Origin of the sequence: Sphingobacterium ginsenosidimutans (assembly GCF_039536865.1) — a bacterium.
GTDB classification, from domain to species: Bacteria; Bacteroidota; Bacteroidia; order Sphingobacteriales; family Sphingobacteriaceae; genus Sphingobacterium; species Sphingobacterium detergens.
In genome coordinates this window covers 288358-344393 of record NZ_BAAAZK010000010.1, presented here as the reverse complement: position 1 = coordinate 344393, position 56036 = coordinate 288358, and the positions used below count along the sequence as shown (strand labels likewise).

The 56036-nt window shown below is 38.8% G+C and carries 69 protein-coding genes (1 of these 69 running past the window's edge); 14 read left to right on the top strand and 55 right to left on the bottom strand.

What is annotated here, in order from left to right:
• The first annotated feature begins 131 nt into the window (after positions 1 to 131).
• A complete protein-coding gene (locus ABFX33_RS26460; RefSeq protein ID WP_346089273.1) occupies positions 132 to 899 on the top strand; it encodes an endonuclease/exonuclease/phosphatase family protein in 768 nt (255 codons plus the stop codon).
• A 6-nt stretch (positions 900 to 905) separates the two neighbouring features.
• Positions 906 to 2087, top strand: coding sequence for a metallophosphoesterase family protein (locus ABFX33_RS26455; RefSeq protein WP_120261699.1), 1182 nt, complete (start codon positions 906 to 908; stop codon positions 2085 to 2087).
• Between the two features lie 115 nt (positions 2088 to 2202).
• On the opposite strand, the gene pruA is transcribed toward ABFX33_RS26455, so the two are convergent.
• From pruA to ABFX33_RS26425, 6 genes are all read right to left on the bottom strand, one after another.
• The gene (gene pruA, locus ABFX33_RS26450; protein ID WP_120261700.1) at positions 2203 to 3840 is read right to left on the bottom strand and encodes an L-glutamate gamma-semialdehyde dehydrogenase; all 1638 of its coding nucleotides are present in this window, start codon (positions 3838 to 3840) and stop codon (positions 2203 to 2205) included.
• A 90-nt stretch (positions 3841 to 3930) separates the two neighbouring features.
• Positions 3931 to 4584 (bottom strand): peptide-methionine (S)-S-oxide reductase MsrA, encoded by a 654-nt coding sequence (msrA, locus tag ABFX33_RS26445; protein ID WP_346089271.1) that lies wholly within the window; start codon positions 4582 to 4584, stop codon positions 3931 to 3933.
• Between the two features lie 202 nt (positions 4585 to 4786).
• Positions 4787 to 5395 (bottom strand): superoxide dismutase, encoded by a 609-nt coding sequence (locus ABFX33_RS26440; protein WP_257094520.1) that lies wholly within the window; start codon positions 5393 to 5395, stop codon positions 4787 to 4789.
• Positions 5396 to 5496: 101 nt separating this feature from the next.
• The gene (locus ABFX33_RS26435; RefSeq protein ID WP_108636169.1) at positions 5497 to 5964 is read right to left on the bottom strand and encodes a nucleoside deaminase; all 468 of its coding nucleotides are present in this window, start codon (positions 5962 to 5964) and stop codon (positions 5497 to 5499) included.
• A gap of 9 nt (positions 5965 to 5973) precedes the next feature.
• Positions 5974 to 6315 (bottom strand): tRNA-binding protein, encoded by a 342-nt coding sequence (locus ABFX33_RS26430; protein WP_346089269.1) that lies wholly within the window; start codon positions 6313 to 6315, stop codon positions 5974 to 5976.
• Positions 6312 to 6521: a hypothetical protein gene (locus ABFX33_RS26425; protein WP_257094523.1), complete on the bottom strand. Its 210-nt coding sequence runs from the start codon at positions 6519 to 6521 to the stop codon at positions 6312 to 6314. The genes ABFX33_RS26430 and ABFX33_RS26425 overlap by 4 nt, the downstream gene beginning before the upstream one ends.
• A gap of 89 nt (positions 6522 to 6610) precedes the next feature.
• On the opposite strand from ABFX33_RS26425, the gene ABFX33_RS26420 reads away from it, so the two are divergent.
• The 5 genes from ABFX33_RS26420 to ABFX33_RS26400 all read left to right on the top strand — a co-directional run bounded on the left by ABFX33_RS26420 (position 6611) and on the right by ABFX33_RS26400 (position 14763).
• Entirely contained in the window at positions 6611 to 7207 is a 597-nt protein-coding gene (locus ABFX33_RS26420) for a porin family protein (protein WP_346089268.1), read from the top strand.
• 171 nt (positions 7208 to 7378) lie between these two features.
• On the top strand, positions 7379 to 8149 hold the full coding sequence (locus tag ABFX33_RS26415; protein ID WP_257094527.1) for a succinate dehydrogenase cytochrome b subunit: 771 nt from the start codon (positions 7379 to 7381) through the stop codon (positions 8147 to 8149).
• A gap of 57 nt (positions 8150 to 8206) precedes the next feature.
• Entirely contained in the window at positions 8207 to 10141 is a 1935-nt protein-coding gene (locus tag ABFX33_RS26410; protein ID WP_346089266.1) for a fumarate reductase/succinate dehydrogenase flavoprotein subunit, read from the top strand.
• Positions 10142 to 10155: 14 nt separating this feature from the next.
• The gene (locus ABFX33_RS26405; protein WP_199768744.1) at positions 10156 to 10929 is read left to right on the top strand and encodes a succinate dehydrogenase/fumarate reductase iron-sulfur subunit; all 774 of its coding nucleotides are present in this window, start codon (positions 10156 to 10158) and stop codon (positions 10927 to 10929) included.
• Positions 10930 to 11016: 87 nt separating this feature from the next.
• Entirely contained in the window at positions 11017 to 14763 is a 3747-nt protein-coding gene (locus tag ABFX33_RS26400; RefSeq protein ID WP_346089264.1) for an ATP-binding protein, read from the top strand.
• A gap of 417 nt (positions 14764 to 15180) precedes the next feature.
• Here ABFX33_RS26400 and ABFX33_RS26395 read toward each other — a convergent pair whose 3' ends face one another.
• The 3 genes from ABFX33_RS26395 to ABFX33_RS26385 form a co-directional block, all read right to left on the bottom strand.
• Entirely contained in the window at positions 15181 to 16107 is a 927-nt protein-coding gene (locus ABFX33_RS26395; RefSeq protein ID WP_346089262.1) for a hypothetical protein, read from the bottom strand.
• A 103-nt stretch (positions 16108 to 16210) separates the two neighbouring features.
• Complete coding sequence (gmd, locus tag ABFX33_RS26390) at positions 16211 to 17362, bottom strand: GDP-mannose 4,6-dehydratase (RefSeq protein WP_120261711.1); 1152 nt, start codon at positions 17360 to 17362, stop codon at positions 16211 to 16213.
• A 198-nt stretch (positions 17363 to 17560) separates the two neighbouring features.
• Positions 17561 to 18124: a lipocalin family protein gene (locus ABFX33_RS26385; RefSeq protein WP_257094539.1), complete on the bottom strand. Its 564-nt coding sequence runs from the start codon at positions 18122 to 18124 to the stop codon at positions 17561 to 17563.
• Between the two features lie 54 nt (positions 18125 to 18178).
• On the opposite strand from ABFX33_RS26385, the gene ABFX33_RS26380 reads away from it, so the two are divergent.
• The 3 genes from ABFX33_RS26380 to ABFX33_RS26370 all read left to right on the top strand — a co-directional run bounded on the left by ABFX33_RS26380 (position 18179) and on the right by ABFX33_RS26370 (position 20224).
• Positions 18179 to 18511 carry a hypothetical protein gene (locus ABFX33_RS26380; RefSeq protein ID WP_120261712.1) on the top strand — a complete coding sequence of 111 codons (333 nt, stop codon included), beginning with the start codon at positions 18179 to 18181 and terminating at the stop codon, positions 18509 to 18511.
• A gap of 88 nt (positions 18512 to 18599) precedes the next feature.
• Positions 18600 to 19514, top strand: coding sequence for a lysylphosphatidylglycerol synthase transmembrane domain-containing protein (locus ABFX33_RS26375; RefSeq protein WP_223584539.1), 915 nt, complete (start codon positions 18600 to 18602; stop codon positions 19512 to 19514).
• A 2-nt stretch (positions 19515 to 19516) separates the two neighbouring features.
• Positions 19517 to 20224 carry an SDR family NAD(P)-dependent oxidoreductase gene (locus ABFX33_RS26370; protein ID WP_346089260.1) on the top strand — a complete coding sequence of 236 codons (708 nt, stop codon included), beginning with the start codon at positions 19517 to 19519 and terminating at the stop codon, positions 20222 to 20224.
• A 295-nt stretch (positions 20225 to 20519) separates the two neighbouring features.
• On the opposite strand, the gene ABFX33_RS26365 is transcribed toward ABFX33_RS26370, so the two are convergent.
• Genes ABFX33_RS26365 through ABFX33_RS26355 form a run of 3 tightly spaced genes read right to left on the bottom strand, consistent with a single transcriptional unit; the run spans position 20520 to position 22756 of the window.
• Positions 20520 to 21893: an alpha/beta hydrolase family protein gene (locus ABFX33_RS26365; RefSeq protein WP_346089258.1), complete on the bottom strand. Its 1374-nt coding sequence runs from the start codon at positions 21891 to 21893 to the stop codon at positions 20520 to 20522.
• 13 nt (positions 21894 to 21906) lie between these two features.
• Positions 21907 to 22491: a YIP1 family protein gene (locus ABFX33_RS26360; protein ID WP_120261716.1), complete on the bottom strand. Its 585-nt coding sequence runs from the start codon at positions 22489 to 22491 to the stop codon at positions 21907 to 21909.
• Positions 22481 to 22756 (bottom strand): DUF2089 family protein, encoded by a 276-nt coding sequence (locus ABFX33_RS26355; protein WP_346089256.1) that lies wholly within the window; start codon positions 22754 to 22756, stop codon positions 22481 to 22483. The genes ABFX33_RS26360 and ABFX33_RS26355 overlap by 11 nt, the downstream gene beginning before the upstream one ends.
• A gap of 123 nt (positions 22757 to 22879) precedes the next feature.
• Between ABFX33_RS26355 and ABFX33_RS26350 the strand changes: the two genes are divergently transcribed.
• On the top strand, positions 22880 to 23614 hold the full coding sequence (locus tag ABFX33_RS26350) for a lysophospholipid acyltransferase family protein (RefSeq protein WP_257094550.1): 735 nt from the start codon (positions 22880 to 22882) through the stop codon (positions 23612 to 23614).
• 7 nt (positions 23615 to 23621) lie between these two features.
• On the opposite strand, the gene ABFX33_RS26345 is transcribed toward ABFX33_RS26350, so the two are convergent.
• Both ABFX33_RS26345 and ABFX33_RS26340 read right to left on the bottom strand, forming a co-directional pair.
• Positions 23622 to 24752 carry a glycosyltransferase gene (locus tag ABFX33_RS26345; RefSeq protein WP_346089255.1) on the bottom strand — a complete coding sequence of 377 codons (1131 nt, stop codon included), beginning with the start codon at positions 24750 to 24752 and terminating at the stop codon, positions 23622 to 23624.
• Positions 24736 to 25674: a lysylphosphatidylglycerol synthase domain-containing protein gene (locus ABFX33_RS26340; RefSeq protein ID WP_244211845.1), complete on the bottom strand. Its 939-nt coding sequence runs from the start codon at positions 25672 to 25674 to the stop codon at positions 24736 to 24738. Before ABFX33_RS26340 ends, ABFX33_RS26345 begins: the two co-directional genes overlap by 17 nt.
• Positions 25675 to 25810: 136 nt before the next feature.
• Between ABFX33_RS26340 and ruvC the strand changes: the two genes are divergently transcribed.
• A complete protein-coding gene (ruvC, locus tag ABFX33_RS26335; RefSeq protein ID WP_120261721.1) occupies positions 25811 to 26377 on the top strand; it encodes a crossover junction endodeoxyribonuclease RuvC in 567 nt (188 codons plus the stop codon).
• On the opposite strand, the gene ABFX33_RS26330 is transcribed toward ruvC, so the two are convergent.
• Entirely contained in the window at positions 26378 to 27424 is a 1047-nt protein-coding gene (locus ABFX33_RS26330) for a hypothetical protein (protein WP_120261722.1), read from the bottom strand.
• Positions 27425 to 27775: 351 nt separating this feature from the next.
• Between ABFX33_RS26330 and ABFX33_RS26325 the strand changes: the two genes are divergently transcribed.
• Positions 27776 to 28249, top strand: coding sequence for an Lrp/AsnC ligand binding domain-containing protein (locus ABFX33_RS26325; RefSeq protein WP_046674894.1), 474 nt, complete (start codon positions 27776 to 27778; stop codon positions 28247 to 28249).
• A gap of 34 nt (positions 28250 to 28283) precedes the next feature.
• Here ABFX33_RS26325 and ABFX33_RS26320 read toward each other — a convergent pair whose 3' ends face one another.
• The 34 genes from ABFX33_RS26320 to rplC all read right to left on the bottom strand — a co-directional run bounded on the left by ABFX33_RS26320 (position 28284) and on the right by rplC (position 48479).
• Entirely contained in the window at positions 28284 to 29348 is a 1065-nt protein-coding gene (locus ABFX33_RS26320) for a M20 family metallo-hydrolase (protein WP_346089252.1), read from the bottom strand.
• Complete coding sequence (gene proC / locus ABFX33_RS26315) at positions 29338 to 30144, bottom strand: pyrroline-5-carboxylate reductase (RefSeq protein ID WP_257094569.1); 807 nt, start codon at positions 30142 to 30144, stop codon at positions 29338 to 29340. Before proC ends, ABFX33_RS26320 begins: the two co-directional genes overlap by 11 nt.
• 26 nt (positions 30145 to 30170) lie before the next feature.
• Complete coding sequence (gene argB / locus ABFX33_RS26310) at positions 30171 to 30968, bottom strand: acetylglutamate kinase (protein WP_120261725.1); 798 nt, start codon at positions 30966 to 30968, stop codon at positions 30171 to 30173.
• Between the two features lie 52 nt (positions 30969 to 31020).
• A complete protein-coding gene (locus ABFX33_RS26305; protein ID WP_120261726.1) occupies positions 31021 to 31983 on the bottom strand; it encodes a Rossmann-fold NAD(P)-binding domain-containing protein in 963 nt (320 codons plus the stop codon).
• A gap of 139 nt (positions 31984 to 32122) precedes the next feature.
• Positions 32123 to 33268 carry an aspartate aminotransferase family protein gene (locus tag ABFX33_RS26300; RefSeq protein ID WP_346089250.1) on the bottom strand — a complete coding sequence of 382 codons (1146 nt, stop codon included), beginning with the start codon at positions 33266 to 33268 and terminating at the stop codon, positions 32123 to 32125.
• 157 nt (positions 33269 to 33425) lie between these two features.
• The gene (gene rplQ / locus ABFX33_RS26295; protein WP_077438110.1) at positions 33426 to 33932 is read right to left on the bottom strand and encodes a 50S ribosomal protein L17; all 507 of its coding nucleotides are present in this window, start codon (positions 33930 to 33932) and stop codon (positions 33426 to 33428) included.
• 131 nt (positions 33933 to 34063) lie between these two features.
• On the bottom strand, positions 34064 to 35056 hold the full coding sequence (locus tag ABFX33_RS26290; protein WP_077438111.1) for a DNA-directed RNA polymerase subunit alpha: 993 nt from the start codon (positions 35054 to 35056) through the stop codon (positions 34064 to 34066).
• Positions 35057 to 35152: 96 nt separating this feature from the next.
• On the bottom strand, positions 35153 to 35761 hold the full coding sequence (gene rpsD, locus ABFX33_RS26285) for a 30S ribosomal protein S4 (RefSeq protein ID WP_223584518.1): 609 nt from the start codon (positions 35759 to 35761) through the stop codon (positions 35153 to 35155).
• Positions 35762 to 35821: 60 nt separating this feature from the next.
• On the bottom strand, positions 35822 to 36211 hold the full coding sequence (gene rpsK / locus ABFX33_RS26280) for a 30S ribosomal protein S11 (RefSeq protein ID WP_046674885.1): 390 nt from the start codon (positions 36209 to 36211) through the stop codon (positions 35822 to 35824).
• A 10-nt stretch (positions 36212 to 36221) separates the two neighbouring features.
• The gene (gene rpsM, locus ABFX33_RS26275; protein ID WP_120261730.1) at positions 36222 to 36599 is read right to left on the bottom strand and encodes a 30S ribosomal protein S13; all 378 of its coding nucleotides are present in this window, start codon (positions 36597 to 36599) and stop codon (positions 36222 to 36224) included.
• 30 nt (positions 36600 to 36629) lie between these two features.
• Complete coding sequence (gene ykgO, locus ABFX33_RS26270; RefSeq protein ID WP_013665024.1) at positions 36630 to 36746, bottom strand: type B 50S ribosomal protein L36; 117 nt, start codon at positions 36744 to 36746, stop codon at positions 36630 to 36632.
• 45 nt (positions 36747 to 36791) lie between these two features.
• Positions 36792 to 37010: a translation initiation factor IF-1 gene (gene infA / locus ABFX33_RS26265; RefSeq protein WP_002997456.1), complete on the bottom strand. Its 219-nt coding sequence runs from the start codon at positions 37008 to 37010 to the stop codon at positions 36792 to 36794.
• 74 nt (positions 37011 to 37084) lie between these two features.
• Positions 37085 to 37867, bottom strand: a complete 783-nt coding sequence (gene map / locus ABFX33_RS26260) for a type I methionyl aminopeptidase (protein ID WP_104385207.1) — start codon at positions 37865 to 37867, stop codon at positions 37085 to 37087.
• 9 nt (positions 37868 to 37876) lie between these two features.
• A complete protein-coding gene (secY, locus tag ABFX33_RS26255) occupies positions 37877 to 39214 on the bottom strand; it encodes a preprotein translocase subunit SecY (protein WP_108636196.1) in 1338 nt (445 codons plus the stop codon).
• A gap of 3 nt (positions 39215 to 39217) precedes the next feature.
• Complete coding sequence (rplO, locus tag ABFX33_RS26250; RefSeq protein WP_120261731.1) at positions 39218 to 39664, bottom strand: 50S ribosomal protein L15; 447 nt, start codon at positions 39662 to 39664, stop codon at positions 39218 to 39220.
• Between the two features lie 119 nt (positions 39665 to 39783).
• The gene (rpmD, locus tag ABFX33_RS26245; protein ID WP_046674880.1) at positions 39784 to 39963 is read right to left on the bottom strand and encodes a 50S ribosomal protein L30; all 180 of its coding nucleotides are present in this window, start codon (positions 39961 to 39963) and stop codon (positions 39784 to 39786) included.
• A 5-nt stretch (positions 39964 to 39968) separates the two neighbouring features.
• Positions 39969 to 40487 carry a 30S ribosomal protein S5 gene (gene rpsE / locus ABFX33_RS26240; RefSeq protein ID WP_104385209.1) on the bottom strand — a complete coding sequence of 173 codons (519 nt, stop codon included), beginning with the start codon at positions 40485 to 40487 and terminating at the stop codon, positions 39969 to 39971.
• A 12-nt stretch (positions 40488 to 40499) separates the two neighbouring features.
• Positions 40500 to 40853, bottom strand: a complete 354-nt coding sequence (rplR, locus tag ABFX33_RS26235) for a 50S ribosomal protein L18 (protein ID WP_120261732.1) — start codon at positions 40851 to 40853, stop codon at positions 40500 to 40502.
• A 5-nt stretch (positions 40854 to 40858) separates the two neighbouring features.
• Entirely contained in the window at positions 40859 to 41413 is a 555-nt protein-coding gene (gene rplF, locus ABFX33_RS26230) for a 50S ribosomal protein L6 (RefSeq protein ID WP_257094573.1), read from the bottom strand.
• Between the two features lie 21 nt (positions 41414 to 41434).
• Positions 41435 to 41833, bottom strand: a complete 399-nt coding sequence (gene rpsH / locus ABFX33_RS26225) for a 30S ribosomal protein S8 (protein ID WP_046674876.1) — start codon at positions 41831 to 41833, stop codon at positions 41435 to 41437.
• 139 nt (positions 41834 to 41972) lie between these two features.
• Positions 41973 to 42242 carry a 30S ribosomal protein S14 gene (rpsN, locus tag ABFX33_RS26220; protein WP_028071569.1) on the bottom strand — a complete coding sequence of 90 codons (270 nt, stop codon included), beginning with the start codon at positions 42240 to 42242 and terminating at the stop codon, positions 41973 to 41975.
• Positions 42235 to 42804, bottom strand: coding sequence for a 50S ribosomal protein L5 (rplE, locus tag ABFX33_RS26215; RefSeq protein ID WP_046674875.1), 570 nt, complete (start codon positions 42802 to 42804; stop codon positions 42235 to 42237). Before rplE ends, rpsN begins: the two co-directional genes overlap by 8 nt.
• The gene (gene rplX / locus ABFX33_RS26210) at positions 42804 to 43151 is read right to left on the bottom strand and encodes a 50S ribosomal protein L24 (protein WP_104385211.1); all 348 of its coding nucleotides are present in this window, start codon (positions 43149 to 43151) and stop codon (positions 42804 to 42806) included. Before rplX ends, rplE begins: the two co-directional genes overlap by 1 nt.
• 2 nt (positions 43152 to 43153) lie before the next feature.
• A complete protein-coding gene (rplN, locus tag ABFX33_RS26205) occupies positions 43154 to 43522 on the bottom strand; it encodes a 50S ribosomal protein L14 (protein WP_104385212.1) in 369 nt (122 codons plus the stop codon).
• Position 43523: 1 nt separating this feature from the next.
• Positions 43524 to 43778, bottom strand: coding sequence for a 30S ribosomal protein S17 (gene rpsQ / locus ABFX33_RS26200; protein WP_046674872.1), 255 nt, complete (start codon positions 43776 to 43778; stop codon positions 43524 to 43526).
• 13 nt (positions 43779 to 43791) lie between these two features.
• A complete protein-coding gene (rpmC, locus tag ABFX33_RS26195; protein WP_108636200.1) occupies positions 43792 to 44010 on the bottom strand; it encodes a 50S ribosomal protein L29 in 219 nt (72 codons plus the stop codon).
• 92 nt (positions 44011 to 44102) lie between these two features.
• Positions 44103 to 44525, bottom strand: coding sequence for a 50S ribosomal protein L16 (rplP, locus tag ABFX33_RS26190; protein ID WP_046674870.1), 423 nt, complete (start codon positions 44523 to 44525; stop codon positions 44103 to 44105).
• Positions 44526 to 44587: 62 nt separating this feature from the next.
• On the bottom strand, positions 44588 to 45382 hold the full coding sequence (rpsC, locus tag ABFX33_RS26185; protein ID WP_120333130.1) for a 30S ribosomal protein S3: 795 nt from the start codon (positions 45380 to 45382) through the stop codon (positions 44588 to 44590).
• Positions 45383 to 45393: 11 nt separating this feature from the next.
• A complete protein-coding gene (gene rplV / locus ABFX33_RS26180; RefSeq protein WP_077438121.1) occupies positions 45394 to 45828 on the bottom strand; it encodes a 50S ribosomal protein L22 in 435 nt (144 codons plus the stop codon).
• 6 nt (positions 45829 to 45834) lie between these two features.
• Positions 45835 to 46101: a 30S ribosomal protein S19 gene (gene rpsS / locus ABFX33_RS26175; protein ID WP_002997495.1), complete on the bottom strand. Its 267-nt coding sequence runs from the start codon at positions 46099 to 46101 to the stop codon at positions 45835 to 45837.
• Positions 46101 to 46928 carry a 50S ribosomal protein L2 gene (gene rplB, locus ABFX33_RS26170; protein ID WP_172392283.1) on the bottom strand — a complete coding sequence of 276 codons (828 nt, stop codon included), beginning with the start codon at positions 46926 to 46928 and terminating at the stop codon, positions 46101 to 46103. Before rplB ends, rpsS begins: the two co-directional genes overlap by 1 nt.
• A 6-nt stretch (positions 46929 to 46934) precedes the next feature.
• Complete coding sequence (rplW, locus tag ABFX33_RS26165) at positions 46935 to 47225, bottom strand: 50S ribosomal protein L23 (RefSeq protein WP_120261737.1); 291 nt, start codon at positions 47223 to 47225, stop codon at positions 46935 to 46937.
• A gap of 1 nt (position 47226) precedes the next feature.
• The gene (gene rplD / locus ABFX33_RS26160; RefSeq protein ID WP_104385214.1) at positions 47227 to 47856 is read right to left on the bottom strand and encodes a 50S ribosomal protein L4; all 630 of its coding nucleotides are present in this window, start codon (positions 47854 to 47856) and stop codon (positions 47227 to 47229) included.
• Positions 47857 to 47861: 5 nt separating this feature from the next.
• On the bottom strand, positions 47862 to 48479 hold the full coding sequence (gene rplC, locus ABFX33_RS26155) for a 50S ribosomal protein L3 (RefSeq protein WP_104385215.1): 618 nt from the start codon (positions 48477 to 48479) through the stop codon (positions 47862 to 47864).
• Positions 48480 to 48820: 341 nt separating this feature from the next.
• Here rplC and ABFX33_RS26150 point away from each other — a divergent pair, with 341 nt between their 5' ends.
• A complete protein-coding gene (locus ABFX33_RS26150) occupies positions 48821 to 49291 on the top strand; it encodes a DinB family protein (protein ID WP_282250719.1) in 471 nt (156 codons plus the stop codon).
• Positions 49292 to 49505: 214 nt separating this feature from the next.
• On the opposite strand, the gene ABFX33_RS26145 is transcribed toward ABFX33_RS26150, so the two are convergent.
• The 6 genes from ABFX33_RS26145 to ABFX33_RS26120 all read right to left on the bottom strand — a co-directional run.
• Positions 49506 to 50459, bottom strand: a complete 954-nt coding sequence (locus tag ABFX33_RS26145; RefSeq protein WP_257094580.1) for a helix-turn-helix transcriptional regulator — start codon at positions 50457 to 50459, stop codon at positions 49506 to 49508.
• Between the two features lie 137 nt (positions 50460 to 50596).
• Entirely contained in the window at positions 50597 to 51013 is a 417-nt protein-coding gene (locus tag ABFX33_RS26140) for a hypothetical protein (protein WP_346089242.1), read from the bottom strand.
• A gap of 109 nt (positions 51014 to 51122) precedes the next feature.
• Complete coding sequence (locus tag ABFX33_RS26135) at positions 51123 to 51749, bottom strand: response regulator (protein ID WP_346089240.1); 627 nt, start codon at positions 51747 to 51749, stop codon at positions 51123 to 51125.
• Complete coding sequence (locus ABFX33_RS26130; RefSeq protein ID WP_346089239.1) at positions 51742 to 53703, bottom strand: tetratricopeptide repeat-containing sensor histidine kinase; 1962 nt, start codon at positions 53701 to 53703, stop codon at positions 51742 to 51744. The genes ABFX33_RS26135 and ABFX33_RS26130 overlap by 8 nt, the downstream gene beginning before the upstream one ends.
• A 753-nt stretch (positions 53704 to 54456) precedes the next feature.
• Entirely contained in the window at positions 54457 to 55728 is a 1272-nt protein-coding gene (locus ABFX33_RS26125; RefSeq protein WP_346089237.1) for a DUF2264 domain-containing protein, read from the bottom strand.
• Positions 55729 to 55794: 66 nt separating this feature from the next.
• Positions 55795 to 56036, bottom strand: partial view of a glycoside hydrolase family 88 protein gene (locus tag ABFX33_RS26120; RefSeq protein ID WP_346089235.1) — the end only. Its footprint extends 1033 nt past the window's final position; only the last 242 of its 1275 coding nucleotides appear in the window; its start codon lies off the right edge, out of view; the stop codon is at positions 55795 to 55797.

The following is a 56036-nucleotide window of genomic DNA, read 5'->3' as shown; positions in this document are numbered from 1 at the left end:
GGCTATTTTTATTTTGTTTAAATGATTATTTTGTTACATGTCCAAAGTTTTGAGTTTGTACCCTAAGATTTTAGTATTTTTAGCGGAGCGAACATAAATCGCTGACTTCATTCTAAACTTAACTTTGAAAAATGAACCGTAAGCTAATTGCATTTCTTTTGATCCTTTTTGGATCAGTATTCCATCTCAGTGCACAAAAAATCCGCGTACTTTCCTTCAATATTCATCATGGGAATCCACCCTCAGAAAAGGAATCTGTTGTCAATCTCGATACCATCGCCCAAATTATTAAAAACAGTAATGCAGACCTAGTCGGATTGCAAGAAATTGATGTCAACCTAGGGCGCTCCTACAACGAGGATCAAGCCAAAAGATTAGCTGAGCTAACAGGAATGCACTACATTTTTTCAAAAGGAATAGACCTTGAAAAAGGTGAATATGGCACAGCAATATTATCGAAACATCCGATAGAACGTGTAGAAAAACATTTTCTACCTTCTCCCGTCGAAAGTGAACGTCGAAGCTTATCCATTGTTGAAGTGCGGGTCAACAATAAGAAGATCTTATTTGCGAACACCCACCTGGACCTAAAAGACAAAAACAAAATCGCACAGGCAAAGTTCATTACATCCCGTTTCAAAAATGAAAAGCTACCAACGATTCTCGTCGGCGATTTAAACTCCGAACCCACTGATCCTGCAATCAAAGAGCTTGGTATGTTATTTACAAAAACGACTAGCCAAAATGGCCTAACCTTTCCACAAGATAAGCCTAATACCGAAATAGACTATATTATGGTCAATACGTCATCACATCCAAAATTCTTCAACCATCATGTCCTTGAAGAAAAGTATGCGAGCGACCATCGACCATTATATGTTGAAATCGAAATTAAATAACCCATTATGAATTTTAATAGAAGAAGATTTTTAGAAGCGCTAGCACTGGCCGGAATTACATTACCCAATATCAGCGTCGCTAAAGAAAAAGAGACAGAAAATCTAGAAGGAGATTTTAGTTTTATAGTACCTGCATATTTACAGAATCAGACAGAGAAAGGCATCAGCATCTTTACGATCTTGAGCAAACCTGCTCTAGCTTGGTTGGAAATCCTTGACAATGCAGGTAATGTACAGCAAACCATCCATCAATCCGAAGATGGTATGATTAATGCAAATACAGATTTCTTTCATTTTACTGTCGAAGAGGCTCCCCGATCATTCCGCTATCGCATCAAAGCAAAAGAAATTCAAAAATTCGATCCTTATAAGATTGTCTATGCGCAAGAAATCGAAACCCCAATCTTTGAGGCCAAGCTGGCAAAAAATAATCAAGAACAAATTCGTTGCCTGGTCTATAATGATGTCCATGAAGAAAAAAGTAGTTATCGTGATCTTGTACCCAATCAAGACACCTCAATCTATGATTTCTTTGTCTTGAATGGAGACTCTTTTCATTATGTGAGCAATCAGGAGGACATTACAGAAAAACTACTGAAGCCTATCGAATTCATTGCGACAAGCAAACCTTTCATTATGAACCGTGGGAACCATGAAACGAGAGGTTCCTTTGCCCGCAATTTCAAACGGTATTTCGGTTATCCCAACAATAAATACTATCAAGCTTTCAAAAGGGGACCTATTTTTTGGATTATGCTGGACAGTGGTGAGGATAAACCAGACAGCCATGAAGTGTATGCTGGCACCGTAGATTACGACAATTACAGAAAAGAACAGGCGAAGTGGCTGGAAACGGTATTACAATCTAAAGAAAGAAAGTCTGCCCAACATACGGTGGTTATCAGCCATATCCCAATATTCCATTCAGATGAATGGCATGGCACATTGCATAACCGGGAATGCTTCCACCCTTTGTTTCAGAAATATAAAATAGATGCAATGGTCTCGGGCCATACACATCAATATGGATACTATCCGGCAGATAAAGACCACAATTATCCTGTATTTATAGGCGGTGGTCCAAAAGCTGGAAAAAGGACCATTATCGATATTTCGGGATCTGCCAAATCACTGGCTATTCGAATGACCCGAGACGATGGAACCGAACTCGGACAATTTAAAAAATAATAAAGGCACTCCACATAGCGGAGTGCCTTTATTATGTTGAATGTATCCGTTATCGTCGATAGCGCTTGCAACCAAGCTATGGCTACCGTCCGTGCAGGAGATAATTCGATTTATTTTATTCGCCTTTTTCTAAGAAAGGGTATCTGTAATCCGTATCCGGATTGAACGTTTCTTTGATTGTACGTGGAGATACCCAACGCAACAAGTTGATCATAGATCCAGCTTTGTCGTTTGTACCTGAGCCTCTCGCACCACCAAATGGTTGTTGACCTACCACAGCACCAGTACATTTATCATTCACATAGAAGTTACCCGCAGCATGTCTTAATTTATCTGTAGCTAAATTAATGGCATAGCGGTCTTGTGCGATAATTGAACCAGTCAATGCATAGATCGAAGTTGTATCAACGATATCTAATGTTTCTTCGAACTTAGCGTCTTCATAAACGTATACGGTCAATACTGGACCAAACAATTCTTCAACCATTGTTTCGTAATCCGGTTTTGAAGCTTCAATGATCGTTGGGTGAATGAAATAGCCTTTAGACTTATCATAAGTACCACCAACTACGATGTCAGCCTCGTTGGATTCTTTCGCACGGTCGATGTATTTCGCTAATTTATCAAATGATTTCTCGTCGATAACTGCATTGAAAAAATTTGTAAAATCTTCAGTTCCACCAATTGTAAATGACTTCACATCTGTTGTCATAGACTCCTTCAATGCTGGCCACAATGATTTAGGAATATATGCACGTGAGGCTGCTGAACATTTTTGACCTTGGTATTCAAATGCTCCACGAACCAAAGCTGTATTTGCCGCTTTTAGATCAGCTGAAGGGTGTACAACAATAAAATCTTTACCGCCTGTCTCACCGACGATACGTGGATAAGTTTTATAACGATGAATATTGTCACCGATAGTTTTCCAGATATCTTGGAATACACCTGTTGAACCAGTAAAGTGGATACCAGCGAAATCAGGGTGTTGGAAAATCACATCACCAGCATCTGGTCCCGAAACATACACTAAATTGATAACACCATCCGGAAGTCCAGCTTCACGGAAGATTTTCATCAGTACGTTTGCTGAGTAGATCTGCGTATTAGATGGTTTCCATACAACGACATTTCCCATCATAGCAACACATGAAGGTAAGTTACCTGCAATAGCTGTAAAATTGAATGGCGTCAATGCAAACACAAAGCCTTCTAGAGGACGTTGTTCTACACGGTTCCATACACCTTTTCCAGATACAGGAGGTTGTTGCTTATAGATTTCGCTCATGTATTGCACGTTGAAACGCAAGAAATCTATAATCTCACAAGCTGAGTCAATTTCCGCTTGATACGGGTTCTTCGATTGACCCAACATTGTCGCAGCATTTAACTCATAACGGTATTTTCCTGAAATCAATTCAGCTGCTTTCAAGAATATCGCCGCACGATCTTCCCATGCTAGATTTTCCCAATCCTTTTTAGCTGCCAAAGCAGCATTGATTGCATCTGTTACATGAGATTTCTCACCTTGATTGTATTGACCTAAAATATGTTGGTGGTCATGTGGAGGAGCTAGGTTTACTTTTTTAGAAGTAGTTATTTCTTTACCACCAATATACATTGGGATATCGATTTGTTTCGAACGTGCTTCATCAATTGCTGCTTTCAACAACTTACGTTCTTTCGTTCCGACAGCGTAAGTATACACCGGTTCATTTGCAGGAACAGGAACTGTAAAAAATCCTTTAGACATATTACAATTATTTATTTTTCAACTTATTAGCACCACACTAAATGGTGCCAACATGAGTAAAATTACCTTAAATTTTATGAATACCCAAAGTTACTCTCCCTCTTTGAGCACCTTGGAAAAGATACGTTTAAATTTTTCCAATTTCGGTTTAATAACCAATTGACAATATGGTTCCTTCCCATTTAACCTATAATAGTCTTGATGATAGTCCTCTGCGGGATAAAAGACAGCTGCTGGTACCACCTCTGTTACGATCGGTTCGTTGTATACTTTCTCCTTATTTAGAGCCGCGATATAAAACTGTACTTTATCCAACTGCTCCTTGCTATGGACAAATATGGCTGAGCGGTATTGTGTCCCTACATCATCCCCCTGACGGTTGAGTTGTGTAGGGTCATGCGCGACAAAAAAGGCTTCCAATAATTTATCGTAACTGATCACTTTCGGATCATAAATAATATTGGTTGCCTCAGCATGCCCCGTATTACCTGTACAGACCTGAGCATAGCTGGGATTGGCTACCCATCCACCTGTATAGCCAGAAACAACTTTCTGTACCCCTTTCAACTCCTTAAACTGTGCTTCAGTACACCAAAAACAACCTGCAGCAAATGTGGCCGTATCCAAGCTCCCTACACTTTTTGCTGGTAGTTTAGAAAAGTCCGATTTCGCGGCCTTCGGCTCTTGAGCTCGACAAGAACTCAACAAAAAAATAACTGCAAAAATTATAATAATATCTTTCATGGACATATCATTACTTTGTGGATTGATAGGGGATCCTGATCGTCAGTGATTCGTCTAAGAGTCTATACTTCATATATCCGGATTAATATATTCGGCAACAAATTGCAAAAACACCTACTGTTTTGACCCTGTATCCCATAAAACAAAGAAGCGACAATAAATTCATATTGTCGCTTCCATTTGTACCTATCAAAATGGTCAATTATTTTGCGGCAGCGTAATTTTGTGCTACTGCATCCCAATTGATAACATTAAAGATTTCCTCCAAATAAGCTGGACGTTTATTTTGGAATTTCAAGTAGTACGCATGTTCCCAAACGTCAATACCCAAAACTGGTGTTCCTTTTACTTCCGCAACATCCATCAATGGATTGTCTTGATTAGGCGTAGAAGTTACCGCTAATTTACCATCAGCTCCTACGATCAACCATGCCCAGCCTGATCCAAAACGCGTAGCACCAGCAGCTTGAAGTTGTTTTTTTAACTCATCAAAAGAACCGAAAGTTGCATTGATTGCATCTGCCAATTCACCTGTTGGAGCTCCACCAGCATTTGGACCTAAAACTTTCCAAAACAAAGAGTGGTTGAAATGACCACCACCATTGTTGCGAACAGCTGCTGAATATTTGCTCACATTCTTGATGATATCTAATAAAGATAAGTTCTCTGCATCTGTTCCTGCGATTGCTTTATTTAAGTTGTCCACGTATGCCTGATGGTGTCTGTCATGGTGGATTTCCATTGTAGTCTTGTCAATATGTGGTTCTAATGCGTCGGCTGCGTATGGTAACGCTTCTAATTCAAATGCCATATCTATTTTAATTTAAATGTTTATTACTTCGTTTTTATATACAAATATAACACAATATAGCCTGTTATGTTTTTATGTGTTACAATAAATTCAATATTTCGTTAGCGTTTTTGACGAAAAAATGATTTTACCAAATCGGCACATTCTTCTTGCAAAACACCTTGCGTAACGACGGTCTTCGGATGTAAAATCTTATCATGAAAATGGGAATAACCGCGCTTTTCATCCTTCGCACCGTAGACAATTTTACTGATATGTGTCCAATATGCTGCCCCAGCACACATGATGCAAGGTTCAATAGTCACATATAATGTGCAATCGTCCAGATATTTCCCGCCAAGATAATTTGCTGCTGCTGTAAAGGCCTGCATTTCGGCATGAGCTGTTACATCATTCAAGCGTTGTGTGAGATTATGCCCTTTACCGATAATACGTCCTTTATGCACGATAACAGCACCAATTGGAACCTCTCCTTCTTCGAAAGCTTTCTTTGCTTCATTTAATGCCATGCGCATAAATGATTCATCGCTATCGATTAATTGTGTTCCTTCAAAATCTATAAATGTCATGCCACAAACTTAACTAAGTTTCGATCCATTTGGTAATTTTCTGTCAACAGAAGTCAAAATAATATCACCATTCGCATCAGCGAATCCAGTCACCAGACACTCAGAAAAAAAATTAGCGATCTGCTTCTTTGGGAAATTCACGACTGCAACAACCTGTTTCCCGATCAGTTCTTCCTTACTATAATGTACTGTAATCTGGGCACTACTTTGCAATATTCCAATTTCACTTCCAAAATCAAGTTTCAATTGGTAAGCTGGCTTTTTAGCTTTCGGAAAATCCTGTACCTCCAAAATAGTTCCTACACGTAAATCTAATTTTTCGAAATCCGCCCAACTAATGGTGTCATTCATAATCTATTGCTATCGATGTTCTGAATTTCTTTACCAATTGTAAATATAATATAAGAGGGTTTGCGTTTTAAACGCGAAGAGAGCTTATGGATCAATTTGTCTTCCTCGCCTGCTTGAAAAGCTAGATCCTCATCGCTTAGATGGTTATACTTGCGACGGAGTTTTTCTTTCGCAACCTGCCATTGTTCTTCGTTAATTTTCAGCATAACTATGATTTAGGTATAAAATTTGTATATCTTTACCAAACTTGTGAAAGTTTGTTTTAAAGATACAATTTATACATAAATAAAAGATTATGAAAAAGATTTTACCAGCATTACTCTTGATTTGTGGTAGCGTAGCAACGGCTCAAGCGCAGCTTTTGCCTGGATTTGAGGTCGGTTTAAAAGGAGGCTTGAATTTTTCTAAGCTTAAAAGCGATGGCAAATATTTCAATTCGGACACAAAAGCAGGTTACCAAGCAGGTCTTTATGGACGTGTTGGTGTATTGGGATTCCATATTCAGCCGGAGGTCTATTTAACAGGTAAAAACACGACTGTAAAAGCAGAAAATGGAGAAACGACTGATGTTAAGTTTACTACAGTCGATGTTCCTGTATTATTGGGCAAACGTTTTGGTTTAGGTCCAATTGGAGCAAGAATTCAAACTGGTCCAATCTTCTCGTTTAAAGTAGACGATAAACAGGACAAAGTCATTGACCAATTGAATCCAAATAACTATAAGAAAAGTGGCACAGCTTGGGCATTTGGTGTCGGTGCTGATATTTCAAGCTTACGCGTAGATGTACGTTACGAGATGGGCTTGAACAAGGTCAACAATGAGAGTCAGGCAAATCCAAAAATCAACATGTGGAGTATTGGTTTAGGCTATAGATTATTCAGTATTCTATAGTACATTAACCCGAGTATATATACCTTTAAAAAGTCCGTTTTTATCCAAAACGGACTTTTTATTTTAAGAAACTTTAGAACCGTTCTAAATTATTCCTTTTTCTTGTCAAAATGGTATCATATTTAATAGCAAATAGTAGATTTGCCTAATTAAAATTAAATTACAAGGATAATGAGTAAATCAAAGCCAGTTTTCAGTTCTTCGATTGGGAAGAAGCTAATCATGAGCTTAACAGGAATCTTCCTATGTTTATTCCTAGTTGTTCACTTGGTTGGTAACTTGCAATTATTTAAAGATGATGCGGGTCTAGCGTTCAACAAATACGCTTATTTCATGACTCACTTTACACCAATCAAAGTTGTTTCTTACTTATTGTACGCTTCGGTCATCGTTCACGTCATCTACGCCATTACATTGTCGATGAAAAACAAAGCCGCCCGTCCTATTGGTTATGCCAAATATGATGGTCAAGCAAACAGTAAATGGAATTCACGTAACATGGGTATCTTAGGTACTGTCATTTTAGTATTCTTAGCTACGCACATGTCTAATTTTTGGTGGAAGTTTCACAATGATGAAGTACCGTACATCGAATACCGTACTGATTTGGCAACTGGACAAACAACAGCTAGAGAACTTCAAGCTTCTGAATTCCACGACTACCAAGAAACGGTAGAAAACAACGTTCAAATCTTAAAAGCAAGAGATTTGTACAAACAAGTTGACTTTGCCTTCAAAAATGTAGCTTTAGTCGCTTTATATCTTGTTGCGATGGCAGCTTTGGCATTCCACTTAATTCATGGTTTCCAATCTGCATTCCAAACTTTAGGTTTCAACCACAGAAGATATATTGGAATTATTAGAGCAATCGGAGTTTGGGTATTTGGGGTATTAATTCCAATTGGCTTTGCAATAATGCCATTGTTTTTCTTCTTTAAATAATTCAGAATCTTTTAAGATGGGGCTTAGGCCTTATCGATCAATATAAAATTAAGAGATATGTTAGATTCAAAAGTACCAGCGGGCCCATTAGCCCAAAAGTGGTCAAATCATAAATTTAATCTTAAGTTGGTTAACCCTGCTAACAAACGTAAATTTACCGTTATCGTTGTTGGTACAGGACTTGCTGGTGCATCTGCAGCAGCATCTTTAGCTGAGTTAGGATATAATGTAATTACCTTCTGTTACCAAGATTCACCTCGTCGTGCGCACTCAATTGCGGCGCAAGGTGGTATTAATGCGGCAAAGAGCTACCAAAATGACGGTGACTCTGTGTTCCGTTTATTCTACGATACAATCAAAGGTGGTGACTACCGTTCACGTGAAGCAAACGTTTACCGTTTGGCCGAAGTATCTGTAAACATCATCGACCAATGTGTTGCGCAAGGTGTTCCTTTTGCACGTGAATATGGTGGTTTATTGGACAACCGTTCTTTCGGTGGTGCTCAGGTAAGCCGTACGTTCTATGCGCGTGGTCAAACTGGACAACAATTGTTGTTAGGTGCATATTCAGCATTGAACCGTCAAATCAAAAAAGGAAAAGTAAAATCATATACTCGTCATGAGATGTTGGATTTGGTCATGATCGATGGTCATGCCAAAGGTATCGTAACTCGTGACCTCGTATCAGGTAAAGTTGAAACACATGCAGCACATGCTGTATTGATGTGTACTGGTGGTTATGGTAACGTATTCTTCTTGTCTACAAATGCAATGGGATGTAACGTTACAGCAGCTTGGAGAGCGCACAAACGTGGTGCTTACTTCGCTAACCCTTGTTACACTCAAATCCACCCAACTTGTATTCCTGTAACTGGAGATCACCAGTCTAAATTGACGTTGATGTCAGAGTCATTACGTAACGATGGTCGTGTATGGGTTCCTAAGACTCAAGAAATGGCTGAAAGATTACGTAAAGGTGAAATCAAAGCCAACGACATCAAAGAAGATGACAGAGATTATTTCTTGGAACGTAAATACCCTTCATTTGGTAACTTAGTGCCTCGTGACGTAGCATCACGTAATGCAAAAGAAGCTGTTGATGATGGTCGCGGTGTTGGTAAAACTGGCTTCGCCGTATTCTTGGATTTTAAAGAAGCTATCGGTCGTCTAGGCGAAGATGCAGTCCGTGCTAAATACGGTAACTTATTTGACATGTACTACCAAATCACTGACGAGAACCCTTACAAACAACCAATGCGTATCTACCCTGCTGTTCACTATACAATGGGTGGTGTATGGGTTGACTACAACTTGATGACGACAATCCCAGGTTTGTATGCTTTAGGTGAGTGTAACTTCTCTGACCACGGTGCAAACCGCTTAGGTGCTTCGGCATTGATGCAAGGTCTTGCTGATGGTTATTTCGTGATCCCTTACACTGTAGGTGATTACTTAGCTAAACTAGGTTCTTTCGCACCAGTAGATCACAACCATCCTGCTTTCGAATCTACGCGTAAAGAGGTTGAAGATAAAATCAACAAATTGTTATCTCTAAACGGTACGCAAACTGTCGATGATATCCACAAAAAATTAGGTCTCATCATGTGGGAATACTGTGGAATGGCACGTACTGCTGAAGGATTACAGAAAGCACAAGGTTTGATCCAAGAGTTGAAAAAAGAATTCTGGACTAATGTTAGAGTTCTTGGAGAGAATGAAGAACTAAATCTTTCTTTAGAGAAAGCTGGCCGTGTAGCTGACTTCTTGGAATTGGGTGAATTAATGGTTGTTGACGCATTACAACGCGCTGAGTCTTGTGGTGGTCACTTCCGTCTGGAAAGCCAAACTGAAGAAGGTGAAGCAAAACGTAATGACGAGGAATTCGCGTATGTATCTGCTTGGGAATACAAAGGAGACAATGTACCTGAGGAATTACACAAGGAAGACTTGGTATTCGAAAACGTTCAGTTAACACAAAGAAGTTATAAATAAGAAGGAAAATTATCATGGCACAACATATGAATTTAACGCTGAAAGTTTGGCGTCAAAAAAATGATAAAGATAAAGGTCAATTTGTAACTTATCAGGCAAACGACATCGCTGATGATATGTCTTTCCTAGAGATGCTTGATATTGTGAATGAGGAATTGACACGTAAAGGTGAAGACCCTGTATATTTCGATCACGACTGTCGTGAAGGTATCTGCGGGATGTGTTCATTAGTAATCAACGGTCGCCCTCATGGTCCTAAAGAAGGTACAACAACATGTCAATTGCACATGCGTAGCTTCCACGATGGACAAACGATCGTAATCGAGCCTTGGAGAGCTGCTGCATTCCCAGTATTGAAAGACCTTGCTGTTGATCGTACTGCTTTTGACCGCATTCAACAAGCTGGTGGATATGTGAATATCAATACAGGTGGTGTCCCTGATGCCAATGTCATTCCTATTCCGAAACGTATCGCTGACGAAGCTTTCGAATCTGCTACTTGTATCGGTTGTGGTGCTTGTGTTGCAGCTTGTAAAAATGCTTCTGCAATGTTATTCGTATCCGCTAAAGTATCTCAATTTGCATTATTACCGCAAGGTCAAACTGAGCGTTACGAACGTGCACAAGCAATGGTAGATCAAATGGATGCTGAAGGATTCGGTAACTGTACCAATACTGGTGCTTGTGAAGCTGAATGTCCAGTAGGTATTAAATTAACTAATATCGCGCGTTTAAACCGCGAGTACTTGACTGCGAAAATTTTCAAACAGGAAGAACCGCACGCTTAAGCATTTTAGAATAAAATAATATAAAAGTCCTTGTCCTGAGAAAGCAAGGACTTTTTTTTATATTTACAATAATGTAAATTGACGCACGTGAATTCTGGTATAAAAATTCGTTTACTTCTACTGATCTTAACACTATGCTTTATAGGAACAGCTATCACCATCAAAGAATCTGTTACAAATAAGGAAATACTCGACATTGATACCAAATCTCTCAATGATTATGTCGCCAAACAGGAGAAAAAAGTAGATCGTCTTTTTAAGGATTCCTTGCTTCTCAAAACATTTAAGAATTATGATCAATATCCTATTGCTGTCTATCAAGCTTTTGAAAGGTATAAAAATGATGAAAAGGTCTATTTATTCTTATTTAAGGATCATGAACCAAAAATGTGGAGTACACATTTATTTGTCCCCATCACAGATCAGGGCTTTTTGGAAAAGTCAAATTTTGTACAGGACGATAATCGTTCCTATGTCGTTCGTAAGAAAACAATCGGAAATATAAGCATACTTGCGTATATACTTGTTAAGCCTTATACCAATAACAATAATCCATATTTAAACTCTTCTTTACGACGAAATTTCTTCGATACGCGGAACATTGATATTGCGTCCTATACAGATACAGTAGCAATCAAAAACATCTATAGTAACGAGGGATCCTACCTCTTTTCGGTGAAGCTCAAAGAAGGAGACCACGAAAATATCTATACCATCCTGCAGTTCTTTTGCTGGTTGCTGGCTTGGATTGCACTGTTGATATTCTTCAATAGTCTCTGTCTACACATGGCCAAGACCAAAAGAGCCTGGTGGGCAATAGCACTACTCGCGGCTGTATTTATCCTTGTTAAATTTGCGGATCTAAAATGGAATCTACTCTCCGAAAATGCTACATTCGCCATATTTGATTCACGCAACTATGCCTACAATAGCTTCTTCCCTAATATCTGGTCCGTTTTATCAACCACAATATTGATTCTCTGGCTCATACTATTTATCTATTCTATCCGAAAAGAACTCAATTTCGATAAAATAAAAAACATTCGGTTCTTCAAACTCCCTATCGCGATTGCGTTTGTATTGAGTATTTATTTATCCTTTGCATTTTTATATGATATCGCCGGGACATTAATCACCCATTCAAATAATATCTATTTTGACTTCACCAAACTTGTTGATCTGCATTTCCTGAGCTGGGTAGACCTTGGCATTGTAGGCATGGGGATTCTAGCATTAAATATCTACATAGATCTGGTGTTGTTCATTCTTAAAAAATTAGAACTAAAGCCCACTCAACTATTAAATATTCAATTAGCCAGTGTCATCTTTGTCATTCTCATTATTTCGATCTACATTGAGAAGAACAGTTTGGTCAATCTGCTTTTGGCACTAATTATTCTGATCAAATCCTTTGGTGAGAAATATTTCGACAGGCATATATTGACCAACTATATCGCCGTTTTGATCCTCTGGGCGATCATAAGTACAATTACGCATGCACGCTTCTACCAAGAGCGGGATCTTATCGATATGAAGATCTTGTTGAACAATCTGCAGTCAGAAGATGACTTAAACGCTGTTTCATTGTTTTCGGATATCGAGAGTGGCATCTCTAATGACAAGGAATTAAAACATCTCTTTAACATCAGTCTCCCCAATACCAATACAGAGGGAATCAATGACTTCATTAAGAAAAAATACTTTAGCGGATACCTTTCGAAATATGAATTTAAGGCGTATTACTATGATCAAAATAATATTCCATTAAACCCGAACAGTCAAAACAGAATTAATGAATATCGGGAGAAAGTAATCAACAAGTCAATAAAGGTTACTCAAAATTTCTACCGTGCCAGTGCTGAACTCGGAACTCATGAATACTTTTCGATCATTCCGGTGACGATCGATCAAAACAGGATCGTTAATGTGATCATCAATCTATCCAATAAGGATTTCAGCTACACAGTACCCTATCCTGAGATATTAACAGATATGCGAATCAATAATTCGCAATATTACAATAAAGGAGAGTATTCGATTGCCCTATATAAAGGCGGTTCACTGGTTACACAATTTGGAAAATATACCTATGAAAATAACCTTCGGGGATTAAAAGGGGCACCCGGGCAATACATTGAAGTATTGGACCGGGACTCATACCTGCATATGGCTTATGTTGCCAATACCTTTTCGACCTATATCATTAGCAAGCAGAAGCCTTCTTTCTGGGACTATGTCGCCACAACTTCTTTCCTATTTTTGGTATTTTTCATGATTTTCATGATTTTCCATTATGCAGCGTCGTTTTATATCTTTCTCAAGAATACAAAACTCACGTTCCGTAACCTAAAATATCAGTTCTATAAGATCATAAACAAAATACAGTATTCCACACGTATCCAGACCTCGATTATTTCTTCGGTTATATTAGCCATTCTGATATCAGCCGTCATTTCATATATCAGCATCAATAAACAGCTCTACAATAACAACAGGAATAGTAAAGAGCGTTTCATCATCGAACTGGGCAAACGGCTGGAAAATATGTTAACCTCTACCGAGGAAATCCCTAATGAAGACCAGCTTACCAATATTTTAAAGACTTTATCCGAGACGATATCGAAGGACTTCAATTTGTATTCAAAATCTGGCAAATTATTATATAGCTCCCAGCGTAGAATTTATGATCTGGAGCTGTTCTCCACTTTTATTAATCCCGCAGCACTCAAAAATCTCTCCCTGCTTAAAAAATCAGAAACAATAGAGGATGAGCGTATCGGAACATTCCAGTTTGAGACGAGTTATGCAACAATAAGGGACAAGGATTATAGCACGTTAGCCTATATCGGCATTCCGAATTTTTCCCTCCAAAAGGAAGAGAATATTAATAAAAACTTACTATTAAACACCATTGTCAATATTTATTCTCTAATTATCATTGGTTTCGGCTTTTATGCGACTTTTGTAGCCAATAGTGTGACCAATCCGCTTAGTATAATCAGTAAAAAAATATCTCAATTACGATTGGGACAACCCAATGAACCTTTATTCTGGCAGCGAAATGACGAAATAGGGACCTTGATCAAAGAGTACAACCTCATGATCATAAAGCTGGAAGACTATGCCAATAAAATAAAGGATACTGAGCGTGAATCGACCTGGCGGGAAATGGCACAACAGATTGCCCATGAGATCAAAAATCCGTTAACACCGATGAAATTAGGTATACAGCAGCTTAGAAGATCATATAAAGATGATGATCCTAAATTTCCTGATCGTTTCAATAAATTTTCAACTTCATTTATTGAACAAATAGATGCCTTAACACAAATTGCCTCAGAGTTTTCCCACTTTGCAAAATTTCCAACGACTGTGATGGAAAATATCAATATTGTGGAGAAAATAACGAAGTCGATATCGGTATACAATAATACGCCAAATGTCAGTATCCGATTAATAAACAATGCTGATCAAAAAACATTGATTGTTAAAGCAGATGGAAACGAGTTATTACGGACCTTCAATAATTTGATAAAAAACGCCATTGAAGGGGGGTATGGACGAAAAAACATGAAGATAGAGATCTCTATCGAACGATACTCTGACAAGTTCGTCAAAATAGATGTCAAGGATAATGGCTATGGTATCCCTGCAGCAATGAAAGATAAAATATTCCAGATCAACTTCACAACGAAAAGTTCCGGAAATGGCCTAGGTTTGGTGCTCGTGAAGAAAACAATCGAAGCAAGTAATGGACAGATATATTTTGAGACGATGGAAGGGGAAGGCACGACATTCCATATTTTACTTCCGTTACAACAAATTGAATCTTAATGATGGCGGCTGTTAGGAGTTTCACCGCATAGATGAAACTTGGCTCACAAAGGGCTCTATCTATTTATTAAGAATATCGCCCTTATTGGACAGATAAAAGCATCAACAGTTCCATTAAATCCTTTGTTAAGTAACTTTACGGCCTATACCGAATTGGTTCTGATGCGCATTTAAATACTAAATTCAGAAAGGGTATCATCGAACAGACGAAAGACATCAGCAGTTCCGATTGGCCTTCCTACAGTAAAGGAAGAATAAAGACAGGACAGACACTAAACGTACTGTAAAAAGTAAAAGTGAACCTATTCAGGACGAATATTTAAAGACCCTCTCGGAGGTTATTACATGTAATAACTAAAGCAAAAGGGGCAGCTCAACTCTGAACTGCCCCTTCTCTATTCTTTACGTAATATCTTGCTAACGCAATACAACGGTTGATCTACCCATGATCGCATTGTCCTCATAAAGCAATATCGTATATGCTCCCTTGGTAAAACCATCTTCGGCAGCCCAATACACGATATAATCCTCACCCTTATTCGTAAACAAAATATTATGTTTAAAGGTATACTGTAATTTTTCACCGTGTACAAAGAAGATATTATCGCCTTGGACGACAAGATTTCCCTGAGGATCGATTATTCTTATAAAAATGTCACGTTCTCCGCTTTTAGCAAGCGAGTTATCAGCGATAGTAAAATTGATTTTCAATTTATCCACCCGCTTGGCGCGTTCTTCGACAGATTCCTTCCCGTTTCTTTTGACCTCAAGCCCGTTGATACTGATACTTGAAACCTTCAAAGCAGCTGCCGTTGTCACCTTCTCTTTCAATTCAGAATTAGTGGTTGTCAAAGAAGTAATTTGCTTATTTTTCTCAACTACCGATTCATTTAAATTAGAATTCTGCTTTGATAAAATTTGATTTTCTTGAATCAATCGTTGAACATCTATGCGATAGTTATCAACTTGTTTTTTTAACAAGTTAATTTTACGTTGAGCGTCGTCAATATCCTTAGGAGTAATACTCTTATTTTCAAGCTTTTTGCGAAGTTCTGCAATCTCAGTTCTAGAGTCATCTTTTTGTACAGTCATTTCAGGAGTCAATTGAACATTTTCGACATCAATCTTATCCAATTCGGCTTCTATCCGATCGATTTGTACCTGAAGGTTTTCTTTCTCCACTGTTAAGGCATAGACTTTCTCACCGTTCGTCTTAAACTTAACATAAAAATATATATTCGTTGCTAGTAATGCCGCTATCGCAATGATGAAGAAATAAACTTTAGAAGAATCTTTCTTCTTTTCGTCTTCCTTCTTACTCGAAACAACCTCTGAATTCATCATAATACATGCACTGTCATTTTCATCATATGAATTTATTGATTCATACCATTTAAATGTTTAAACAAAAATTATTCCAGTTTTATTTTTCCTCTATTATTTATGATTATTCAAAATAGTTCAAGGTCTCAAAACCGCCTTGTTTCAGATATTCTTCCTTTCTCATCAAGTGAAGATCTGATTGTACCATATCTGTTACCAACATTTGGAGATCATATTTAGGAATCCAACCCAGTTTGGTATTTGCTTTTGTTGGATCTCCAATAAGTAAGTCAACCTCCGTTGGACGGTAATAAGCTGGATCTACCTTAACGACAGTTTGTCCAAACTTAATAAGCGATTTATCAATATTTAATTCGGCCAAACGCTCCTCGTCGACATCTATTATAACACCTTTTTCCTGTTCGCCTTTTCCACTAAATTCTATTTCTATCCCCAATTCGGCAAAGGCCAAACGAACAAAGTCTCTAACAGTTGTCGTGACCCCAGTTGCGATTACAAAATCCTCAGGTTTTTCCTGTTGGAGGATCAGCCACATCGCTTCAACATAATCTTTTGCGTGTCCCCAATCGCGTTGAGCGGAAAGATTGCCAAGGTACAGTTTGTCTTGCAAACCTAACGCAATTTTCGCCACAGCCCGGGTTATTTTACGGGTCACAAATGTTTCACCCCGGACAGGGCTTTCGTGGTTGAACAAAATTCCATTACAAGCATACATCTTGTAAGCTTCCCGATAGTTAACTGTAATCCAGTAACCATACATTTTGGCAACAGCATACGGACTTCTTGGATAAAAAGGAGTCGTCTCACTCTGTGGCACCGCTTGCACAAGACCATATAATTCTGAGGTCGATGCCTGATAAATGCGCGTCTTTTCAATCATCCCGAGTAATCTGACGGCTTCCAATATACGAAGCGTGCCGATACCGTCAGCATTGGCTGTATACTCTGGTGTATCAAAGCTAACTTTAACATGGGATTGAGCTGCAAGATTATAAATTTCATCCGGCTGAGTCTCTTGAATGACACGGATCAAATTGGTTGAATCTGTCAAATCACCGAAATGCAAGGTGAAATTTCTATTGTCAAGATGAGGATCTTGATAAAGGTGATCAATACGATCGGTATTGAACAGAGAACTACGGCGTTTTAGACCATGAACCCTATAACCTTTTTTCAATAGGAATTCTGCTAAATAGGCACCATCTTGACCTGTGATACCTGTTATAAGTGCAGTTTTCGTGTTTTGTTCAGCCATATTTCTAGTTATATTAAGCATGTCCTAAGCTAACCCTTGGGGATCATGCTATTTTTATCCGATCAATCTGTTTTTAAAGGTGATGAAGCGAATTGAATAAATCAAAATCGTTTCGGACTGTAAAAGTATTAAATTTTCAACAAAAAAAGCCATAGGAATTCCTATAGCTTTTCGTTATTCTTTTTTTCTCGTTTGACCTTAGTTTACGCGGGAAAAATTAAACACTAAATATGCTTCACCATTGGCAACTGTCAACGGCATTTTCATGACTAATTTATTACCATCAGAATAAGACAAATCCAAACGGTAACCTGTCGTTACGTTTTTGGCTTTGTCTCCTGCATAGATCTTCTTAAACTGGAATTGTGGTTCGCCTAAACCTTTTCCTGGGTTATAGATTGTCCAAAAAATCTCGCGGGATGCACCTGGAGCACATAAAGTACCTTGAGCATTAAACGTGATTGATCCCTTTCCATTACCAATAAAATTCCAGTTACTACCGACAAAACACTCCGCCGGAGCTTCTTCAAAGACACTTTTAATAGTGAAAGTCGAAGGCAAATTTTCTCTATCGATTGAATTCAGTGTCCAAGTTCCTTTCACCGCAGATCTCCATTCTGAGGCGCTAGGTCCCGAAGCTGCACTTGTATTGGAAGAACCATTACCAGGATTTCCAGATGATGTACCTTGCTTTTGTGCACCACAAGAGAACAAGGTCACCGTAGCAAAAACAGTTGCTAATGATAAAACGAATCGATTCATATGTATAAATTTTAATTTCAAATTGTATTTTTGGGGTAAATTAATCCACAGATCATGAACGTAACAGCCAAAAATCATACCATAAGCAAAATAATAGCAAAAACTCTTTTGCGGTTATTTATTATCCTCTTGGCATTCGCCGCCTATCCACTGTTTTTAGGACAGGAAGCCAAAGCAAAATTAAGCCAAATAAGCCTCGCTTTCACAAATAAGGTTGCTTTCATTGCTCCTATTTTATTATTTTGCTTTATCGTCGGATTAATGATTGCTGTGCTTAAGCACAAATATAATAGAATTGACCTAAATTGGCTATTTTCTCTTGCGACTATATTCGGTATTTTATATCTGATATTATTGTATTCAAGAATTTACCCAACTATTGCCTAAGTTCAATTGCACAATTCGACAAAGTTCCTAACTTTGAATTTTCCAAAATCGCTATTATAATTGATCAAGATTGGAAAAATAAACTTCTATGGACAAAAAAAAAGGTTTAAAGATCCTAAAAAACATACTAAAGATTGTCGTTACTGTAGGAGCCTTGTATTGGGTTTTCAGCAAAGTTTCACTCAAAGATCTCAAAGAAGCTGTAATTAATTCAAACCCCATCTATTTATTTCTAGCCTTATTAGCTTATAGTATATCGATTTTTATATCCTCTTCACGCTTATTGACCTTTTTAAGGGCTATCGGCTTAGATGTGTCTGAAAAATATAATTTAAAGCTCTATCAATTGGGACTATTCTATAACCTGATTCTACCCGGTGGAGTGGGTGGAGATGGCTACAAGATCTTCTTTCTCCGGAAAAGGTTCAGTATTAAGGGCAGAAAATTATTTACAGCATTATTCCTAGATAGACTAAGTGGCTTATGGGCCCTATGTTTAATTATTGCGGCTTTAATTACCTATATGCCACAACTGGGCATACCAAATTACTTGACGATCATATTATTTATATTGGGTAGTATCCTCTATTATTTTATTGTCACAAAATTTTTCAAAGAGTACAAGGCTACCTTCTTAAAGGCACATTTAAAAGCAATTGGTGTACAGTCTATGCAAGTAATCGCTGCAATTTTGATTCTTTACGCCCTAGGATTTAATGGAAAGTTTTCACCTTACTTATTCCTATTTCTAGCATCTTCATTAGTATCTATTATTCCTTTTTCAGTAGGCGGATTGGGTATGCGTGAACTTGTTATCATGTGGGGAGCAGGTATATTTCACGTAGATTCACACAATGCTGTATTGATCACATTGTTATTTTATATTATCTCAGCGATGGTCGCTCTTTCAGGAATTTATTTTATATTCAATCCCAAAGCAATTGGAGAGGATAAACTCCCTTCTGTCGAGGAAGTTGAGCAAAGTCAAAAATTAGAAGAATAAACATGGCGAATATTATTATCACAGGAGCAAGTAGCGGTGTTGGGTTTGAAGCAGTACTTGATTTGACCTCAAAAAAGGACAACAAAGTTATCGCATTGGCCCGATCAGCAGACAAATTGAGAAAACTCCATGAAATCGCAAGTCAGCTCAATCATGATGGAGGAACACTCTTCCCCGCTCAATTTGATATCGTCTATGACGACTACGCAACATTGGTCCCTTTTATTCAATCGAAATTCGAGACTGTTGATATCCTGATCAACAATGCTGGAGCATTAGTGAATAAACCTTTTATGGAAACCACTGGACAGGATTTTGCAGAAATGCTCCAAACAAATGTGATGGGACATGTTAATATGATCCAGCATATCGTTCCATTCATGCATGAAGGTTCACATATTGTCAATATCAGTAGTATGGGTGGATTTCAAGGCTCGATGAAGTTCCCTGGTCTATCTGCCTACTCTACCAGTAAAGGTGCATTGGCAATTTTAACGGAATGTCTAGCTGAAGAATTTAAAGAAAAAGGAATCAAAGTCAACTGCTTGGCCCTGGGGTCATCGCAAACTGAAATGTTTGAAGCCGCTTTTCCGGGTATGGAAGCAGGTACACTAGCTTTTGAAATGGGTAGGTATATTGCAGAGTTTGCGCAGAATGGACACAAATACTTTAATGGCAAAATCCTACCTGTTGCCAATACGACACCATAACAAATAGCGACCAGATAGCAGCCTAACGATTAGCATCAACATATTCATGTATGTAAGGGCTGTATCAAAAGTCGATTTTGCAAATGGCTCCAAATAAAATTTCGACACTTCATTAAATCAAATAAAAAATGACCAAGTTCCTAATGAATTTTGGTCATTTTTTTTAGGTCTTATTTTTAAAGCTATCTCCAAGATTTAACGCTGATTTGCAATCAAGGTTTTTAATTTTGAGACAGTCCCAGCTATTCCAAGTTGTGCAAAAGCACATGTCATAACGACGGGCATCAAGATTCGATTACTTTGTTTTCAATTTAAGCCACTTGGTCAAATCATCCATCAATTGCTCATTGAAACTCTCCGGATTTTCAAAATATTCCTCAATTTTTCCTGTTTGCGCATTTTGAAACAGATGGTTCAAATTTGGATAGTCTTTAATTGTGACATCTGTCGTATTCAAGTGCAAGCGTTGAAGTGCATAGATATTTTCATTTGCAGGAACCTGAATATCTTTACCTCCAAAAGAAGCGAAAACAGGTACTTTCACTTGTTTCAGATAATAGGCAGGATCAATACGCAGGAATGTTTTGAACCATGGGATCAACATCGGGCTCAGCTTAACTTTCATATCAGATGTTAATGCAATTCCATTGTTTTGACGGATAAGTTCTTTTTCCAATGATTCTGCTAAAACCTTCGGCGGCTCGTCCCTTAGCAGAATGTCATATAGCTTTCTGTTATTGAGCTTATTTGCCTCCAATGCAGGCTCAGATAGTCCAGCCACTTTTCCCAACGCATAGCTCTGCAAGATCAATAAGGAATCACCTTTGAGGACAGGTCCAGACAACAAAGCAATATAATTGACCTTATCGTTTTCAGCGGCAACTATTTCCGCTATCAAAGCCCCTTCACTATGACCAATGATACCAATTTTACCGGTTTTGACCATCTGCTGCCTACTTAGAAAATCCACTGCCGCATTTGCATCTGATGCAAAATCAATCGTTGTTGCCAAGTTAACCTCACCCTTCGAACCGCCAATACCGCGATCATCATAACGTAAAACAGCAAAGCCATTTTTGCTGAGGTGATCCGCTAATACCTTAAATGGCCTATGGCCGAACACTTCCGAATCTCTATTTTGCTGCCCACTCCCATTGACCAAAATGACAGCTGGAAAAGATCCCCCACCCTTTGGATAAGTCAGGGTACCGGCTAGAGAAGCATTGCCTTTTGCATTTTGAAATGAAACGTCCTGTTCAATATAATCGTACGGGGGAAAGACATCTTGCTTGCGTGAAAGCCCACTTTGCTCAATCTCACTACGCACCAATATCATCGCAGACTCAAAATTCCCCTGTTTCATAACACCCTTCATCACATCTTTATCCCGATCCAGATAGCCCGTATACGATAACCCAATTGCTTTGACATCCATTGAGATCGAATCCTCATGTGTTTTTATTGTATTAATTGGAAACTTCAATGAGGTCTGCATTGGACTTTCAAAGGTTCCTACCCAATTCGCATTACTATCCTTCTTTAAGTTGAACACCAAAAGCAATTTCTGTCCGGACACATTCACCTCCCCCTTCCACGAGCCGTCAAAGGTTTGCGCATCAGCGCATGAAAAATGTAAAAAGATCAAAAATAAGTAGAGAATTTTCTTCATAGTTTTCTGTCCGTTAAAAATAAAACTGTATACCCAAATCAAGCATAAAATATAATGCCACAAACAAAATGCTTATCCAAACCTTTTTATTGTTAACAGCAATGTTCATTCCCTTTACCAATAAATAGAACTGATAAAACAAGAGAAATAACACAAAGATCCCAAATAAACCAAATAGTGCCATCTGCCCCTTATCAATGCTCGACAAGGTATGGTCACCATTTTTTAACGCTTGATCTATCTCACTGGTAAATTTGTCCTGATTGATTAACTTACTCAAGAGCAACATTAGATAAAGTGGAAATGGCGCAATCAAGATAACATTCAACACGTCAATAATTCTTGTCTTATTATTGGCTATAACACCCACGATATATAGCAGAATTAAAGGAGCCAAAACCATATAGGCATGAACTTTTAACACCGCAATAAAAGAGACGGTCACCTCAGGCTTATAGAAGTGCATAAAGCCATTGAACTGCTGACCTGATAAATAAATAAGGTAACTGGATAATAAAAAACCGATGATCCCCACGAGAAACAATGTCCGCTCTGAAAAATCCGCAAACGGATTTAAAAATAACTGCTTAATTTTCATTGGCGAGCGAATTTAATTTATGAATCAGATCATCCAAAATATTACGAACCGTTGGGTAAGATTTACCCATCTGGTTGGCCATTTCTTTTAAACTACCTGAATACTTTAAGAAATTGAGAACAAAATCCTGCTCTTCGACTGTCAACTGCATCAGTAAGGGTAAAGTAAACTTACCGACAACTTCGGTGTCGCAGGAATCGCAGACCAGCTTGGAGACTTTCAATTTTGCATCACAACATGGACAATTTACAGGTATCTTTTTCATTTAACAATAAGACCATTGATATTATTAAAGTTAATATTAATAATATTAAAATCAAACACAATATTATCAATATTTTTCAAAATCATTGCTTAATGATATATTTGTAAACAATAAAAAAAGCATATGAAAAAGTTTTTAGGCTATATTCTATCTATTATATTTTGGTTCTGTTTTGGCTTATCCTTGATTATATTCCACCCCATCCAATGGCTGTGCTTGAAATTCGGTGGCTATAATGCACACAAAAAAAGTGTTGACATCTTAAATGCATGCCTCGTTGCATCTTACTATACATTATTCAATAGGGTCACTTTTATCGACAACAAATCCATCCCATTAGGACAACCCATTATATTTGTTGCCAATCATCAAAGCACCTTTGATATTCCACCGCTCATCTATTTTCTGCGGAGATTTCATGGAAAATTTATCTCAAAAATTGAACTGGCCAGTGGTATACCGAGTATTTCGTTCAATCTAAAACATGGTGGCGCAGCCAATATCGATCGTAATGACCCCAAACAATCGATAGCTGAGATTCTGAAACTTGCCAACAATATGAAAACAAAGAATTGGTCGGCCTTTATCTTTCCAGAAGGGACACGATCAAAAACAGGTAAGATGAAAGCCTTTCACGTCGGTGGTATTGCAACATTATTAAAGAAAAACCCAAATGCATTGGTCGTCCCTATTGCAATCAAAGGATCATATGAGATGGTACAATATGGTATGTATCCGTTGACTCCTTTTCTGCATATGACATGGGAAGTACTTGATCCACTAGATACAAAGGATAAAGACATTGAAGAAATCGTAAAACTAGCCGAAGAGACTATTAAGCAGAAAGTTGAAAAATAAAGTAGAATTATTTGACTTGTCTACCCTTCCAATCATACTTTCCAATATTCCCCAATATTCCAATATAAGCTAAATACAGAATATGGGCCAGACTCAATATAGGAAGATACCAGAGCAGATTAGTCCGTTTTGCAAAATTGGTTAAAGGCTGGATAAACAACAGTTCGACTATCATTTTAAGTAGTAATGCGAAGAGGATAACCCAAGCAAGTGTTTTAATACCTGCAACTGCAAGAATGGCTCCGACCAATAATAACACATTAAACAGCCAAATAGCGATCCCTAAAGCAATAACTCCCTTATTTTTATACTTGGTACTCTTAGATGCCCAACGTCTTCTTTGGCTGATAAATGACCTAAGATCGGGCTTGGCATCTGTATACACGGTCGCCTCCTCCGATTTACAGAAAGAAATTCGTTCAGGGTGCTTCTCCGCCACTTTATGCAAAAATAACTCATCATCCCCAGATGCCAGCTCGTCAATTCCTTTAAACCCACCCATTTGCTTGAATATATCTTTTCGATAGGCCAAATTAGCACCATTACAGGTCGTAGGCTTTCTATTACCTATACCTGCAGCACCAAGACCTATGAGATACAAGAATTCCAAGGTCTGCAATCGCTCAAAAAAGCTCTTTTCCTCCGAATATACAACTGGAGAAGACAATAAATAAGCATCCTCCTTTTCAAAGGTTCCGATCACAGTCGCAAGCCAATTTGCTCCCATCCTACAGTCTGCATCTGTAGTAATGACAATCTCCCCCCTACAGCAGTCAATTGCTCTTGAAATCGCAAGCTTCTTATAGGAATTCATTCGGCCATTCTCATTTAACTGAATCAATTTCACACCCCGTTCCGCATATTCCTTTACAATAGCGGAGGTATTGTCATCCGAATGATCATCAATAATAATAAGTTCAAGAAGTTCACCCGGAAAATTTTGATTCAATATTGATTCTATCGTTCGCCGGATATTCAATTCTTCATTCCGTGCAGCGATAATAACTGATACAGTCTTGGTAGAAGGTAAGAGACCTGTAGGCGCTTGAATCGTGGCCCAACCTTTACGCATCCATAATACTAGAATGGCGTACACGCAGGCAAAACTGATCAATAAATAGCTAAGAATTTGTATCACCGAAAAAATTAATCTTAAAAACAAAAATAGAACCAAATATCGCGGGGAGAATCAAATTGACAAACCAGATACACGATACAATAGCCATCACCGCAATTTCTTGTGTTGTAATATAGCTATAAAGATTACTTGCCACAAAACTACGTACACTAAAATCGAAAATATCCAATGTCGGCAAAGCTGCCTGAACAAAAAAGAGGATAAAGATCATCAAAACCATGGAGACAAGTGGCAGCTCTGGTAAGGTTAGCTTCATCAAAATAATATACTGCGAAGTAAAAATAATAAACCTTGCTAGTGAGTTTACCAAAACAATGCTCAGTTCACGTGCGGAATAATGCTCCAGTACCTCAAAAAAAGGTTTTATTTTCGCCAAAAACTTAATTCGCCCCACAAGCATATCCACCCATCTCACATTAAAATACAAAATGACAAATCCAGCAGCGTAAATAATGGCCAGCAACCAGACACCAAATTGAACGGATAAAGGTGTGGACAAAAACTTACAGATAAACCAAGCTATGCTCAGCGAACCTGCAACACTTGTCAATACCAGTTGAGCAAATAATCCTACGCCCATCGCAACAGCACCTTTAGCCCTATTCTGCGGCTTCAGGAACAACACCCTTCCGCCATATTCACCAATCCTATTCGGGGTAAAAATCGCCCACGTAAGTCCACAAAAAACGGATTGAAATGCCTTCCAAAAGGATATATGCTCCAGCTTGGATGCAAGATAGCGCCATTTAACAACCTCCAGAAGCCAGTTTACAAGCATTAAAACAACAATCAGGATCAATGTCCAGACAACAGAATGCTGCTCTAGTCCTGTGATTAGCGTCTTAAACTTATCGATATTGCTCTTATCAGATACCTTGGTAATAATGTACCATGTTGCAAGTGCAAACACAAGTATCTTCAATAAAAGACTGATATATTTTTTTTGTCTCCCAGTCAACTTTTGATAATTAGAGAGCAATGTTACTAAATTTTAGCCAAATGATTAAGTTTTGTGTACAGCAATCCACTTATAAAAAGCAAAATTTGTAATATTGTACATGCAGAAGGAAAAGGCGAAAGAAAGAATTATTTTAGGGATCGACCCCGGGACAGTCGTACTCGGATACGGAATTATTAAAGAAGTTGGCAATACCATCTCCCTTATTTCAATGGGCGTCATCAAAATGGGGCATCTCGACGACCATGCGCTAAAATTGCAACGCATCTTCAAAAAAACCTCTGCATTAATGCAAGAATATAATCCAGACTGTGTTGCACTGGAGTCACCCTTCTATGGCAAAAACATTCAAGTGATGCTCAAACTAGGACGGGCACAGGGTGTTGCTATGGCAGCAGCGCTGGCACAGGATATTCCGATCTTTGAATATTCACCCAGAAAAATAAAACAATCCGTTACGGGAAATGGTAATGCCACGAAAGAACAGGTTTCTGCCATGCTCAAAAATCTCTTAAAATTCGAAGAGACACCTCAATTTCTAGATGCAACAGATGGGCTGGCAATTGCTGTTTGTCATTCATTTCAAAAAAATAGTACCTCAGGCAGTGGCAAATCTTATTCGGGTTGGTCTTCTTTTATCAAAGACAACAAAGACCGAATCAAATAGCTACATCTGTACCTGTCGAATTACATTCTTCACATTTAATTCGACAATATCAGTCATGGTCTTGCACTTCAAATAAGAATTATTTTGGTAAAACTCTGCGTAGCCTTCGCGCAGTTGTTTAATGTTTTCGGGCGTCGAAAGAATTTGTGTCTGCGAAGCGTCCCGAAGATCAGCGATTCTGTGGCGTTCACTTCGTACCCGATGTACAATCGAGGACCGCTCCTCCTGTTGGTATTGCAACACCGTTTTTTCAGTTAGATGTTCCATCGCAAGCTTGACATATGGATAGTTCTCTTTAAAAAATTGCGGCATATAGACCTTGGGATTTCCCTCATAAAATTGCTGATCAAAATCAATTGCTCTGATCCGAAACTGAAAGTCATCAAAATCAGGTGTAATCTGCATGACAAAATTATAGGCACGCATATCCCCCAGCAGCGTGATAATACAACGTTCATTAAACTTGACAAATTCCTTCGAAATACGTGTCAAATTGTAATCCGGTGTAAACATCCTGGTCTGCGAAAATATATCACCCGGGATACCAACGATATGTTCTTCAACCAGTGTATCCTGATCCACCATATAGTTGACCTGATTTGGAGATAATATTTCCTCCAGTTCTAAACCATAAATCCGTGATGCATCCGCCTGTTTGATATAAAAATAATCATAAACGTCATTCAATCGGTTTACAATACGAATCCGAAATGGTCTTGTATTACCAAAACCACAGTACTCCACACGGTCGATATATTTGTGCTGTACAATGCGTGTGTTGCCAGAAGCTTTAAGCTTTGCATAGATGACCTTTAGCCCATCATATAATTGATCAATCAGATATTGAGGATAAAGTGGTGTTTCCCAGAACGTATCATTACCAAATTTATCCATGACCGGTACGGTCTCTGTAAAATTCAATAGATCCTTATAACCAATGGGCAGCTTTTCATCCCTTTGATATAGCTTAAGATATTTATGAAGCCCTTCCCCTACCTCAAAGATCGGCTTCTTCCTCGAAATCTTCACATCTTGAACTTCTTCCATCTTTATTTTAGTCTTGAGATATTAGATATGCGTACGGAGACTTTGGTTTAACACACCTGCAGCTTACTTGTCTTTTGTTTTTGATCTTTATCCTACATCTTTATCGTCTTCCTGACTTTAATAACAAGATAACGAAACAATCCGATAACCTTACAATAAAATCACCTCCAAAACAATTATAAGCACTTTCAATCAAAAACATATAACATTATCAATATCAATAAGTATTTTTTATTAAATTTACATCTATAAACCGAAAATTCTTAGTAATTTTGAAATAAATTTAATTATTTTAGCTATTGGTCAGATTTTGATGTATGACCAATGAATGAAACACAAAACCCATTGTTAATGGAAAATCAATATGCAAACTATGATCTAGACAATTTGGATATCCAAATCCTGTCTATTCTAATGAACGATGCTTCTATTCCTTATACTGAGATAGCGAAAAAGCTAATCGTATCAGGTGGTACCATCCACGTTAGAATGAAGAAGATGGAAGAATTAGGTATCATCAGAGGTTCAAATCTAATTATCAATCCTCAAAAAGTTGGATTTGACATCACTGCCTTTCTCGGTATCTATCTAGAAAAAGGTTCACAATATGCAGATGCGGTAGATAAATTGAAGGAAATCAAAGAAGTGGTTGAGCTACATTATTGTACCGGCCAATACAGTATTTTTGCAAAAATTATCTGTAGGGACACTGTCCACCTCAGAAAAGTATTGAACGAAGATATCCAATCAGTACCTGGGATCCAACGTACGGAAACGATCATCTCCCTTGAAGAAAGTATTAAGCGTCAGATCAGCTTAGTCTAGTATAAAAAAAGCTTCCAACAGTTGGAAGCTTTTTTTATACGATCTTTTGTAGCATCGCTATATACAAATCAATTCCTTCCCTAATTTCATCAATATAGATAAATTCATCCGCCATATGCGATCTCGCACTATCACCTGGCCCCAGCTTTAAAGAAGGTACCGGAATAAGCGCTTGATCACTCATCGTCGGCGAGCCATATAGCTTACGGCCAAGCGTTATTCCTGCTCGAACAATAGGATGTTCTTCCGGAATAGAAGAAGATTTCAAACGCGTAGAACGAGCCGAAACTTCCGAAGAGACATGGGACTTGATTATCGCTAAGGTTTCTTCATTGGTATAAGCATCAGTTGTTCTTACATCGACGACAAAACTACAGTTGGCCGGCACTACATTGTGCTGCGATCCAGCTTGAATCATCGTCACTGACATTTTGATCGGGCCCAAGGTTGCTGATGTTTTTTCAAAAGCATAGTCCTTAAACCATTGAATATCTTTAATTGCTTTATAAATCGCATTATCACCTTCGTTACGGGCGGCATGCCCCGCTATTCCTATTGCATTACAGTCCAATACCATCAGCCCTTTTTCGGCTACGGCAAGATCCATCAGTGTTGGCTCACCAACGATTGCAAAATCAATCGTTCCAATATCTTCCAGCACAGACTCAATACCATTTCGACCTGAGATTTCCTCTTCAGCACTCGCTACCAGACAAAAATTATATTTTAAATCCTTCTCTTCGTAAAAATACAAGAAGGTGGCAATCAGTGACACCAAACACCCGCCTGCATCATTACTACCCAAGCCATAAAGCTTTCCCTCCTCTACCGTAGGAACCAATGGATCACGGGTATAACCAGGGTTAGCCTTTACTGTGTCATGGTGCGAATTAAGCAGGACCGTTGGCTTATTTGACTCGTAATGCGCATTATATACCCAAACGTTGTTTCCCTTCCTGAAGGTCTTAATATACCGTTCATTGAAAAAGGCTTCAATCAGATCCGCTGTCAACATTTCCTCTCGACTTAGGGAAGATACAGCGATCAACTGTTTCAATAAAGCTAGACTATCCTGAAATAAGCTATCTTTATCCTTCATGATATAATCCTCCTGCTTTATCCGCAGACAATTTTATTCCCTTGATAAATGCAGAACTAAAACCATTATGTTCCATCTCATTCAATCCCGCAATAGTACATCCTTTCGGCGAAGTAACTTTATCAATCTCACCTTCTGGATGAGCATTCGTATGCAACAATAGATCCGCAGCACCTTTAGCTGTTTGAACGGCCATTTTCAAGGCATCATGTGCATGGAAACCTATCTCAACCCCACCTTGTGATGCAGCTCGGATAGCACGCAGGAAAAAGGCGATTCCACAGGCACACAAGGCAGTTGCCGAAGTCATTAGATCTTCATTGATAACGACAACTGATCCAACGGTCTCAAACATCTTCTCCACCTCAGCAAGACTAACATCCGAAGCATTATCACTCGCAATACAAGTCATCGACTGAGCAATCGCGATTGCCGTATTCGGCATAGCGCGTATTACAGTTGCATCCTCACCCAACACCGCTTTCAGGTCAGCACATGAAACACCAGATACAATGGATACAAAAATCTGGTTTTTCTTATCTATTTCGGGAGCAACTTCAACCAATACCTTTTTTAACTGCTGTGGTAGTATGGCGAAGACAACAATATCAGCGCCTTTAACAGCGGCTTTATTATCATTACTTACCGAGAATCCTTGGCTTGCCTCTTCAGCCAAAGCATTCAGATTTCTGCGGGTCAATGTAATATCAGCAGCGCCGGCAAATTCGCTTTTTACAAGCCCTTTTGCCAAGGATAGACCGATATTGCCACTTCCGATAATAGTGACCTTTTTCATAGTTGGGTTTAGATTAGATTACATGATTACTTTAATGTCAAGCAGGTACCAAATTGTCCTTGTTGGAACAAGTGCAAATTATTGGCATGACCAATATATACCTCCTGAACACCTTTATTTATTGCATTAAATGCATTTTGTAGTTTCGGAATCATACCATCATTGACAATTCCCGATTCTTTGAGATATTCAAATTCTTCGGATTTAATCGTTGGTATAACCGAGTTTTCATCTGTCACATCGCGTAACACACCATTTTTCTCGAAACAATAGACCAATGACGTTTCATATAAAGACGCCAGGGAGACCGCTAACGAAGAGGCAATAGTATCAGCATTGGTGTTAAGCAGCTGTCCTAAACCATTATGAGTGATGGCAGAGAATACAGGAATAAAACCTGCTTCCAGGAATTTTTTTATCGCTAGTGTATTCACAGAATCATGCAATAAATCCCCTACAAAACCATAGTCAATATCCTTGACAGGACGTTTTATAGCCTTTATCACATCGCCATCAGCACCAGTTAAACCTACAGCGTCACATTTTAATTTTTGTAATTTGGCAACGATGGTTTTATTTGTTAATCCAGCATATACCATCGTGACTATACGTAGCATATCCTCGTCCGTCACTCTACGGCCTTCAACCATTTGAGCTTGTACACCAAGCTCGCTTGCCAAACGTGTTGCAATTTTACCACCGCCATGCACTAGGATCTTCTTCCCAGACAATGCAGAAAATTTCTCTAAAAAAGAATCTAACAGACGCTCATCATCGATAATATTTCCGCCAATTTTTATAATATTTAATACACTATTAGCCATTACGCAACTTTTCCCAAATAAAAATAGTTTCTCAATAATCAAAAGATCGGTCTTAGACTAGATCTTCCAGCATTCGTTTTAAAACAACCTGAGCTGCCCAGACACGATTACTTGCCTCTTTAATAACCAACGAGTTCGGTCCATCCAAAATCTCAGATGACAACTCCAGATCCCGTCTGACAGGCAAACAATGCATGACCTTCGCATCATTTGTCAAAGACAGTTTTTCATTATCCATCATCCAATCCTCGTCTACCGTATATACCTCGCCATATTCCTGATAGGATGACCAGTTTTTCACATAAACAAAATCAGCGTCTTTCAGGCTTTCATTTAAATTCGTTGAAATCGTAGCTCCCTTTGTAAAATCCTTGCTCAGTTCATAACCCATAGGTTGTGCAATCGTAAACTCTACAAGCCCTTCTTCCTGTGCCTTACACATCCACTCTGCAAAGGAATTCGGCACAGCTTGTGGCAAAGCTTTCACATGCGGAGCCCAAGCCAATACAACCTTTGGTTTCGCCGTCTTCTTATGCTCGGTAATGGTAATGATATCCGTCAAACTCTGTAATGGATGACGTGTGGCACTTTCCAAAGAAACAACAGGGACACCACAATATTTAATAAATTTATTGAATAGATCCTCGCTGTAGTCCTCCTCTCGGTCCTTTAGCTTCGGAAAAGATCGCAATCCAAGTATATCGCAATATTCGCCCATGACCGCTGCCGCCTCGCGGATATGCTCAACAGTACTGCCGTTCATCACGACACCATCCTGTGTCTCCAATGCCCAACCATCCTTGTCCATATTCATGACCATCACATTCATCCCCAAGTTCATCGCCGCTTTTTGGGTACTCAGACGAGTACGCAAGCTGGGGTTTAAAAACACAAGACCCAAGGTCTTATGTTTACCAAGATCTTGATTATCATAAGGTGCCGCTTTTAGCGCTAACGCCTCCTGGACAACATCTGCTACACTGGATACGTCTTTTACAGAGAAAAACTTTTTCATCTATATAAATCATTTATGGGGGTATTTTCTATGGCACAACACACTGTGCTACCCACTTGTTTATTTATGCGGATGGAACACTCCAGATTGATCGTCCCTGATATCAGGAGGCCAGTCTGGATTATTTCATCTATTATCTTTAAGCGACTACAACCGCCTTTATATGTTCTTTTAATGCCAATAAAAACTGATCAGCATGCTCTTTTGTAATATTCAATGCTGGAAGCAAGCGAATAACATTCGGTTTAGCCTCCCCCGTAAAAATACGATTCTTTAATAAAAGATCTTTCTTTACATGTGCCAAAGATGCTGGAAGTTCAATGCCGATCATTAATCCTCTTCCCCTCACTTCTACAATCTCTTCAATTTTCTTTAGTTCGTCAATGAGATACTGTCCTACAGCATTCGCATTCTCCATCAAACGATCCTGTTGGATGACCTCCAAAACAGCCAAAGCCGCGGCACAGGCCAGATGATTGCCGCCAAAGGTTGTCCCCAAACTACCATGGGAAGCTTTAAACTTAGGAGAGATACTGATTGCACCAATAGGAAAACCATTCCCCATTCCTTTTGCCATCGTGTATATATCCGCATCTACTCCAGAATAATCCTGTGCATAGAAAGAGCCTGTCCGACCATAGCCACATTGTACCTCATCAGCAATAAATACGGCATTATATTGGTCACAAAGTGAGCGGATCAATTGAAGAAAGGCAACGGATGCTTCCCTAATTCCACCAACACCTTGAATACTTTCGATAACAACAGAAGATATTTCCTCACCATAAGCTGAAAATGCTTCCTTTAGTGCATCCTCATCATTGAAAGGAAGAAAAACAACGTTCTCTGTTTCGTTAATAGGCGCAACAATACTCGGGTTGTCCGTAGCAGCTACAGCCAACGACGTTCTACCGTGGAAAGATTTCGAGAATGCAATCACCTTTTTTCTTTTATTATAAAAGGAAGCAAGCTTCAATGCATTTTCATTCGCTTCAGCGCCAGAATTACAAAGGAATAAGTCATAATCAACCTTACCAGATACTTCGCCAAGCAATCGTGCAAGTTCACGCTGAATTGGAATTTCAACAGAATTAGAATAGAATCCGATACGATTCAACTGCTCCGTAATACGTTGCACATAGTGGGGATGCGTGTGTCCGATCGATATCACGGCATGGCCACCATACAAGTCCAAATAAGCATTTCCTTCGGCATCCCACACCGTAGATCCATTAGCTTTAACTATGTTAATGGGATTAATGGGATAAACATCAAATGGTTTCATCTTAATGAATTATAGATTGATAAACGAAATAGCTTGTATTAGAAAAAGCTATCAGATTTTAGCATTACAAATATATCAGTTATAACGGTAGGAATGGTCATAAAATAAAAAAAGTCCCCTTAAAAAGAGGACTTTTTCTATGATAACGGGAACAATATTATTCTCCGTCAACTTTTTCTTCACCTTCTACTTCAGCTTTTACTTCCGCAGGAGCTTCAGTTTCAGCAGGAGCAGCAGCTTTTTTAGCACCGCCACGACGACGAGTAGCTTTTTTCTCAGCTGCAGCAGCTTTTTTACCGTAGATTTCGTTGTAATCAACTAGCTCGATGAAAGCCATTTCTGCGTTATCACCTAAACGGTTTTCCATTTTGATGATACGAGTGTAGCCACCTGGACGGTTAGCTACTTTTTCAGAAATTTCGCGGAACAAGATAGAAACTGCGTCTTTATCTTTCAAATAAGCGAATACTGTACGACGAGAGTGTGTTGTGTCGTTTTTAGATTTAGTAATCAAAGGCTCAACGTAAGTACGCAACGCTTTAGCTTTAGCCAAAGTTGTAGTGATACGTTTGTGTAGGATTAATGATGTTGCCATGTTAGCCAACATTGCTTTTCTATGGCTATCCGTACGGCCTAAGTGATTTACTTTTTTTCCGTGTCTCATTTTGATTTTATTATACTATATGTACCGTTCTTGTTTTACCTAAATTGCTAAACCTTTCAGAGGCAATACGCCCATCTTCTTCAGCAATCGACTTCAAGAGGAATTACATATAGTGGTCGCTTAATAAATTATTATTCTTCGTCTAATTTATATTTTGCTAAGTTCATTCCGAATGATAAACCTTTAGATTTAACCAATTCTTGGATTTCACTTAACGATTTTTTACCGAAGTTCCTGAATTTCAACATATCAGCTACGTCGTAAGTTACCAACTCAGCTAATGTGCGAATATCAGCAGCTTTCAAACAATTCAATGCACGCACTGAAAGGTCAAGGTCTACTAATTCAGTTTTCAAAATCTTACGCATATGCAAGATTTCTTCATCGACTACTTTAGTTTCTTCTTTCGTTTGAGACTCCAGAAGCATATTCTCATCAGAGAATAAAATAAAGTGTTGAATTAAGATCTTAGCAGCCTCTTTTAAAGCTTCTTCGGGGTGAATTGAGCCATCTGTAGAAATATCTAACAACAACTTCTCGTAGTCAGTTTTTTGCTCTACACGGTAATTCTCAATGGTATATTTAACATTCTTGATCGGAGTAAAGATCGAATCGATAGCGATAACACCTACTGGAGCGTCAGTCACTTTATTCTCATCTGCATTTACATATCCACGACCTTTAGCAATACTCAATTCCAATTCAATTGTCACTGCGTTATCCATGTTACAGATTACTAAGTCTGGATTTAAGACAGTAAAGTTATTAGAGAATTTTGTGATATCACCAGCTAAGAATTGTTCTTGACCATTGATTACTACAAATACCTTTTCGTTGTCGCCAATCTCACCTGTTTTTTTGAAACGGATTTGTTTCAAGTTCAAGATAATTTCAGTTACGTCTTCAACAACACCTTTGATCGTTGAAAATTCGTGCGAAACGCCAGAAAACCTTATCGACGTAATTGCATATCCTTCTAACGAGGACAATAGAATACGGCGCAAAGCATTACCAATGGTTACACCAAAACCAGGCTCCAATGGACGAAATTCAAACGTACCATCAAAATCCGTAGATTTTTGCATGATAACTTTATCCGGTCTTTGAAATGCTAAAATTGCCATTTATTTTCTTTTAATGTTTTATTTGTAATAATAATTGTAATACAATAGAAAGATGCATACCCCAAAAATGGACTATGCATACTTCTATTTTATTTATTATTTAGAGTATAACTCAACGATTAAGTTCTCTTTGATGTTTTCAGGAATATCAGATCTTTCTGGATAGCTTAAGAAAGTACCTGTCAATTCTTTCGCATTCCACTCTAACCAAGAAAATTTATTTACAGTACGACCTGCAACTGAATTTGTGATGGCTTCAAGAGTTTGAGAACGTTCACGAACTGCTACAACGTCACCTGGACGCAAGCTATATGATGGAATGTTAACAACGCTTCCGTTAACAGTAATGTGTTTGTGAGATACCAACTGACGAGCAGCGGCACGAGAAGTAGCAATACCTAAACGGTAAACTACGTTGTCCAAGCGAGCTTCAAGTAATTTCAAGAAGATCTCACCTGTAATACCTTGTTTAGAGGCAGCTTTAACAAATAAGTTTGCGAACTGACGCTCCAATACACCGTAAGTGTATTTTGCTTTTTGTTTTTCTAACAACTGAATAGCGTATTCAGATTGTTTACCTCTGCGTTTAGAAGCCCCGTGTTGTCCAGGAGGGTAATTTTTCTTTTCTAACGCTTTATCTGGGCCGAAGATCGGCTCTCTAAATTTACGGGCAATTTTGGACTTAGGTCCTGTATATCTAGCCATTTTCTTTTACAATTAAAGTATCTATCAGCCTATAGCCGATGAATCTTATCTTTAAATTAATTAAACTCTTCTGCGTTTTGGAGGACGACAACCGTTGTGAGGAAGTGGAGTGATATCCTTGATAGTAGTCACATCGATTCCTACAGTTTGTAATGTTCTGATTGCCGATTCGCGACCAGCACCAGGTCCTTTAACAAACACTTCAACTTTGCGTAAACCCAAATCATGAGCAACTTTTCCACAATCTTGTGCAGCCTGACCAGCAGCGTATGGAGTGTTCTTTTTAGAACCACGGAAACCCATTTTACCAGCACTAGACCAAGAAATAGTTTGTCCTTGATTGTTAGTCAAAGTTACAATGATATTGTTAAACGTTGCGTTAATGTGAGCCTGACCTACAGGTTCAATAACAACGATACGCTTTTTTGCAGCTTTTTTAGTTTTAGCCATTTCTTATTTATTATTTAGTAGCTTTTTTCTTGTTTGCAACTGTCTTACGTTTACCTTTACGAGTACGTGAGTTATTTTTAGTACGTTGACCACGAACTGGTAAGTGTTTACGGTGACGCAATCCACGGTAACAACCGATATCCATTAAACGTTTGATGTTTAATTGAACTTCAGAACGCAATGCACCTTCTACTTTCAATTCGTCGTTGATGATGCTACGAATTGCTGCCAATTGCTCATCATTCCACTCTTGTACCTTCACATCTTCGCTGATACCAGCTTTTTCCAAGATATATTCAGCTCTTGTACGACCGATACCAAAAATATAGGTAAGGCCGATCACACCTCTTTTGTTTTTAGGTAAATCAATACCTGCTATCCTTGCCATATAATATTAAGCTATTATTTTTTTAATGAATTAACCCTGACGTTGTTTAAACTTAGGGTTCTTTTTGTTGATTACAAAAACTTTACCTTTACGACGGATGATCTTACAGTCCGCGCTACGTTTTTTTATTGATGCTCTTACTTTCATGATATTTATTTTTTCAAAAGCTTGCGCTAATTAAAAGGCTTACGACTATTTATAGCGGTAAGTGATCCTTCCCTTAGTCAAATCATACGGAGACATTTCCAATTTAACTTTATCCCCAGGTAAAATTTTGATATAGTGCATACGCATTTTACCAGAAATATGGGCAATGATTTCATGTCCATTTTCCAACTCTACCCTAAACATAGCATTAGAAAGTGCCTCTCTAATTATACCGTCTTGTTCTATTGAGGCTTGTTTAGCCATATATTCTCGATTAAATTTAATTTAAAAGCCTGCGAACAGGAGTGCAAAGATAAATAAAAATAATTGAAAACCAACTACTTTTTGTTCAAAACTTTCTCTACATGTTCGAATGTCAGCAACACATCTGGTTCTCCTTTTCGGATTGCAACCATCTGTTCGAAGTGCGCCGATAACTTCCCATCTACTGTACTTACAGTCCAACCATCATCCCAAAAACGAACACCTGCGCGTCCTGCATTGATCATCGGTTCGATACAAATAACCAAACCTTCTTCCAATTTTGGACCTGCGCCACGTTTTCCGTAATTCGGAACCTCAGGTTTCTCATGTAAATGATATCCAACGCCATGTCCGACCAGTTCGCGCACAATTCCGAAACCGAATTTGCTCACGTACTCTTGAACCGCAGAGGAAATATCCCCAACACGTTTACCGGCCACAGCCTGTTCAACACCTTTGTACAATGATTCCTTTGTGACATCCAACAACAATTGCGCTTCCTCAGAAATTTCACCAACACCAAAAGTGTAGGCTGAATCACTGATAAAACCGTTCAAATTGACACCCCCATCGACAGAAACAAGATCACCATCTTTAATTTCGTAATCGCTAGGAAAACCGTGTACAATCTGATCGTTGACAGAGATGCACAAAGAGTATGGAAATCCATGATAATTTAAGAACGCTGGCGTTCCACCGTTATCATGAATATACTCATAAGCTAATTTATCAAGAGATATAGTTTTTACCCCAGGTTTAATCACTTTTGCGATTTCACCAAGCAATTGCGAAAGCACATCTGCTGACTTCCGCAATTGCTCTATATCATCTGCTGACTTATAAAATACTTTAGACATCTAAAGAAATTAAATTGCCGAATGATCCATTCCCTCTACAGACGCGGCCGAACGACCTTTAATACGACCTGTTTTCATCAATCCATCGTAATGACGCATCAATAAATGAGATTCGATCTGTTGCAAAGTATCCAACACCACACCTACTAAAATCAATAAGGACGTACCTCCGTAGAAGTGCGCAAATTGATTATTAATACCAAACAAACTTGCAATAGCAGGTAGAATAGCAATGATCGCTAGGAAAATTGCACCTGGAAATGTAATATTTGATATTACGCGGTCTATAAAATTACTAGTTTCCAATCCCGGTTTAATACCTGGGACAAAACCTCCGTTTTTCTTCATGTCATCTGACATCTGTTGTGGATTAACCATGATCGCTGTATAGAAGAACGTAAATGCGATAATTAACACCGCAAAAGTCACGTTGTACGCTACAGAAGTATAGTTACTCAACGAAGTCAAAAATTCCGACTGAAGATTTGGGAAGAACTGTCCTAAACTCATCGGCACAAACATAATTGCCTGTGCAAAAATGATTGGCATTACACCTGCAGCATTTACCTTTAACGGTATATACTGACGTACTCCACCGACTTGCTTGTTTCCAACGATTTTCTTCGCGTATTGTACAGGGATCTTACGAACCCCTTGTACGATCAAGATCGTAAAGATCACAACGAAAAACAAAGCCACAAATTCAAGCAACAATGGAATTGGACCACCACCACCTTTCGCCATTCTAGAAACCCATTCCGCAGTGATACCACTTGGCAATTGAGCGATAATACCAGTCATGATGATCAAAGAAATACCATTACCGATACCTTTATCAGTAATTTTTTCCCCTAACCACATCACAAATAAAGTACCGCCTGTCAAAACTATGGCAGTCAGAATCGTGAACAATGGGTCAGCGATTGTCTTAGCACTTGGCTCGATCTGAGTACGTACATAAGCAAAAGCTTGAAGCAAAGTAATCCCTAATGTTAAATAGCGAGTAATCTGATTCATTTTTTGACGACCACTTTCCCCTTCTTTCTGCATCTTTTGGAAGTAAGGAACCGCGATGCCCAACAATTGAACAACAATGGATGCCGAGATATATGGCATTACCCCTAACGCAAAGATAGCTGAACGAGAGAACGAGCCCCCCGCAAACATATCCAATAGGCCCAATAAACCCTCTTTTTGACCGGAAGCCAAAGCTTGAGGATTTACACCTGGTAATACCACGTGACATCCAATACGGTAAATCAAAAGAAAAAGTAAGGTATTTAGAATACGCGTACGTAAATCATCGATTTTCCAAATATTGGTTAAGGTTGTGATTAGTTTCTTCATTTATTAAATTTTAACGATAGAACCGCCTGCAGCTTCGATAGCTTTTTGAGCAGAAGCAGTAAACGCGTGCGCTGTTACTTCAACTTTAGCTTTCAATTCACCGCGACCCAAGATTTTTACTTTGTCATTTTTAGACACTAATCCATGAGCTTTCAATGCATCGAAATCTACAGCCGTCAAATTGAATTTCTCGATCAACGCTTGCAAAGTATCTAGGTTGACACCATTGTACTCAACACGGTTGATGTTTTTGAAACCAAATTTAGGTACACGACGTTGCAAAGGCATCTGACCACCTTCGAAACCGATTTTCGTAGAGTGACCTGAACGAGAACCAGCACCTTTGTGACCACGTGTAGAAGTACCACCACGACCAGAACCAGTACCACGACCGATACGTTTGCTACCTTTTACTGCACCTTTTGCAGGTTTTAAATTACTTAAGTTCATTTTTAAACTAAATTGTGCTAGCCCTTCGCTCTCACTAAACAGGTACTAGCGATTAAAAAATAATGATTATTAATAACAAGTAATGGAAAGAGCCCAAAGACCCTTTCCATATGCTAATATTAAATAGTTTCGATAGCTACTAAATGGTTTACTTTACGTACCATTCCAATGATTGATGGAGTAGCTTCAACTTCTACTGAGTGGTTGATTCTTTTCAAACCTAATGCCTCAATAGTTTTCTTTTGGCGCTCGCTTCTGTCGATAACGCTCTTTATCTGGGTGATTTTGATTTTTGCCATGATAATTAACCGTTAAATACTTTATTCAAATCGACACCGCGGTGTTGTGCCACTGTATATGCATCACGCATGTTTGCTAAAGCAGTTACAGTTGCTTTTACCACGTTGTGTGGGTTAGAAGAACCTAATGATTTAGCCAATACGTCTTTGATACCAGCAGACTCCAATACTGCACGCATTGCACCACCTGCCAAAACTCCTGTACCACCTACAGCTGGTTTAATCAAAACTGAACCACCAGAATATTTACCATATTGTGCGTGAGGAACAGTACCTTTGATTACAGGAACTTTCACTAAATTTTTCTTTGCGTCGTCGATACCTTTAGTGATAGCTTCAGTTACCTCTTTCGCTTTACCTAAACCGTAACCAACGATACCGTTTTCATCACCTACTACAACAATTGCAGAGAAGCTGAAAGTACGACCACCTTTAGTAACTTTAGCTACACGTTGGATACTTACTAAGCGATCTTTCAATTCAATTTCGCTTGATTTTACTCTTTTTATATTGCTTAATGCCATTTCTTTCTAAGATTAAAAGTCTAAACCGCCTTCGCGAGCACCTTCAGCCAAAGATTTGATACGGCCATGGTATAAGTACCCATTACGGTCAAAAACTACTTTATTAATACCTGCTGCTACTGCTTTTTCAGCAACCAATTTACCTACAGCTTTAGATTGATCAACTTTGTTACCAGATGCAACAAAATCTTTTGACAAGCTAGATGCAGCAACTAATGTTTTACCTGCATTGTCATCAATGATTTGCGCATAGATACCTTTGTTACTTCTAAAAACCGATAAACGTGGACGTTCAGACGTTCCAGCAAGGTTTTTTCTGATTCCTTTTTTGATTCTCTCTCTACGAGATGCTTTTTGTCCTGCCATGATTATTATTTTTTAGCTGATTTACCTGCTTTTCTTCTCAACACTTCGCCTTCAAACTTGATACCTTTTCCTTTGTAAGGTTCTGGTTTACGGAAGCCACGGATTTTAGCCGCGATCTGACCGATCAATTGTTTGTCAGCACATTCTAAAGTGATTGTAGGGTTTTTACCTTTTTCAGCAGTAGTTGATACTTTAACTTCATTTGGCAATACAAAAACAATCTGGTGAGAGAAACCTAAAGTTAACTCTAATACATTACCAGTACTTGTAGCACGGTAACCTACACCGACTAACTCTTGAGTAGTTTTGTAACCTTCAGTCACACCTTGAACCATGTTGTTCAACAGGGAACGGTATAGACCGTGTAATGCTTTGTGTTTCTTTTGATCAGTTGGACGTGTCACGACGATATTGCCTTCTTCTTGAGCAATATTGATGTCACGGTCAACTTGTTGTGTTAATTCGCCTTTAGGACCTTTTACTGAAACTAAGTTTTTGTCCGAAATAGTAACAGTTACCCCAGCAGGGATAGCGATAGGCGCTTTTCCAATTCTTGACATTTCTTTGTGCTTTTACCTAGATTAATAAACGTAACATAAAACTTCACCACCAACATTTTGAAGTCTAGCTTCTTTATCTGTCATTACACCTTTAGATGTTGACAAGATAGCAATACCTAAACCATTCAAAACACGAGGCATAGTATCAACGCTTGCATACTTTCTTAAACCAGGTTTACTCACACGTGTCAACGTACGAATAGCCGGAATTTTGCTAATTGGGTTATATTTCAATGCGATTTTGATCGTACCCTGTACGCCATTCTCATCGAATTTGTAATTAGCAATGTAACCTTTGTCAAAAAGAACTTTAGTGATTTCTTTTTTAAGGTTCGATGCAGGAATTTCAACAACCCTGTGGTTGGCCTTGATGGCATTCCTTACTCGTGTAAGGTAATCCGCAATTGGATCTGTAGTCATTATATATGAAAATTTGTGACAGCGGTTTCCCTCCCAACCATTGGTATGGGACCTTCTATCTGTTAAACAATTTTAAAATGCAAAAACCCCGGCAATCCCTAGTAGAATTGCCCGGGCAAAATTAAGTATTTTTTTTTAATTACCAAGAAGCTTTTTTCACCCCTGGGATCTTGCCATCTAAAGCCATCTCACGGAAAGTTACACGAGAGATACCGAATTGACGCATATATCCTTTAGGACGGCCAGTCAATTTACAACGGTTGTGTAAACGTACCGGAGAAGCATTTTTAGGTAATTTATCTAATGCAACGTAATCGCCAGCAGCTTTTAATTCTGCACGTTTTGCCGCATATTTAGCTACCAATTTAGCGCGTTTTACTTCGCGTGCTTTTAATCCTTCCTTAGCCATTGTTATTAGTATTTTGATTTTTAAATGGTAAACCGAACTGCTTCAACAATTCTAAAGCCTCAACATCATTTTGAGCAGAAGTCACGAAAGTGATATCCATACCTTGGATCTTGTTGATTTTATCAATGTTGATCTCAGGGAAAATGATTTGTTCAGTGATACCTAAGTTATAGTTACCACGTCCGTCAAAACCTTTATCGTTGATACCGCGGAAGTCACGAATACGTGGAAGCGATACTGCTACCAAACGATCCAAGAATTCAAACATGTTGTTATCACGTAAAGTAACGCGTGCCCCTACAGGCATGCCTTTACGCAATTTAAAGTTTGAAATATCTTTTTTCGATTTTGTAGCAACAGCTTGTTGACCTGTAATCAAAGTCAATTCTGCGATAGCGTTATCGATCAATTTCTTGTCAGCTGTTGCAGCTCCTACGCCTTGTGAAACAACGATTTTCTCAAGTTTAGGAACCTGCATAATACTTTTATACTGAAATTTTTCTTGAAGTGCTTTACGGATTTCCTCCGCATATTTCACTTTTAATCTTGGTACGTAAGTCATTATTTAATTTCCTCCCCTGATTTTTTAGCGTAACGAACTAATTTACCATCTGCATTTAACTTACGACCTACACGAGTAGTTTCACCCGTTTTAGGATCGATAACAGCTAAATTAGAGATGTGAATACCAGCTTCTTTCTCAATGATACCACCATTAGGATTAGCTGCACTTGGTTTAGTGTGTTTTTTTACGATGTTAGCGCCTTCAACGATAGCTCTATTTTTATCCACTAAAACAGTTAATACTTTTCCTTGAACACCTTTAGAGTTACCAGCGATAACTTTCACTAAATCACCTTTTTTAATTTTGATTTTGTGCGTAGTCGTTTTTGTTTTCTTGATTGCCATAATTATAAAACCTCCGGTGCTAGTGATACAATTTTCATGAACTGTTTCTCACGCAACTCTCTGGCAACAGGGCCAAAGATACGTGAGCCACGTGGCTCATCATTATTATTTAATAATACAGCGGCGTTGTCATCAAAACGGATATAAGAACCATCTTTACGACGGATTTCTTTTTTCGTTCTAACTACTACTGCTTTAGAAACGGAACCTTTTTTCACGTTTCCTGAAGGCATAGCGCTTTTCACCGATACAACAATCTTATCTCCGATTGATGCATAACGCTTACGCGTACCGCCCAATACACGGATTACTAAAACTTCTTTAGCACCGCTATTGTCAGCTACATTAAGTCTTGATTCTTGTTGTACCATGTTATTTAGCTCTTTCTATAATTTCAACTAATCTCCAGTTTTTTGTTTTACTCAGCGGACGAGTTTCCATGATTAATACCGTATCGCCGATACCGCAGGTATTAGTTTCGTCATGAGCTTTAAATTTAGTAGTTTTTTTAACGAACTTACCATAGATAGGGTGTTTTACTTTACGCTCAACACTTACTACAATAGATTTGTCCATTTTGTTGCTAACTACTAAGCCGATTCTTGTTTTTCTTAAATTTCTTTCCATTTCGACTTAATTTTTACGCCTCAGAGGCTGTTTCGTTTTTAGCTGCAGCTTTGCGTGCACTGATCTCTGTACTAATACGAGCGATAGCTCTGCGTGCTGCTTTGATCACGTTAGGGTTCTCAATAGCTGAAACAGCATGTGCAAATTTCAATTTTGTAAGGGCCGTTTTCTCCTCGACTAGACGAGCTGCTAGGTCCTCATTAGATAATTCTAAAATTTCTGAATTTTTCATGTTTTTTCAGTTGTTATTTGGGTTATCATCCGTTTATATATAGCGTTAGGGGTAACGGCCCTAACGCTTAAATGATGACATTACCAAGATTTTTATGCTTCAACGTAGTCTCTACGAATCACAAACTTAGTTTGAACCGGAAGTTTTTGAGCTGCAAGGCGTAAAGCTTCTTTGGCAATTTCCAAAGGCACACCTTCTGCTTCAAATAACATACGGCCTGGGCGTACTACTGCTACCCAGTATTCTGGAGCACCCTTACCTTTACCCATACGTACCTCTGCAGGTTTTTTCGTAACAGGTTTGTCAGGGAAAATACGAATCCAAACTTGACCTTCACGTTTCATATAACGTGTAACCGCAATACGAGCTGCCTCGATTTGACGACTAGTGATCCATGCTTGCTCCATTGTTTTGATACCGAAAGAACCGAAAGCTAACTCCGCTCCACGAGAAGCGTTACCTTTCATGCGGCCTTTCTGCATCTTTCTGAACTTCGTTCTTTTTGGCTGTAACATGTTCGTATACTTTTTAAATCTGCTTCTTCAGCAGGTTTTTGTTGTAATCTAAATAAACTCTATTAATCTTTTTTCGGACCACGGTTATTTCCACCACGGTTGTTTCCACCACGGTTGTTTCCACCGCGACCACCTTTGTTGTTACGGTTGTCACGACGTTCGCCACCACCTTCGTGGTTACCACGTGATTTTACACCTGATGCTTGACCAATGTTTGGAGATAAGTCACGTTTACCGTAAACCTCACCTTTACAGATCCAAACTTTGATACCGATTTTACCGTATGTAGTCAATGCTTCAGCTAAAGCGTAGTCGATATCAGCACGCAATGTGTGTAAAGGAGTTCTTCCTTCTTTGTATTGTTCAGTACGTGCCATCTCAGCACCACCTAAACGACCAGAACACATGATTTTGATACCTTCTGCACCCATACGCATTGTAGAAGCGATTGAAGTTTTCATTGCACGACGGAATGAAATACGCGCCTCTAATTGCTTAGCGACACCTTCAGCTACTAACTTAGCATCTAACTCAGGGCGTTTGATCTCGAAAATGTTGATTTGAACATCCTTTTTAGTCAGTTTTTTCAACTCTTCTTTGATCTTGTCAACTTCTTGACCACCTTTTCCGATAACGATACCTGGACGAGCAGTGTGAATTGTAACAGTGATACGTTTTAAAGTTCTTTCGATAACAACTTTAGCAACACCACCTTTTGCAATACGAACAGAAAGATATTTTCTGATTTTTTCGTCTTCAACTAATTTATCGGAATAGTTTTTACCTCCGAACCAGTTAGAATCCCAACCTTTGATGATTCCTAATCTGCTACCTATTGGATTTGCTTTTTGTCCCATTTCTCAATAAATTAGTTTTGTTCAACGTTTAATTTGCTATCAACTACCAACGTAACGTGATTTGAACGTTTACGAACTCTGTATCCGCGACCTTGAGGAGCTGGACGCAATCTTTTCAATTGACGACCTCCACCTACTGATACTTCTTTTACAATAAGTTCGCTTTCTTCCACTGATTTACCTTCGTTTTTGGCTTCCCAGTTTTTGATTGCAGATAATAATAATTTTTCTACACGAGCAGCAGCTTCTTTACTAGAGTGTTTCAAAATGTATAATGCATTTTCAACACGCTGACCACGAATTAAGTCTACCACTAAACGCATCTTACGAGGCGAAGTAGGGCAGTTCAATAATTTGGCATCCGAAGCTCCACCTTGTTGAGCTTTCTCTTGCTCTTTGCGCTGTCTGATTAAGACAGACTTTTTAAGTTTTTTTGTTGCTTCCATTACCTATTATTTTTTCTTTTCTGCGTGGCCTCTGAATGTACGCGTAGGCGCGAATTCACCAAGCTTGTGACCTACCATATTTTCTGTTACATAAACAGGGATAAATTTATTCCCGTTGTGCACTGCGAAGGTATGGCCAACAAAATCAGGTGAAATCATTGATCTACGAGACCATGTTTTGATAACTGACTTTTTGTTAGTTTCATTCATAGAAAGAACTTTTCTTTCTAAGTTGTGATCGATATAAGGACCTTTTTTAATTGAACGAGCCATTATTTTTTCCTTCTCTCAATGATGTAACGATTCGATGTTTTCTTCTTGTAACGTGTTTTGAAGCCTTTAGCTAATACACCTGTACGTGAGCGTGGGTGACCTCCTGAAGTACGGCCTTCACCACCACCCATAGGGTGATCTACTGGGTTCATTGCAACACCACGAACTCTTGGACGACGACCTAACCAACGTTTGCGACCTGCTTTACCTAACACTTGGTTAGATCTTTCATGGTTCGATACTGAACCAATTGTAGCAACACAAGTCAATAAGATCATGCGTGTTTCGCCTGAAGGCAATTTGATGATGGCATATTTACCATCACGAGCAGACAATTGAGCATAAGTACCAGCCGAACGAGCAATTGAACCACCTTGACCAGGATTTAATTCAATGTTGTGGATGATAGAACCCAATGGAATGTTTGCTAATGGTAATGTATTACCAACTTCTGGGGCAACTTTATCACCTGCTACTACAGTTTGACCAACTTTTAAACCAGCTGGAGCAATGATGTAGCGTTTTTCACCATCTACGTAGTGCAACAATGCAATACGAGCAGTACGGTTTGGATCGTACTCAATAGTAGCTACTTTTGCAGGGATATCTTTTTTATCGCGTTTGAAATCAATTAATCGGTATACTTTTTTATGTCCCCCACCGAGATAACGCATAGTCATTTTACCGGAGTTATTACGACCACCTGATTTCTTGTTGATTTTTACTACCAACGATTTTTCAGGAACGTTTGTAGTAACATCAGAATAATCTGCGCCTATTCTGAAACGAGTACCAGGGGTTACCGGTTTGAATCTTTTAACTGCCATCTTAAATTATATAGTACTGTAAAAGTCAATAGTTTCGCCATCTTTAATAGTAATGATAGCTTTTTTATACTTAGGAGCTCTACCAGATACGAAACCTGCTTTTGTGTAACGGCTTTTTGCTTTACCTGCTACAACTGCAGTATTTACAGCAAGAACTGTAACACCGAACATAGCTTCAACAGCTGATTTAATCTGGATTTTGTTTGCTCTGTGATCTACTTTGAAAGCGTAACGGTTTAATTTTTCCGTTAACAATGAAGCTTTCTCAGTCAAGATAGGTTTTTTGATAATTTCCATATTACTTAGCTAATGCTTCCTCCAAAGTTTTAACAGAATCTGTAGTCAACAATAATTTTGTTGCATTTAATACATCATATGTATTTAAATCAGAAGCAACAATAACTTTTGCTTTTTTCAAGTTTCTGCTTGATAAATAAACATTTTTATCATATGCTGGCAAAACCAATAAAGTTTTTTCGTCAGCAATGTTCAACGCGTTTACTAATGCTACATAGTTTTTTGTTTTGCAAGAATCAAATTGAACTGCATCCAAAACTACGACATTGTTATCTTGAGCTTTGTAAGACAACGCTGATTTACGTGCTACTTGTTTCAATTTTTTGTTCAATTTGAACGAGTAATCACGAGGTTGAGGACCGAATACACGACCACCACCATTAAACAATGGAGATTTGATAGAACCCGCACGAGCACCACCAGTACCTTTTTGTTTGTGTAATTTACGAGTTGAACCCGCGATTTCATTACGTTGTTTAGATTTGTGAGTTCCTTGGCGTTGGTTCGCTAAGTATTGTTTCACATCCAAATAGATCGCATGATCGTTAGGCTCTAACCCAAATACCGACTCAGGAAGTTGCACCTTGGCACCTGTTTCTTTACCTGATAAATTTAAAACTTTAACTTCCATCTCTACTATTTGTCTACGATTACATAAGAACCTTTAGCTCCTGGAATGGAACCACTAACAACGATAAGGTTTTGCTCAGCGTAAACTTTCAACACCTGTAAGTTTTGAACTTTAACTCTGTCACCACCTGTACGACCAGCCATGCGCATACCTTTAAATACGCGTGAAGGCCATGATGAAGCACCTAATGAACCTGGAGCACGCAATCTGTTGTGCTGACCGTGAGTCGCACCACCTACACCACCAAATCCATGACGTTTCATTACACCTTGGAAACCTTTACCTTTTGAAGTACCGACTACATCTACGAATTCGCCTTCCTCGAAAAGTGTAACGTCAACTACGTCACCAAGTTGTTTTGCATCTGGGAAAGTTTTAAACTCTACCAACTTACGCTTAGGCGTTGTGTTTGCTTTCGCAAAGTGCCCTTTCAAAGGAGCTGTCGTGTTTTTCTCCTTAGCTTCGTCGAAACCAAGTTGAATTGCCGAGTAGCCATCCTTTTCTTCCGTACGTATCTGCGTAACCACGCACGGCCCGGCCTGAATCACTGTACAAGGAATATTTTTCCCATCAGCGTTAAACAGGCTCGTCATTCCTACTTTTTTTCCAATAATACCTGACATGTTGTAAATTAATTAATTAAAAGTCCTTCGAAGCAGTAGGGCTTCGCTCAAGACACACTATTCCCATTAAGGGACTGCAAAGTTACAAACATTTTTATAACTGTCAAATAATTAGTGAATTATTTTTTTTATTTTCTATTTTACTCCGTTATCCGTTTTTATTCGTCCAATTACACAGCTCATGTTCCCCATCATTACAACCTGCACAAAAAATATAAAAAAACAATATTTCTATTTTTCTACTGCCATACAGCTGTCATTGGTTTAGCTAATTTTGAACTGTCTTAACAACGTAAGACACTTAGTATAGACTAAAATTTAAATACTTTAATACGATAATCATGAAAACAGAAATCATTTCCAAGAACGAATTACTTGCACATTGGTTGGGCCACAGAAATTTAACAAGACAAGCAATCGAAAAATTTCCCGAAGAAGCACTTTTCAACTATAAAGTAGAGGGCATGCGGACATTTGCCGAAATGATCCAGGAGCTCTTGGGTATTGCTGTCCCAGGACTACAGGAAATTGTCAATAATAAAAGCGGTGAACTTAATGAGAAGTTTAACTATACAACCAAGGCTCAACTGCTACAAGCTTGGGACGAAGCCACTCCGCAGATCAGTGCATTATTCGACGAGATTCCAACAGAACGTTTCTCCGAAGAATTTAACCTATTCGGCCAATACAATTCGCCGATCATCCACAGTATATTCTATTTCATCGATAATGAGATCCACCACCGTGGTCAAGGATTTGTTTATTTACGCCTGTTGGGTATCCAACCTCCATTTTTCTGGGAGCGTGATTAATTGTTGAATTTGAGATGAGAGATATTAGATTTGAGATTTGAGATACTAGTATTACTAGTCGAAGACATAATAATGGCTACCCGTCACATTATTATTGACATCTTAAAATCTATATAATATAAAAGATACTTGTTCGGGTTCAACTCAGATACCGGACAAGTATCCTTCTTTAGTAATCTCGTGATGGGGAACCCCAAGCCCCCCTAACCTCAGATTAAACCTGTTCGATTGCTGCCGCCAGCAATTGTTTTACGGTTCCTTTTAGCGATTCCGGCTCTATAATCTTTCCTTTATCAGCAAACATGAGATACCAACGGGCAAACCCACCTTCAACATGAATGCTTTCAAAGTGCATTTCAACATAACTATCAGTAACCACTTCTTTTTGAAATCCAAAGTAATGGCGATCCCATTCCATATATCGCGCCATCTCCTTGTCCACCTGGACCACCACTCTGGTTGTCGGCATTTCATGTTTCTTATTCAGGAAAAATGAAAGTTCAGGATGATCTTTCCCAAAATCGTCAGCAAGTATCCGGATATTGTTGATTCGGTCCAGGCGAAATTGCCTATAATCCTTTCGGAGTTTACAAAAAGCAAGGACGTACCAAAACTTACTTTCCACAAAAATACCGACTGCTTCGATTTCACGTTTTTCTGGAGTTTTGTCGGAGGGTTTGGAATAATAGATTTCCACGCATTTTTTCGCTGCTATACTTTCAATAAGCGTATTGGTTCCATGCGTTAATTTTTCATTGAATTGATGACGTTCTCCCCGTACCAAAAAGTTCTCTCCGACCAGAGCAACATGTTCCTTTTCATTACCTCTCAAAATAGCTTTCATCTTGAGCATTGCTGTCGTAAAATGGTGGGCGAGATTCTTGTCTGTATACTTTTCGACCAATTTCTCTGCGGCGACAAAACTCAAGGCCTCTTCGCGGCTAAATTGCAATGGCGGCATCTTATACCCCTCAACCAAAGAGTAACCATTTCCTGCTTCGCCATAAATCGGTATTCCAGCCTGCATCAGGGATCGGATATCACGATAGATTGTCCGTAGGCTTACTTCATATTTTTCTGCCAGCGCAGCAGCTGTCACCACAGGTTTTGCCTGCAGGTGCATATAGATAGCAAGGATACGGTCGAATCGTTTCTGAATGTCGGTCATAGGGATAAAGGTACGAGTTATTCCATATTTTTAAACTAAATGATATTGATTAAAAACAGCATGACAAAACAAAAAATCACGATCCAAATACATGGATCGTGATTTTTTATTACCAAAAGCCTCTAGAGCAGCGATGGCTATTGTTTTGTCCCTTGGAAGAGGTATACTACATCACCGCTGGCCTCAGCCTCCGTAGTGATCTGGATATTCTTATCATCAATTGTATAAGTAATTCCCCCCATAGGTCCCTGACCGGAAACATGGATATTGGAAACATTTTGTACAGGGAATGTTTTTGCTGTAGCTCTACTGTAAGCCTCTCCTGCTTTCACTGTTGCTTTCACCTTACCATCATCGACTTTGGTAACTGTGATAATCGCATTAAAATATTCAGCGTCACCACCGATGACCATCTTTCCTTTAAACGTGCCTACAATGGCATCTATTTTTCCTGAGACTATTGGCTCATTCTTATCTTTGCTACATCCGACAAAGATCATTGCAACCATTGCCACCAGGCAAAGGATCTTTAGGTTTTTGTTTATTGTTTTCATCTTTTGCATATCTATATAAGCAAAAGTAGAAATACACTGTACACAGGACAATACCACGAAATAGGGTAATTTATCCTCCTAATTTTAGGGTATCCCTGTTCCTAATGAATTAGAGCAAATTTTCCTTAAATAATATTGTCAACAGTTCTGCGGTATTTTTTACGGCAAATTTCTGAATCAGATTTTTCCGATACGTATCCACCGTCAATGGGCTTAAGAATAGTTTTTCGGCAATTTGTGCACTTGTCTTTCCTTCCGCCAGCAACTGCAATACCTGCTTCTCGCGCATTGTCAGTGAGGGTAGTTGTCGGGTTGGGGAGGCCGCTATAATCCGTTGTGTTGCCCCGCATAAGGCCATGCTACCTTGAGAAACTTTCTGAATACAAGTAATAATTTCTTCCGCATCAGCACTTTTCAAGATATATCCAGCAGCACCATTGGCAAGCATCTGTAGTATGCTATTGCGCGCCATATGATTACTAAAGCCAACGATGATCAGCTCAGGATGGTTCTTCTTGAGTTCGCCGCAGAGATCGATACCATTCGCATCGGGCAAAGCGATATCCAACAAGAGCAGATCTATCTGATCCTGTTTCAAAAAATCAGTCAGCGCCTGTCCCAGCGAAAACCCCAGTACGCGGTCGTAGGATAGATTCTCTTTTAAAAATGATTTGATCCCTTCGATGGCAATTGGATGATCGTCCAAGATCGCCAATGTTTTTTGCTGCTCAGACATATATTTCGATATTGACACTTGTTCCCGCCCCAGGCTGCGACAAGATATTCATTTTTCCATTTAAATATTCAACTCTCATTTGTACATTTTTAAGTCCCATTCCCCCTTTAGCTTCCCCAACCGCCTCCACATCAAATCCTTTTCCATTGTCGTCCACCCCGATCAAAAAGCCTTGCTCGTTTTGCAGGCATTGCACAATGATTTGATCGGCATTCCCATGTCGAATGGCATTGTTGATCAACTCCTGAATAATACGATAGATATTGACCTGCATATTCTCCGCAATATTGTTGAACAGGCCATTGCACTGCAACTCAATGGCAACAGCACCATGCTGCATCGAAGTACAGAGATCTTCAAGGGCCACCAATAGCCCCGAGCGTGATAAGTTTTCGGGCATCATATTGTGGGCGATCAGCCTGACATCCGAGATCATCTGGTCCAGCTGAGATTTTATCCCATCCAATACAGGCAGATTCCCTTCGGAAGAGATCTGAAGTCTCATCGCCGTCAAATGGCCACCAAGGCCATCATGCAAATCACGGGCAACCCGATGACGTTCCAGCTCCTCCCCTTCCAATAGTGCTTTGGTCACCCGAAGTTCTTGCTGCTGCGCCAACAGTTCCATATCGCGCTGCGTTTTCCTCTTATTCTGACGATATAAATAAACAGATAAACCGAGCAAAAACAGCAATATCAAAGAAAATATACCCAATATATAATTATACAAACGCTGATTTTTCTGTTGAAGTACCGTCTGCTTCTGTTCAAACTCCAATCTCATGATCTTTTCGTTCTTCTCGGCCGTTCTAAATTTGGTTTCAAGACCAGCTATTTCACTTTTATAAGCCGCCTGGGCCAAACTATCTTTAATGGCAACATGTTTTCCCAGCCATTTATAGGCATTGGGGTAATCCTTTAATTTGGCATAGGTATCAGACAAATCCTTGGCAAATTGCTGCATGTTACTTGTCATATCATAAGGCATATCCCGCATGACAATCTTAAGCTCCTTCAATGCCAGTTCATATCTTTCCAAACTAAAATAGATATTAAACTTCTGATAATGCATCATGCCGATCTCATAAGGCATATTTAGTCGTTCTGCAATTTTCAGTGCTTTCTCGGCAACCTCGAGGGCCTTCGTGAAATCATTTTTCGCACAATAATACATGCTGGCTGTTTCACCATAGTTTAGGTGAGCTACTGACTCCTTTAGCGTATCTAAAATTTGCTCCGATTTTAACAGATAAGATTTTGCGAGATTAAGTTCGCGAGATTCAACATATTCACGCGCCAAGTTTAGTAATGATATTGCATGTCTGTCTTTTGACAGGGGATATTTTTCATAGAGTTCAAGCCCTTTTTTAAAATAATAGATACCTTTTTCTGTATCGCCAATTTCCTTAAAAGCAAAGCCAATCGATTGGTAGGATTTAGCAGCTTGATTATAGTCCTTCTGTTTGATTGCTGCGGGAATTATTTTATCAACCTGGATCCGTACCATACCTTTCCGATCATCTTTATGATCGATGATCATGGCGTAATTCCACCAAGCCTTCACCCAAAATTCATAAGCTTCCTTAGTCTTAAATTTTTCGAGCATCACCGCAGCCTGTTTATACAGCTGTAAGCATTCATCAGTTTCACCCGCAGTCATAAAGATATGGGAGGCACTATAATAGGTGTATAGTGCTTTCAGGTAAGGCTTCGTTGTACACAGTTTCTTCGCTACCCCCAGATAACCTGTCGCCGCGACAGTATCTTTCCGCTCAAACATGAGATTATTTGCCAATAATAGCGCTGCTCTGGCCTTCACGCTATCGTTCTTAACGGTATTGAATACATTCCGTAGACTATCAATGGAACTGATTGATGCCCCCCCCTGCTGTAATGCAAAAATATATAAAAGCGTACCGCACAGTAGCATCGTAAGAAAAACAAGTTTTTTCATCTATTTAGTTTATTGACAGATTGGTCAAATTCCATGACACAAAATGCAAAAAAAAGATAAGATATTGCTGTTTTCCGACGACATTTTATACAACTATCCCAAACTATACCCTTGTTACATAAGATTTAATAATATTGTTGAATCCCAAATCCATTATATCAATTATTAAGATGCAAAACAACACATAAGACCAAGATAATCCGAGTCGACAAAGTCCCCTTAGCTCCCTTAAGATATACCAAAACTAAAGTATAAGACAGGTCTTCAATTAGGGGCCTTACTTTCATTTAATAGGGACTTTAGACGGACCTCATCCGGACTTCACCCGGACCTCATTCGGATGAAAGCGTATAATATCCCCGTTATACCCCTGTTTGATATCAGTTAATTTACAAGAAGTATACTAGTTAAAGTAAGCTTTTCCCCCACTTGTCTGTTAAACGAACCAAACCAATTATAAATGAATTTATGGCACGAGTAAATAATGAAGCAAACAATAGTCGAAGAACAGTCAAACCAGTACCGAGATTGAAACAGCCCTTAAAAGACAGTTATTCATTTAGACTGAAGCGATCCTCAATTCTATAAAAAAACGCCTGCCTCAACAAAATGAGACAGGCGTTTTAAAATCGATTATTTTAAGAATATCCAACCAAGGCTTTAACTCCTTATTTTAGGGATTTCCATGCACAGCATCCAATAGCATTACGATCAGAACTAACACATCGTTTGTTTTCATTTTTATTGTGTTTGTTATTTCTTCCGTTCTTTGTAAACATCTGCTCCAATAATATCCGGCGTCAATGTGTGATCTATAATCATTGTTTCACCATTCCACGCCTTTTTAGCTGTCCAACTTGCATCAGGGGCAGCCCACAGCGGATCGTTTGGCGGTAAGCCCAGAATAATAAAGGCTTCTGAGCATAAATATTCACTTCCGGTAGAAACATAGGTTTCGCCCACTTCTGGTTGATGGCCAGCAAAACCAATATTTAACCAACCGGAGCTATTAAAAGTTCCCGGCATTTCAATCTGTCTTTTTATTACCGTATAAAGCGCACATCGCACTTGAGCCGGTTCGATTCCTTTTTCTAATTCGTGCATATACGCAATTTTGGAAAGCAGCTGAAAAGCACCGAAACGGTAACTCAATGAACGTCCTACTGGTGGATAAGTCCCTTCAGGAGAGATTAAACGTTCTTGTATGGTCGCGTATCTTCTGGCGCGATCTAAGAATATAGGATAGAGGTTTGCTGTATCTAAATTAGCATTCTTCAGTTCTAGGCTAGTTTCTAAAAGCATCGGATGTATTACAAAGCTATTGTAGTAATCGTAATGAAAGTTAGGGCCGTCACCGTATATTCCATCGCCTTTATACCAGGAAACCATTAAGTCAATAGCGCTGTCCAAACGACTTTTATCAACAACTTTATCATATTTTAAGAAAAAGGCTTCGATTTCGGAACTAAATAACACCCAGTTATTACCATAGGCATTCATTTCGCGGGTTAGGTTAAATGCATTGATCACATTTTTCTTGGTCTGATCATCTAATTTACCCCAGAGTTGATTTGGAGACCTTAAAAGCGCCTGCGCTAAAAATGCAGCATCCACCAACGCTTGACTTTGTGTTTTGGGATGCTTTCTAAAGTTCATATAATCCGGATTATCGGGATCCGTCGCATTTTTTATACAGGCAATGGATAAATCGATATATTTCTTTCTCAACTTACCTTCGGCTGTATTATCCGGCCCAAGTTCAAGCCAAGGCGCCATTCCAGCCATTAACCGACCGAATGCTTCCAAGTAAGTACAACCTGTCCGGTCCAGATTGTTACGCGATTCGATCGGCATCGTTTTAACTAATTCACCTTTACTCAATGCCATTAATACAGGATCAGCAATTTTGGTAAGCGTTTTCACCAGATATGCCCGCTGTTGTAGACCATTATTTTCCTCTTTCTTTTGAGCAAATAATACCTGTGGCACTAATAATATGATAATGACTAACTTTTTATAGTTCATAGTACTGGAATTATTTATTTTAAAATGGAACTAGTTTCCCTCATCCGTTATCCATAGATAATTCCCTTATTGTTTGATCACTTTTTCGCCATTGAGCATTCGGTCATATCTGATCAATGCCTCTACGTAATAATAATCGGCATAAGTCAATGGCACATCTACCTCCGTCTTATGCGGAATAGAACCAACACTATGTTTCAATATATACCCCCCAGCTTCTTTGTAATCTGCTTTGTATGGTTTCGAAGAAAGTGACTTTAACATCTGCTCAGCTTTGGAAATGTACAACTGACTTTCACTGCCCTTTG

Coding starts and splice junctions, on each gene's coding strand:
- ABFX33_RS26460 (WP_346089273.1), top strand. CDS start 132: ATGAACCGTAAGCTAATTGCATTTCTTTTGATCCTTTTTGGATCAGTA.
- ABFX33_RS26455 (WP_120261699.1), top strand. CDS start 906: ATGAATTTTAATAGAAGAAGATTTTTAGAAGCGCTAGCACTGGCCGGA.
- pruA (WP_120261700.1), bottom strand. CDS start 3,840: ATGTCTAAAGGATTTTTTACAGTTCCTGTTCCTGCAAATGAACCGGTG.
- msrA (WP_346089271.1), bottom strand. CDS start 4,584: ATGAAAGATATTATTATAATTTTTGCAGTTATTTTTTTGTTGAGTTCT.
- ABFX33_RS26440 (WP_257094520.1), bottom strand. CDS start 5,395: ATGGCATTTGAATTAGAAGCGTTACCATACGCAGCCGACGCATTAGAA.
- ABFX33_RS26435 (WP_108636169.1), bottom strand. CDS start 5,964: ATGACATTTATAGATTTTGAAGGAACACAATTAATCGATAGCGATGAA.
- ABFX33_RS26430 (WP_346089269.1), bottom strand. CDS start 6,315: ATGAATGACACCATTAGTTGGGCGGATTTCGAAAAATTAGATTTACGT.
- ABFX33_RS26425 (WP_257094523.1), bottom strand. CDS start 6,521: ATGCTGAAAATTAACGAAGAACAATGGCAGGTTGCGAAAGAAAAACTC.
- ABFX33_RS26420 (WP_346089268.1), top strand. CDS start 6,611: ATGAAAAAGATTTTACCAGCATTACTCTTGATTTGTGGTAGCGTAGCA.
- ABFX33_RS26415 (WP_257094527.1), top strand. CDS start 7,379: ATGAGTAAATCAAAGCCAGTTTTCAGTTCTTCGATTGGGAAGAAGCTA.
- ABFX33_RS26410 (WP_346089266.1), top strand. CDS start 8,207: ATGTTAGATTCAAAAGTACCAGCGGGCCCATTAGCCCAAAAGTGGTCA.
- ABFX33_RS26405 (WP_199768744.1), top strand. CDS start 10,156: ATGGCACAACATATGAATTTAACGCTGAAAGTTTGGCGTCAAAAAAAT.
- ABFX33_RS26395 (WP_346089262.1), bottom strand. CDS start 16,107: ATGATGAATTCAGAGGTTGTTTCGAGTAAGAAGGAAGACGAAAAGAAG.
- gmd (WP_120261711.1), bottom strand. CDS start 17,362: ATGGCTGAACAAAACACGAAAACTGCACTTATAACAGGTATCACAGGT.
- ABFX33_RS26385 (WP_257094539.1), bottom strand. CDS start 18,124: ATGAATCGATTCGTTTTATCATTAGCAACTGTTTTTGCTACGGTGACC.
- ABFX33_RS26380 (WP_120261712.1), top strand. CDS start 18,179: ATGAACGTAACAGCCAAAAATCATACCATAAGCAAAATAATAGCAAAA.
- ABFX33_RS26375 (WP_223584539.1), top strand. CDS start 18,600: ATGGACAAAAAAAAAGGTTTAAAGATCCTAAAAAACATACTAAAGATT.
- ABFX33_RS26370 (WP_346089260.1), top strand. CDS start 19,517: ATGGCGAATATTATTATCACAGGAGCAAGTAGCGGTGTTGGGTTTGAA.
- ABFX33_RS26365 (WP_346089258.1), bottom strand. CDS start 21,893: ATGAAGAAAATTCTCTACTTATTTTTGATCTTTTTACATTTTTCATGC.
- ABFX33_RS26360 (WP_120261716.1), bottom strand. CDS start 22,491: ATGAAAATTAAGCAGTTATTTTTAAATCCGTTTGCGGATTTTTCAGAG.
- ABFX33_RS26355 (WP_346089256.1), bottom strand. CDS start 22,756: ATGAAAAAGATACCTGTAAATTGTCCATGTTGTGATGCAAAATTGAAA.
- ABFX33_RS26350 (WP_257094550.1), top strand. CDS start 22,880: ATGAAAAAGTTTTTAGGCTATATTCTATCTATTATATTTTGGTTCTGT.
- ruvC (WP_120261721.1), top strand. CDS start 25,811: ATGCAGAAGGAAAAGGCGAAAGAAAGAATTATTTTAGGGATCGACCCC.
- ABFX33_RS26330 (WP_120261722.1), bottom strand. CDS start 27,424: ATGGAAGAAGTTCAAGATGTGAAGATTTCGAGGAAGAAGCCGATCTTT.
- ABFX33_RS26325 (WP_046674894.1), top strand. CDS start 27,776: ATGGAAAATCAATATGCAAACTATGATCTAGACAATTTGGATATCCAA.
- ABFX33_RS26320 (WP_346089252.1), bottom strand. CDS start 29,348: ATGAAGGATAAAGATAGCTTATTTCAGGATAGTCTAGCTTTATTGAAA.
- proC (WP_257094569.1), bottom strand. CDS start 30,144: ATGAAAAAGGTCACTATTATCGGAAGTGGCAATATCGGTCTATCCTTG.
- argB (WP_120261725.1), bottom strand. CDS start 30,968: ATGGCTAATAGTGTATTAAATATTATAAAAATTGGCGGAAATATTATC.
- ABFX33_RS26305 (WP_120261726.1), bottom strand. CDS start 31,983: ATGAAAAAGTTTTTCTCTGTAAAAGACGTATCCAGTGTAGCAGATGTT.
- ABFX33_RS26300 (WP_346089250.1), bottom strand. CDS start 33,268: ATGAAACCATTTGATGTTTATCCCATTAATCCCATTAACATAGTTAAA.
- rplQ (WP_077438110.1), bottom strand. CDS start 33,932: ATGAGACACGGAAAAAAAGTAAATCACTTAGGCCGTACGGATAGCCAT.
- ABFX33_RS26290 (WP_077438111.1), bottom strand. CDS start 35,056: ATGGCAATTTTAGCATTTCAAAGACCGGATAAAGTTATCATGCAAAAA.
- rpsD (WP_223584518.1), bottom strand. CDS start 35,761: ATGGCTAGATATACAGGACCTAAGTCCAAAATTGCCCGTAAATTTAGA.
- rpsK (WP_046674885.1), bottom strand. CDS start 36,211: ATGGCTAAAACTAAAAAAGCTGCAAAAAAGCGTATCGTTGTTATTGAA.
- rpsM (WP_120261730.1), bottom strand. CDS start 36,599: ATGGCAAGGATAGCAGGTATTGATTTACCTAAAAACAAAAGAGGTGTG.
- ykgO (WP_013665024.1), bottom strand. CDS start 36,746: ATGAAAGTAAGAGCATCAATAAAAAAACGTAGCGCGGACTGTAAGATC.
- infA (WP_002997456.1), bottom strand. CDS start 37,010: ATGGCTAAACAAGCCTCAATAGAACAAGACGGTATAATTAGAGAGGCA.
- map (WP_104385207.1), bottom strand. CDS start 37,867: ATGTCTAAAGTATTTTATAAGTCAGCAGATGATATAGAGCAATTGCGG.
- secY (WP_108636196.1), bottom strand. CDS start 39,214: ATGAAGAAACTAATCACAACCTTAACCAATATTTGGAAAATCGATGAT.
- rplO (WP_120261731.1), bottom strand. CDS start 39,664: ATGAACTTAAGTAATTTAAAACCTGCAAAAGGTGCAGTAAAAGGTAGC.
- rpmD (WP_046674880.1), bottom strand. CDS start 39,963: ATGGCAAAAATCAAAATCACCCAGATAAAGAGCGTTATCGACAGAAGC.
- rpsE (WP_104385209.1), bottom strand. CDS start 40,487: ATGGCATTAAGCAATATAAAAAGAGTAAAATCAAGCGAAATTGAATTG.
- rplR (WP_120261732.1), bottom strand. CDS start 40,853: ATGGCAGGACAAAAAGCATCTCGTAGAGAGAGAATCAAAAAAGGAATC.
- rplF (WP_257094573.1), bottom strand. CDS start 41,413: ATGTCAAGAATTGGAAAAGCGCCTATCGCTATCCCTGCTGGGGTAACT.
- rpsH (WP_046674876.1), bottom strand. CDS start 41,833: ATGACTACAGATCCAATTGCGGATTACCTTACACGAGTAAGGAATGCC.
- rpsN (WP_028071569.1), bottom strand. CDS start 42,242: ATGGCTAAGGAAGGATTAAAAGCACGCGAAGTAAAACGCGCTAAATTG.
- rplE (WP_046674875.1), bottom strand. CDS start 42,804: ATGACTTACGTACCAAGATTAAAAGTGAAATATGCGGAGGAAATCCGT.
- rplX (WP_104385211.1), bottom strand. CDS start 43,151: ATGGCAATCAAGAAAACAAAAACGACTACGCACAAAATCAAAATTAAA.
- rplN (WP_104385212.1), bottom strand. CDS start 43,522: ATGGTACAACAAGAATCAAGACTTAATGTAGCTGACAATAGCGGTGCT.
- rpsQ (WP_046674872.1), bottom strand. CDS start 43,778: ATGGAAAGAAATTTAAGAAAAACAAGAATCGGCTTAGTAGTTAGCAAC.
- rpmC (WP_108636200.1), bottom strand. CDS start 44,010: ATGAAAAATTCAGAAATTTTAGAATTATCTAATGAGGACCTAGCAGCT.
- rplP (WP_046674870.1), bottom strand. CDS start 44,525: ATGTTACAGCCAAAAAGAACGAAGTTCAGAAAGATGCAGAAAGGCCGC.
- rpsC (WP_120333130.1), bottom strand. CDS start 45,382: ATGGGACAAAAAGCAAATCCAATAGGTAGCAGATTAGGAATCATCAAA.
- rplV (WP_077438121.1), bottom strand. CDS start 45,828: ATGGAAGCAACAAAAAAACTTAAAAAGTCTGTCTTAATCAGACAGCGC.
- rpsS (WP_002997495.1), bottom strand. CDS start 46,101: ATGGCTCGTTCAATTAAAAAAGGTCCTTATATCGATCACAACTTAGAA.
- rplB (WP_172392283.1), bottom strand. CDS start 46,928: ATGGCAGTTAAAAGATTCAAACCGGTAACCCCTGGTACTCGTTTCAGA.
- rplW (WP_120261737.1), bottom strand. CDS start 47,225: ATGGAAATTATCAAAAAACCTATCTTGACTGAGAAAGCTTCATTGTTA.
- rplD (WP_104385214.1), bottom strand. CDS start 47,856: ATGGAAGTTAAAGTTTTAAATTTATCAGGTAAAGAAACAGGTGCCAAG.
- rplC (WP_104385215.1), bottom strand. CDS start 48,479: ATGTCAGGTATTATTGGAAAAAAAGTAGGAATGACGAGCCTGTTTAAC.
- ABFX33_RS26150 (WP_282250719.1), top strand. CDS start 48,821: ATGAAAACAGAAATCATTTCCAAGAACGAATTACTTGCACATTGGTTG.
- ABFX33_RS26145 (WP_257094580.1), bottom strand. CDS start 50,459: ATGACCGACATTCAGAAACGATTCGACCGTATCCTTGCTATCTATATG.
- ABFX33_RS26140 (WP_346089242.1), bottom strand. CDS start 51,013: ATGAAAACAATAAACAAAAACCTAAAGATCCTTTGCCTGGTGGCAATG.
- ABFX33_RS26135 (WP_346089240.1), bottom strand. CDS start 51,749: ATGTCTGAGCAGCAAAAAACATTGGCGATCTTGGACGATCATCCAATT.
- ABFX33_RS26130 (WP_346089239.1), bottom strand. CDS start 53,703: ATGAAAAAACTTGTTTTTCTTACGATGCTACTGTGCGGTACGCTTTTA.
- ABFX33_RS26125 (WP_346089237.1), bottom strand. CDS start 55,728: ATGAACTATAAAAAGTTAGTCATTATCATATTATTAGTGCCACAGGTA.